51 protein-coding genes (1 of these 51 running past the window's edge) are annotated in these 56,120 nt (G+C 71.0%); 20 read left to right on the top strand and 31 right to left on the bottom strand.

What is annotated here, in order from left to right; all coding sequences use genetic code 11:
- Nucleotides 1-380: 380 nt before the first annotated feature.
- A complete protein-coding gene (locus tag MKK75_RS28950) occupies nt 381-1,103 on the top strand; it encodes a formate dehydrogenase subunit gamma (protein ID WP_244045937.1) in 723 nt (240 codons plus the stop codon).
- 3 nt (nt 1,104-1,106) lie between these two features.
- On the top strand, nt 1,107-2,102 hold the full coding sequence (fdhE, locus tag MKK75_RS28955; RefSeq protein ID WP_244045938.1) for a formate dehydrogenase accessory protein FdhE: 996 nt from the start codon (nt 1,107-1,109) through the stop codon (nt 2,100-2,102).
- 227 nt (nt 2,103-2,329) lie between these two features.
- Here fdhE and MKK75_RS28960 read toward each other — a convergent pair whose 3' ends face one another.
- The 3 genes from MKK75_RS28960 to MKK75_RS28970 all read right to left on the bottom strand — a co-directional run bounded on the left by MKK75_RS28960 (nt 2,330) and on the right by MKK75_RS28970 (nt 4,160).
- Nucleotides 2,330-2,674: a hypothetical protein gene (locus tag MKK75_RS28960; RefSeq protein ID WP_244045939.1), complete on the bottom strand. Its 345-nt coding sequence runs from the start codon at nt 2,672-2,674 to the stop codon at nt 2,330-2,332.
- Between the two features lie 196 nt (nt 2,675-2,870).
- Complete coding sequence (locus MKK75_RS28965) at nt 2,871-3,356, bottom strand: SRPBCC family protein (protein WP_244045940.1); 486 nt, start codon at nt 3,354-3,356, stop codon at nt 2,871-2,873.
- A gap of 180 nt (nt 3,357-3,536) precedes the next feature.
- Nucleotides 3,537-4,160, bottom strand: a complete 624-nt coding sequence (locus MKK75_RS28970) for a L,D-transpeptidase (protein WP_244045941.1) — start codon at nt 4,158-4,160, stop codon at nt 3,537-3,539.
- A gap of 207 nt (nt 4,161-4,367) precedes the next feature.
- Here MKK75_RS28970 and MKK75_RS28975 point away from each other — a divergent pair, with 207 nt between their 5' ends.
- Nucleotides 4,368-5,660, top strand: coding sequence for an ArgE/DapE family deacylase (locus MKK75_RS28975; protein WP_244045942.1), 1,293 nt, complete (start codon nt 4,368-4,370; stop codon nt 5,658-5,660).
- A gap of 31 nt (nt 5,661-5,691) precedes the next feature.
- On the opposite strand, the gene MKK75_RS28980 is transcribed toward MKK75_RS28975, so the two are convergent.
- On the bottom strand, nt 5,692-6,753 hold the full coding sequence (locus tag MKK75_RS28980) for an SDR family oxidoreductase (RefSeq protein ID WP_244045943.1): 1,062 nt from the start codon (nt 6,751-6,753) through the stop codon (nt 5,692-5,694).
- A gap of 164 nt (nt 6,754-6,917) precedes the next feature.
- Complete coding sequence (locus MKK75_RS28985; protein WP_244045944.1) at nt 6,918-8,252, bottom strand: aspartate aminotransferase family protein; 1,335 nt, start codon at nt 8,250-8,252, stop codon at nt 6,918-6,920.
- 168 nt (nt 8,253-8,420) lie between these two features.
- Here MKK75_RS28985 and MKK75_RS28990 point away from each other — a divergent pair, with 168 nt between their 5' ends.
- The 3 genes from MKK75_RS28990 to MKK75_RS29000 all read left to right on the top strand — a co-directional run bounded on the left by MKK75_RS28990 (nt 8,421) and on the right by MKK75_RS29000 (nt 10,891).
- Nucleotides 8,421-8,981 (top strand): cupin domain-containing protein, encoded by a 561-nt coding sequence (locus MKK75_RS28990; protein WP_244045945.1) that lies wholly within the window; start codon nt 8,421-8,423, stop codon nt 8,979-8,981.
- A 320-nt stretch (nt 8,982-9,301) separates the two neighbouring features.
- Nucleotides 9,302-10,621 (top strand): MFS transporter, encoded by a 1,320-nt coding sequence (locus MKK75_RS28995; RefSeq protein WP_244045946.1) that lies wholly within the window; start codon nt 9,302-9,304, stop codon nt 10,619-10,621.
- A gap of 69 nt (nt 10,622-10,690) precedes the next feature.
- The gene (locus MKK75_RS29000) at nt 10,691-10,891 is read left to right on the top strand and encodes a hypothetical protein (RefSeq protein WP_244045947.1); all 201 of its coding nucleotides are present in this window, start codon (nt 10,691-10,693) and stop codon (nt 10,889-10,891) included.
- Nucleotides 10,892-11,112: 221 nt separating this feature from the next.
- Here the strand turns inward: MKK75_RS29000 and MKK75_RS29005 are convergent, their stop codons facing one another.
- Nucleotides 11,113-11,412: an alkylphosphonate utilization protein gene (locus tag MKK75_RS29005; protein ID WP_244045948.1), complete on the bottom strand. Its 300-nt coding sequence runs from the start codon at nt 11,410-11,412 to the stop codon at nt 11,113-11,115.
- Nucleotides 11,413-11,587: 175 nt separating this feature from the next.
- Entirely contained in the window at nt 11,588-12,874 is a 1,287-nt protein-coding gene (ccrA, locus tag MKK75_RS29010) for a crotonyl-CoA carboxylase/reductase (RefSeq protein WP_244045949.1), read from the bottom strand.
- A gap of 450 nt (nt 12,875-13,324) precedes the next feature.
- Between ccrA and MKK75_RS29015 the strand changes: the two genes are divergently transcribed.
- From MKK75_RS29015 to MKK75_RS29030, 4 genes are all read left to right on the top strand, one after another.
- Complete coding sequence (locus MKK75_RS29015) at nt 13,325-15,364, top strand: protein meaA (protein ID WP_244045950.1); 2,040 nt, start codon at nt 13,325-13,327, stop codon at nt 15,362-15,364.
- Nucleotides 15,365-15,473: 109 nt separating this feature from the next.
- A complete protein-coding gene (locus tag MKK75_RS29020; RefSeq protein ID WP_244045951.1) occupies nt 15,474-17,159 on the top strand; it encodes a methyl-accepting chemotaxis protein in 1,686 nt (561 codons plus the stop codon).
- 47 nt (nt 17,160-17,206) lie between these two features.
- Entirely contained in the window at nt 17,207-18,241 is a 1,035-nt protein-coding gene (locus tag MKK75_RS29025; protein ID WP_244045952.1) for an MraY family glycosyltransferase, read from the top strand.
- Nucleotides 18,238-19,158 carry an NAD-dependent epimerase/dehydratase family protein gene (locus tag MKK75_RS29030; RefSeq protein WP_244045953.1) on the top strand — a complete coding sequence of 307 codons (921 nt, stop codon included), beginning with the start codon at nt 18,238-18,240 and terminating at the stop codon, nt 19,156-19,158. Before MKK75_RS29025 ends, MKK75_RS29030 begins: the two co-directional genes overlap by 4 nt.
- A 146-nt stretch (nt 19,159-19,304) precedes the next feature.
- On the opposite strand, the gene MKK75_RS29035 is transcribed toward MKK75_RS29030, so the two are convergent.
- The 8 genes from MKK75_RS29035 to MKK75_RS29065 all read right to left on the bottom strand — a co-directional run bounded on the left by MKK75_RS29035 (nt 19,305) and on the right by MKK75_RS29065 (nt 25,956).
- Complete coding sequence (locus MKK75_RS29035; RefSeq protein ID WP_244045954.1) at nt 19,305-21,272, bottom strand: SDR family NAD(P)-dependent oxidoreductase; 1,968 nt, start codon at nt 21,270-21,272, stop codon at nt 19,305-19,307.
- Nucleotides 21,273-21,373: 101 nt separating this feature from the next.
- Nucleotides 21,374-21,496: a hypothetical protein gene (locus tag MKK75_RS35915; protein WP_279594215.1), complete on the bottom strand. Its 123-nt coding sequence runs from the start codon at nt 21,494-21,496 to the stop codon at nt 21,374-21,376.
- Between the two features lie 142 nt (nt 21,497-21,638).
- Nucleotides 21,639-22,490, bottom strand: a complete 852-nt coding sequence (locus MKK75_RS29040; RefSeq protein WP_244045955.1) for a DUF1206 domain-containing protein — start codon at nt 22,488-22,490, stop codon at nt 21,639-21,641.
- Between the two features lie 91 nt (nt 22,491-22,581).
- On the bottom strand, nt 22,582-22,923 hold the full coding sequence (locus tag MKK75_RS29045) for a hypothetical protein (RefSeq protein ID WP_244045956.1): 342 nt from the start codon (nt 22,921-22,923) through the stop codon (nt 22,582-22,584).
- A 59-nt stretch (nt 22,924-22,982) separates the two neighbouring features.
- On the bottom strand, nt 22,983-23,546 hold the full coding sequence (locus MKK75_RS29050; protein WP_244045957.1) for a Uma2 family endonuclease: 564 nt from the start codon (nt 23,544-23,546) through the stop codon (nt 22,983-22,985).
- 60 nt (nt 23,547-23,606) lie between these two features.
- Nucleotides 23,607-24,167, bottom strand: coding sequence for a Uma2 family endonuclease (locus MKK75_RS29055; protein ID WP_244045958.1), 561 nt, complete (start codon nt 24,165-24,167; stop codon nt 23,607-23,609).
- Between the two features lie 48 nt (nt 24,168-24,215).
- A complete protein-coding gene (locus MKK75_RS29060) occupies nt 24,216-25,403 on the bottom strand; it encodes a M23 family metallopeptidase (RefSeq protein WP_409567622.1) in 1,188 nt (395 codons plus the stop codon).
- A gap of 85 nt (nt 25,404-25,488) precedes the next feature.
- A complete protein-coding gene (locus MKK75_RS29065; RefSeq protein ID WP_244045960.1) occupies nt 25,489-25,956 on the bottom strand; it encodes a peroxiredoxin in 468 nt (155 codons plus the stop codon).
- A 184-nt stretch (nt 25,957-26,140) separates the two neighbouring features.
- Between MKK75_RS29065 and MKK75_RS29070 the strand changes: the two genes are divergently transcribed.
- Nucleotides 26,141-29,587 (top strand): DUF3971 domain-containing protein, encoded by a 3,447-nt coding sequence (locus MKK75_RS29070; protein WP_279594216.1) that lies wholly within the window; start codon nt 26,141-26,143, stop codon nt 29,585-29,587.
- 529 nt (nt 29,588-30,116) lie between these two features.
- Here the strand turns inward: MKK75_RS29070 and MKK75_RS29075 are convergent.
- The 9 genes from MKK75_RS29075 to ileS all read right to left on the bottom strand — a co-directional run bounded on the left by MKK75_RS29075 (nt 30,117) and on the right by ileS (nt 41,914).
- Entirely contained in the window at nt 30,117-30,983 is an 867-nt protein-coding gene (locus MKK75_RS29075) for a flagellar motor protein MotB (protein WP_244045962.1), read from the bottom strand.
- A gap of 22 nt (nt 30,984-31,005) precedes the next feature.
- Nucleotides 31,006-31,869 (bottom strand): flagellar motor stator protein MotA, encoded by an 864-nt coding sequence (gene motA, locus MKK75_RS29080; protein ID WP_244045963.1) that lies wholly within the window; start codon nt 31,867-31,869, stop codon nt 31,006-31,008.
- Nucleotides 31,870-32,212: 343 nt separating this feature from the next.
- Nucleotides 32,213-32,986, bottom strand: a complete 774-nt coding sequence (locus tag MKK75_RS29085; protein WP_244045964.1) for a ferredoxin--NADP reductase — start codon at nt 32,984-32,986, stop codon at nt 32,213-32,215.
- 275 nt (nt 32,987-33,261) lie between these two features.
- Entirely contained in the window at nt 33,262-34,212 is a 951-nt protein-coding gene (locus MKK75_RS29090; RefSeq protein ID WP_244045965.1) for a ring-cleaving dioxygenase, read from the bottom strand.
- A gap of 215 nt (nt 34,213-34,427) precedes the next feature.
- Nucleotides 34,428-35,720, bottom strand: a complete 1,293-nt coding sequence (locus MKK75_RS29095; RefSeq protein ID WP_244045966.1) for a M16 family metallopeptidase — start codon at nt 35,718-35,720, stop codon at nt 34,428-34,430.
- A gap of 110 nt (nt 35,721-35,830) precedes the next feature.
- A complete protein-coding gene (locus tag MKK75_RS29100) occupies nt 35,831-37,240 on the bottom strand; it encodes a M16 family metallopeptidase (protein WP_244045967.1) in 1,410 nt (469 codons plus the stop codon).
- Between the two features lie 163 nt (nt 37,241-37,403).
- Entirely contained in the window at nt 37,404-38,066 is a 663-nt protein-coding gene (locus MKK75_RS29105; protein ID WP_244045968.1) for a hypothetical protein, read from the bottom strand.
- Nucleotides 38,067-38,226: 160 nt separating this feature from the next.
- Nucleotides 38,227-38,739 (bottom strand): signal peptidase II, encoded by a 513-nt coding sequence (gene lspA / locus MKK75_RS29110; RefSeq protein WP_244046081.1) that lies wholly within the window; start codon nt 38,737-38,739, stop codon nt 38,227-38,229.
- A gap of 208 nt (nt 38,740-38,947) precedes the next feature.
- Complete coding sequence (gene ileS, locus MKK75_RS29115) at nt 38,948-41,914, bottom strand: isoleucine--tRNA ligase (protein ID WP_244045969.1); 2,967 nt, start codon at nt 41,912-41,914, stop codon at nt 38,948-38,950.
- A 332-nt stretch (nt 41,915-42,246) separates the two neighbouring features.
- On the opposite strand from ileS, the gene MKK75_RS29120 reads away from it, so the two are divergent.
- Nucleotides 42,247-42,528 carry a hypothetical protein gene (locus MKK75_RS29120; protein ID WP_244045970.1) on the top strand — a complete coding sequence of 94 codons (282 nt, stop codon included), beginning with the start codon at nt 42,247-42,249 and terminating at the stop codon, nt 42,526-42,528.
- A gap of 20 nt (nt 42,529-42,548) precedes the next feature.
- On the opposite strand, the gene MKK75_RS29125 is transcribed toward MKK75_RS29120, so the two are convergent.
- The 3 genes from MKK75_RS29125 to MKK75_RS29135 form a co-directional block, all read right to left on the bottom strand.
- Nucleotides 42,549-43,496: a DMT family transporter gene (locus MKK75_RS29125; protein ID WP_244045971.1), complete on the bottom strand. Its 948-nt coding sequence runs from the start codon at nt 43,494-43,496 to the stop codon at nt 42,549-42,551.
- Nucleotides 43,497-43,620: 124 nt separating this feature from the next.
- Nucleotides 43,621-43,983: a hypothetical protein gene (locus MKK75_RS29130; protein ID WP_244045972.1), complete on the bottom strand. Its 363-nt coding sequence runs from the start codon at nt 43,981-43,983 to the stop codon at nt 43,621-43,623.
- 689 nt (nt 43,984-44,672) lie between these two features.
- On the bottom strand, nt 44,673-45,515 hold the full coding sequence (locus MKK75_RS29135) for a DUF1932 domain-containing protein (protein ID WP_244045973.1): 843 nt from the start codon (nt 45,513-45,515) through the stop codon (nt 44,673-44,675).
- A gap of 96 nt (nt 45,516-45,611) precedes the next feature.
- Here MKK75_RS29135 and MKK75_RS29140 point away from each other — a divergent pair, with 96 nt between their 5' ends.
- The gene (locus MKK75_RS29140; RefSeq protein ID WP_244045974.1) at nt 45,612-45,833 is read left to right on the top strand and encodes an antitoxin MazE family protein; all 222 of its coding nucleotides are present in this window, start codon (nt 45,612-45,614) and stop codon (nt 45,831-45,833) included.
- Entirely contained in the window at nt 45,830-46,156 is a 327-nt protein-coding gene (locus MKK75_RS29145; RefSeq protein WP_244045975.1) for a type II toxin-antitoxin system PemK/MazF family toxin, read from the top strand. The genes MKK75_RS29140 and MKK75_RS29145 overlap by 4 nt, the downstream gene beginning before the upstream one ends.
- A gap of 63 nt (nt 46,157-46,219) precedes the next feature.
- On the opposite strand, the gene MKK75_RS29150 is transcribed toward MKK75_RS29145, so the two are convergent.
- Entirely contained in the window at nt 46,220-47,422 is a 1,203-nt protein-coding gene (locus tag MKK75_RS29150) for a pyridoxal phosphate-dependent aminotransferase (RefSeq protein ID WP_244045976.1), read from the bottom strand.
- A 159-nt stretch (nt 47,423-47,581) separates the two neighbouring features.
- Between MKK75_RS29150 and MKK75_RS29155 the strand changes: the two genes are divergently transcribed.
- The 4 genes from MKK75_RS29155 (at nt 47,582) to MKK75_RS29170 (ending at nt 51,226) form a co-directional block, all read left to right on the top strand.
- Complete coding sequence (locus MKK75_RS29155) at nt 47,582-47,866, top strand: type II toxin-antitoxin system ParD family antitoxin (RefSeq protein ID WP_409567623.1); 285 nt, start codon at nt 47,582-47,584, stop codon at nt 47,864-47,866.
- A complete protein-coding gene (locus MKK75_RS29160; RefSeq protein WP_244045977.1) occupies nt 47,853-48,194 on the top strand; it encodes a type II toxin-antitoxin system RelE/ParE family toxin in 342 nt (113 codons plus the stop codon). The genes MKK75_RS29155 and MKK75_RS29160 overlap by 14 nt, the downstream gene beginning before the upstream one ends.
- 45 nt (nt 48,195-48,239) lie before the next feature.
- Entirely contained in the window at nt 48,240-49,238 is a 999-nt protein-coding gene (locus tag MKK75_RS29165) for an LLM class flavin-dependent oxidoreductase (protein ID WP_244045978.1), read from the top strand.
- Between the two features lie 194 nt (nt 49,239-49,432).
- Nucleotides 49,433-51,226, top strand: a complete 1,794-nt coding sequence (locus tag MKK75_RS29170; protein WP_244045979.1) for an alpha/beta fold hydrolase — start codon at nt 49,433-49,435, stop codon at nt 51,224-51,226.
- Nucleotides 51,227-51,247: 21 nt separating this feature from the next.
- Here MKK75_RS29170 and cysN read toward each other — a convergent pair whose 3' ends face one another.
- Genes cysN through MKK75_RS29185 form a run of 3 tightly spaced genes read right to left on the bottom strand, consistent with a single transcriptional unit; the run spans nt 51,248 to nt 54,422 of the window.
- A complete protein-coding gene (cysN, locus tag MKK75_RS29175) occupies nt 51,248-52,642 on the bottom strand; it encodes a sulfate adenylyltransferase subunit CysN (RefSeq protein ID WP_244045980.1) in 1,395 nt (464 codons plus the stop codon).
- Complete coding sequence (gene cysD, locus MKK75_RS29180) at nt 52,642-53,601, bottom strand: sulfate adenylyltransferase subunit CysD (protein ID WP_244045981.1); 960 nt, start codon at nt 53,599-53,601, stop codon at nt 52,642-52,644. Before cysD ends, cysN begins: the two co-directional genes overlap by 1 nt.
- Nucleotides 53,598-54,422, bottom strand: a complete 825-nt coding sequence (locus tag MKK75_RS29185; protein ID WP_244045982.1) for a phosphoadenylyl-sulfate reductase — start codon at nt 54,420-54,422, stop codon at nt 53,598-53,600. The genes cysD and MKK75_RS29185 overlap by 4 nt, the downstream gene beginning before the upstream one ends.
- Nucleotides 54,423-54,687: 265 nt before the next feature.
- Here MKK75_RS29185 and MKK75_RS29190 point away from each other — a divergent pair, with 265 nt between their 5' ends.
- Together MKK75_RS29190 and MKK75_RS29195 are read left to right on the top strand one after the other, a co-directional pair.
- A complete protein-coding gene (locus tag MKK75_RS29190; RefSeq protein ID WP_244045983.1) occupies nt 54,688-55,203 on the top strand; it encodes an Lrp/AsnC family transcriptional regulator in 516 nt (171 codons plus the stop codon).
- 111 nt (nt 55,204-55,314) lie between these two features.
- Nucleotides 55,315-56,120: the beginning of a sulfite reductase flavoprotein subunit alpha gene (locus MKK75_RS29195; RefSeq protein WP_244045984.1), read on the top strand. It continues 964 nt past the right edge of the window; only the first 806 of its 1,770 coding nucleotides appear in the window; the start codon lies at nt 55,315-55,317; the stop codon falls past the right edge of the window.

Consider the following 56,120-nt stretch of genomic DNA (forward strand, 5'->3'; position numbering starts at 1 on the left):
CGTCTGGCAGGGGAAGACGCCGTAGAAGGCGCGGAGTGCACGCGCCTGAGCAGCGGACGCGATGCAGCAAGGCCGGACGGAGCCGAGCGAGTCTCCCGCCCCGCTCGGCGGGTGAGGGTGGCCCGCGAATCGGGTCGGGAAAGGGGAGCGACGGTGCCGAAGCAGGCTGCGGCCTTCAGCACCGCTCCACCCCGTTCTGAACCCGGGTGCCCCTCTCCCGACCCCTGCTGACGCAGGGGCCACCCTCCCCCGCAGCGGGGGGAGGGAGACGCGCGGATCCCGAACCGACAGGGTGGAGACGGCATTGCCGTCACACCCTATCTTGTACGAAACGGCCGATCCGCGCCGCGGACCCGGCCCCGTCAGGCGCGAGAAGGCCGATGACGATCCACAGCGATATCCGCGACGGCGATCCCCGCCCCCTCCACCATGCCAAGGCCGAGACGCCGGAGGTGCTGTACGTTCCGCGCTACACGGGCGTGCAGCGGGTGAACCACTGGATCACCGCGATCCTGTTCACCCTGCTGACCCTCTCGGGGCTGGCGATGTTCACGCCCTACCTGTTCTCGCTGACCGGCCTGTTCGGCGGCGGGCAGGCGACCCGGGCGATCCATCCGTGGTTCGGCGTGGCGCTGGCGGTGAGCTTCTTCTTCCTGTTCGTGCGCTTCTGGAAGCTCAACATCCCCAACAAGGACGATGTCGAGTGGACGAAGCATATCGGCGACGTCGTGACCAACCGCGAGGACCGGCTGCCCGAGCTCGGCAAGTACAATGCCGGCCAGAAGGGCGTGTTCTGGGGCCAGACCGCGCTGATCGGCGTGATGTTCGTCACCGGCCTCGTGATCTGGAACACCTATTTCGGCGGCCTGACCTCGATCGAGACGCAGCGCTGGGCGCTGCTCGCGCACTCGCTCGCCGCGGTGATCGCCATCGCGATCATCGTGGTCCACATCTACGCCGGCATCTGGGTGCGCGGCACCGGGCGGGCGATGGTCCGCGGCACGGTGACGGGCGGCTGGGCCTACCGGCATCACCGCAAGTGGTTCCGGCAGATCGCGGGCGCCAAGGCGCGCCGCGGCTCGGTGGACAAGCGCGGATCCTGAGGCGTGGCCAATTTCTTCAAGCGTAAACCCGCGGCTCCGGCCGCGGACAAGACCCCGTCGCCCACCGAAGGACCGAAGCCCCGCCGCCGGGACTTCAACGAGCTGAAGCCCGATCCCGACAAGATCGGGATCTCCGGTTCCGTGCCGTTCGTGCGCCTGCCGGATCCCACGACGCTGTTCGCCGACCGCGCCGCGCGCCTGACCGAGGCTGCGCCGGGGCATCCGCTGGAGGCCTATCTCCGGTTCGTGGCCGAGGTCGCCCGCGCCCAGGCCGTGATCCAGGCCAAGACGTCCCCCCCACCACCGCAGGATGGCGCCGACCTCGCGCTCCGCAGCGAGCACGGCATGCCGCCCCTGTCGCGCCACAGCCTGGAGGCCGACGCGGGCTTCGACGAGACCCTCGTGGCGCTGCTCGACGCGCTGGATCTCAGGACGGCCCCCGAAGCCTCAGCGGCGGCGCGCGAATCCCTGCGCGCGGCCTCCCGCGAGGACCGTCTGGATCTCGCCCTGCAGGTCTTCGAGGGCGCGCTGCCGGTGGATCGGATCGCCGAATGCGTGTTCGTCTCGGCGGCCCTGCAGATCCGCCTCGCCGAGCAGGCCGCGCGCCTCGACACGAAGGTGTTGAAGCCCGTAGCGGACGGCGTCTGCCCGTGCTGCGGCGGCGCGCCGGTGGCGAGCGTCGTGGTCGGCTGGACCCCCGCCGACAAGGCCCGCTACCTCAGCTGCTCGCTCTGCGGCACCTACTGGAACCACGTCCGGATCCGCTGCACCGCCTGCGGCTCGGGCGAGGGGATCAGCTATTACGGCCTCGACGAAGTATCGAAGGACATCCAGGTCGAGACCTGCACGACCTGCCACAGCTACATCAAGCACCTGCACCAGCACCGGGCGCCGACGCTCGATCCGGTGGCGGACGATATCGCCTCCTACGGGCTCGATCTGAAGATCGCCGAGGAAGGATTCCGGCGGGCCGGGCTGAACCTGCTGTTCGTGATCTAGCCGGACTGCGCCCGCGTTGGGGCAATCCCTATCCTATCCAATCCCCCTCATCCTGAGGTGCCGCGGAGCGGCCTCGAAGGAGGGCTCCAGGAATCGCGCGGCCGGCTGGAGGGCTCCTTCGAGGCCTCCGCTGCGCTCCGGCGCCTCAGGATGAGGGAGATGGGTTGGACGCATGTTGAGGATTGAAACCAGAGTCCCCAACGGCGCGCCGAACCGAAAGACTTCGCTCAGCGGTATCCGTAGCGGCTCTTGGCGGCGGCGAGCAGGTGCAGGGCCTCACCCGACTTGCCGGCCGAGCACTCCGCGGCGGCCTGGGAGAGGTCGGCGTTGAAGCGGTCGCCCACGGGCTTGTTGAGGTTGCCGGTGGCCACGTCGCTATCGACGATCGCCTTGGTGCGGGCGATCTCTGGTCCGCAGCCGCTGCCCGTGGGCAGGGCGACCGGGGCGGGGATGACGGGCGAGGGCTCCCTGACCGCCGGGGTGGTCCGCGACTGGCAGGCCGCCAGCGCCGCCACGGCGAGGGCGGCGAGGCTGAGGCGCATCGGAAGACGGGACGCGGGCACGGCGATCATCCTGTTGCGGCGCGGGGCTGCGCCGCCCGGGTTTTGGGCCGAGCTTGGCAATGGGTCAATCGCTGCCGCGACACGCCCCGCCGGCGCGCGACGCGGGGCAGCGACATCAGTCCTGCAGAATTTCGATGCTGTCAGAACAGGATGGCGCGCGCTGCGACCATTCCGGTTCAACATCGCGCGCCGAATCGTGAGATCGTTACTTCGCCTTCTCGGCAAGCGCCTTCAGGCCGGAATCGTAGATGCCCTGGATCGCGTCGACCGCGACCGTGTCGGGGGCGCCCTTGGCGTTGAAGGTTCCGGTCCAGGTCACCTTCGAGCCGGAGCCCTCTGGAGCCACCGAGAGGGTCGACTTGTAGTCCGAGACCGGCAGCGGGCTCTCCAGGATCGTGTAGGTGTAGCTCATCACTTTGTCGTCCCGGGAGACCTGCTCCTCCTTGATGGTGCCGCCGCCCTTCAGGCTGAGGGTGCGGACCTTCATGCCGTCCTTGTCGGCGAGGGCGCATTTCTCGATGGCCGGGTGCCAGTCGCCGATGCCGCAGAACTCGCCGATCGTCTGCCAGACCTTGGCCGGCGGCGCGGCGATGTCGGCCGAGCGCGTCACCTCCAGGGCGTAGCCCGGCACGGTGGCCGCGGCGAGCGCCAGGACGGCGAAGGGAAGGGGCCGACAGAAAGCGAATGGCATCTCGGGGGTGTCTCCGTCCGTTTCGATGCGCGGTCAGGGAGCCGCGCGGCCTCTCTGGGCCGCGGGGGAGCTAAGCCTGGAACGCGCTGGCGGCAATGGGCGGGGGACGTCCGGCATGAGGTTTCCGCCGGGTGATGGGCTCAGATCCTTTCGCGCATCCGTGCCGGGTGGCGGACCGACCTACCAGCCGTCCATCTCATCGGTGTTGGCCGGATAGCCGTAGGCGGGGGCAGGCACATAGGCGGGGCGATATGTGACCGACAGCGACCGGCGGCCCATCTGGTCGCCGTCGGCCTGCAGCGCCTCCCCGTAGGGGCTGCGGTGCCGGGCGACGCGGATCCCGCGCGACCCGCCCTCGGCCACCGGCATGTCGGCGCCGTCGATCACCACCCGGGTCCGGCCCATGCCCTCGGCCTTCACGAGGTTGAACAGGGTCGCGGCGTTGCGCACCGACAGGCGCACGCAGCCGTGCGAGGCGGCCCGCCCGAGGTTGCGGACATGGTTGGTGCCGTGGATGGCGTGGCCCTGGTTGGTGAAGAACATCGCGAAGGGCATCGGGGCGTCGTCCCACTCCTTCGAGAAATGCGTGCGCTCCATCCGGAAGGGACGGTAGGACCCGGAGGGGGTGTCGTAGCTCTCGACCCCCGTGGAGACGGGCCAGGAATAGCGCGGCTGCCCGTCGACCGTGACCTCCATGCGCTGCGCGCCCTTGTCGACGTTGATCAGCACGTCCGCGGAGGCCGAAACCGGGATCGCGGCCGACAGGAGCAGGCCGGACAGGAGGGAGATCAGACCGATACGCATGTGCGCCTCCGACTGCAAAACCGCGACGGTTTGCCGAAACGCTAAGCCTCTGGCAACGCCAAGGTTCCGGCCGGTGCCGGCCCTGCGCAGTCACGCTTTGCTGAGCGGCGGCCCGGCACCGGCACGAACCGTGCGGCCGCCGACCGCCGGTTGACAGCGGCCCGGCCCCGGGCGCCTCCTCCCGGCCGCACCCCGTTCGGAGCTCCCATGGCCCTCGACCCCACCCTCGCCGCCGAGATCGAAGCCTCCGTGGCGGCGGGGTTTGCCGACCAGATCGCCCACACGCAGGCGCTGGTCCGGTTCGCGTCGCTGCGGGGCGCGGAGCATGCCTGCCAGGATTACGTGTTCGACCGGTTCCGCAGCCGGGGCTACGCCACCGAGCGCTTCGCCATGGACCGGGCCGCCATCGCGGCCCATCCGGGCGGCTCGAAGATCGACGACGCCCACCATTCCGACGCACCGATTGTGGTCTGCCACCACCGGCCAGCGACCGAGACCGGGCGCTCGCTGATCCTGCAGGCCCATGTCGACGTGGTGCCGACCGGCCCCCTCGACCTCTGGACCCATCCGCCCTTCGACCCGGTGATCCAGGGCGATTGGATGTATGGCCGCGGCGCCGGCGACATGAAGGCGGGGCATGCCGCCAACCTGTTCGCCCTCGACGCGCTCGCCCGCCTCGGCCTGCAGCCCGCAGCCTCGGTGACGGTCCAGTCGGTGGTCGAGGAGGAATCCACCGGCAACGGCGCCCTGATGACCCATTTGCGCGGCTACCGGGCGGACGCCGTGCTGATCCCCGAGCCCGAGGACGAGAAGCTCGTGCGTGCCAACACCGGCGTCTTGTGGTTCGCCGTGGAGGTCCGGGGCGTGCCGGTCCACGTGCGCGAGATGGGGGCGGGCGCCAACGCCATCGACGCCACCTACCGGGTAATCGGGGCGCTGCGCGACGTCGAGGCGCGCTGGAACGCCGAGGCGGCCACGCATCGCCACTTCGAGGGGGAGGACCACCCGATCAACCTCAATATCGGCCGGATCGAGGGCGGCGATTGGGCCTCCTCGGTCCCGGCCTGGTGCCGGATTCACTGCCGGATCGCACTCTATCCGGGCGTCTCGGCCGCGCAGGCCGCCGCCGAGATCGAAGCGGCGGTGTCACGCTTCTCCCGCACCGACCCGTTCCTGTCCAACAGCCCGCCGCGGGTGGTGTTCAACGGCTTCTTCGCCGAGGGCTACGTGCTGGAGGAGGGCTCCGAGGCCGAGGCCGTGCTCGGCCGCGCCCATGAGCGGGCGGTCGGATCGCCGCTTCAGAGCTTCATGAGCGCGAGCTACCTCGATACGCGTGTGCACGCCCTCTACGACCGGGTACCGGCCCTGTGCTACGGCCCAACCGCCCAGAACATCCACGGCTTCGACGAGCGCGTGAGCCTCGCTTCGGTGAAGCGCATCACCACCGCGATGGCGCTGTTCGTGGCCGCGTGGTGCGGGACCGAGCGCAGGGCCGGGTAATCCGCTCCCGTCCTTGCGAGCGGAGCCCGCGTCAGGGAATCAGCCGGTCCGCGCGGAGCTGGGCGAACAGATCGTGGAACGCGTCGTCGGTCGGCTGGTAGGCCGTGAAACCGAGGCGCCGGCTCTTGCTCATGTCGGTCACGACCTCGATCGGCCGGCCGAGATCGGCATCCGTGTGCCAGGCGGAGGCCAGCTTCTCGAGGTTCGGCTCGGCGAGGCCGTGGCGCGCCGCGATCTCCGCCCAGGCCGGCCCGTCCTGCGCCATCCGGGGCTCCAGGGGTCGGTGCGTGCCGTCGAACGGGACCGCTTCGATCCCGAACCACGCGGCGATCCGGCCCCACATCCAGCTCCAGCGGAAGACGTCGCCGTTCACGACGTTGAACGCCGCGTCGGCGGCCTCGGGCTCCGTGGAGGCCCAGAGCAGGTGGCGGGCGAGCAGCCGCGCGTCGGTCATGTCGGTGAGGCCGTTCCACTGGGCGGCCGAGCCGGGGAACACGAACGGGCGCCCCAGTTCCCGGCACAGCGTGGCGTAGCAGGCGAGCGTCGTGCCCATGTTCATGGCGTTGCCGACCGCCTTGCCGATGATCGTGTGCGGGCGGTGGACGCTCCAGGTGAAGCCGTCGCGCGCGGCGGCCGCAAACACGGCATCCTCCTGCGCGTAGTAGAAGTTCTCGATGTCGAGACGCCCCTGGTCCTCGCGGAACGGCGTCTGCGGCAGGGTGCCTTTGCCGTAGGCCTCGAACGGGCCGAGATAGTGCTTCAGCCCGGTCACCAGGGCCACGTGGCGGACGCTCTTCCTCGGCCGGAGCGCGTCGAGCAGGTTCTCGACCATCGCCCGGTTGACGCGGATCATCTCGGCTTCCGTGGGCCGTCGCTGCCAGGTGGCGAGGAACACGTGGGTTGGCGCGACCTCGGCCAGCGCCCGCGCCAGGGAGGCCGGATCCTGCAGATCACCAGCCACCGGCTCGACGCCCGTCTGGTTCACCGGATGACGCGCGAGCCCCGCAACCCGCCAGCCCTCGCGATGGAGCAGCGCCGCGGTGGCGCTGCCGACGATCCCGCTGGCGCCGACGATCAGGGCGGTGTTCGACATGGAAACCCTCGTGCCCGGTTCCGATCCGGGTCCGGGGCAGATGGGCACGGGTCGTGTCGCGACAACCCCACCGTGCAGGACGGTCACCTATGCGGAGGGCTCGAGTCCTGGTTTCGAACGGTCGAGACCTTTCGCGGGTCCAGGGCGGAGCCCCGGTCAAGCTCTCAGGCGGCCCGGTCGATCGCTGCACCCAGCACGTCCACGATCTGGCCGATCTGCCCGCGCTCGATGATCAGCGGCGGCGACAGCGCGACGATGTCGCCGGTGACCCGGGTGAGGAGGCCGCGCTCGAAGCAGTCCACGAACACGTCGTAGGCGCGCTTGCCCGGCGCGTCGGGACGCGGCGCCAGCTCGATGCCGGCGATCAGCCCGATGGTGCGGATGTCGATCACCCCCTTGCGCCCGCGCAGGTCGTGCATCGCCGAAGCCCAGTCGTCGGCGATGTCGGCGGCGCGGGTCAGCAGTCCCTCGTCCCGGTAGATGTCGAGGGTCGCGAGGCCCGCCGCGCAGGCGACCGGGTGGCCGGAATAGGTGTAGCCGTGGAACAGCTCGATCCCGTCCGGGCCGTTCATCAGCGCGTCGTGGACCGCGCGGCTCGCGAAGACCGCGCCCATCGGCACCGTGCCGTTGGTGAGGCCCTTGGCGCTGGTCACGAGGTCCGGGACGACTCCGAAATAGTCCGTGGCGAAGGGCGCGCCGAGGCGGCCGAACCCGGAAATGACCTCGTCGAAGATCAGCAGGATGCCGTGCTGGGTGCAGAGCGCGCGCAGACGCTCGAGGTAGCCCTTCGGCGGCACCAGCACGCCCGTGGAGCCCGCCACCGGCTCGACGATGCAGGCCGCGATGGTCTCGGCCCCGTGGAGCGCCACCAGCCGCTCCAGATCCTCGGCGAGCTCCGCCCCGTGCTCGGGCTGGCCCTTCACGAAGGCGTTGCGGGCAAGATCGTGGGTGTGGCGCAGGTGATCGGTGCCGTTGAGCTGCGGGAAGACTCGCCGGTTCGACACGATGCCGCCGACCGACAACCCGCCGAAGCCGACGCCGTGATAGCCGCGCTCGCGGCCGATCAGCCGGGTCCGCGTGCCCTGGCCGATCGCCCGCTGGTAGGCGAGCGCGATCTTGAGCGCGGTGTCGACCGATTCCGAGCCGGAATTGGTGAAGAACACCCGGTCGAGGCGCTTGTCCGGGCCGCCGGGGGCGATCTCCGCGAGCCGCTCGGCGAATTCGAACGCGATGGGGTGGCCCATCTGGAAGGTCGGCGCGAAATCGAGGGTCGCGAGCTGGCGCTCCACCGCCGCCGCGATGCCCCGGCGCCCATGGCCGGCATTGACGCACCAGAGGCCGGCCGTGCCGTCGAGCACGTTACGGCCGTCATCGGCGGTGTAGTGCATGCCCTCGGCCGAGACGAGCAGGCGCGGCGCCGCCTTGAACTGGCGGTTGGCCGTGAACGGCATCCAGAAGGCGTCCATCGCGGGTGTGTTGCGGAGCGGATGGTCGGTCATGGGCGGCTCTCCGGGTTTGGGCGGCGCGGATCGGGCGGCGGGACCAGGGGACACCCGCGCGGATCGGGCAACAAGTCCTTTTCTGATCGCCGCTAAGCCCTTGCAGGAACGGGGCCGCGGATGGCACCGTTGCGGGATCCGCAACACCTGAAACGGGCCCTCAGCCGGATGAGCATCGATGTCGGCGCGCGGCTGCGCTTCGTGCGCACCCGCCACGGCCTGTCGCAGCGGGTGCTCGCGAAGCGCGCCGGGGTGACGAATTCCGCGATCTCGCTGATCGAGGCCAACCGGGTGAACCCCTCGGTCGGCGCCCTGAAGCGGATCCTCGACGGGGTGCCGATCGGCATGGCCGAATTCTTCGCCCTGGAGCCGGAGCCGGAGCGCAAGGCGTTCTTCGCGGCCGAGGAGCTGACCGAGATCGGCCGGCGCGCCGCCAAGGGGGGGATCTCGTACGCCCAGGTCGGCGACAGCCTGTTCGGGCGCAAGCTCCAGATCCTGAAGGAGCGCTACGAGCCCGGCGCCGATACCGGCCGGGTGCCGCTCTCCCACGAGGGCGAGGAGGGCGGCATCGTGGTCTCCGGACGGCTGGAGGTGACGGTGGACGCCGAGCGCCGGATCCTCGGCCCCGGCGACGCCTACAGCTTCGACAGCCGCCGCCCGCACCGGTTCCGCTGCGTCGGGCCCAACCCGTGCGAGGTGGTGAGCGCCTGCACACCGCCGAGTTTTTGAAAAATGGCAGGCGCCAGGACTCCCATCCCATCCAATCCCCTCATCCTGAGGTGCCGGCGCGCAGCGGAGGCCTCGAAGGAGCCCTCCAGCCAGCCGCGCGATCCCTGGAGCCCTCCTTCGAGGCCCGCTGACGCGGGCACCTCAGGATGAGGGGATTGGATGGAGGTGCCGGCTCGTCGTGGAGAAGCAGCCTCGGAAGACCGCGACAGGCGGCTCCACGTCCGGTTGAAACACCCGCCCTGTCGCGTGCAGGCGTTGCGGTGGGCTGCCCGGCTGGGCATGAGGATTACGCCTGAATGCATAATCCCACGCGAGGATCGATGGCCGCCACCACCGCCGCCCCGGCTGCCGGGACCGGAACGAACCAGTCCGCCCGGGCGGCGCTCGCGGCCTTCGTGGGCACCACGATCGAGTGGTACGACTTCTTCATCTACGGCACCGCGGCGGCGCTCGTCTTCGGGCCGCTCTTCTTCACGGCGGAATCGCCCTACATCGCGACGCTCTCGGCCTTCGGCACCTTCGCGGTCGGCTTCCTGGCCCGGCCGCTCGGCGGCCTGATCTTCGGGCATCTCGGCGACCGGTTCGGGCGCAAGCGGGCGCTGGTGGCGACGCTGGTGATGATGGGCATCGCCACCTCGGGCATCGGGCTGCTGCCGACCTACGCGTCGGTCGGCCTGTGGGCGCCGGTGATGCTGGTCGTCCTGCGGCTGATCCAGGGGCTGGCGGTCGGCGGCGAGTGGGGCGGGGCGGTGCTGATGGCCGCCGAGCACGCGCCGGCCGGGCGCAACACCTTCTTCGCATCCTTCGCCCAGCTCGGCAGCCCCGCCGGACAGATCCTGTCGCTCCTGGCCTTCCGGCTCGCCGGCCTCCTCGACAAGGAGAGTTTCTTGAGTTGGGGCTGGCGGGTGCCGTTCCTGATCAGCATCCTGCTGCTCGCCGTCGGGCTCGCGATCCGCCTCGGCGTCGCGGAATCGCCGGCCTTCGAGAGGACCCGGGCCGCGGGCGGCCCGCCGCCGGCCCCCGTGCGCGAGGTGCTGACGACCTGCCTCAAGCCGGTGCTGCTGGCGGCCGGCGCCAACACCTTCGCGATCGCCTCGGTCTACCTGTTCAACACCTTCATGATCGCCTTCACCACGCAGTATCTCGGCATCGCGCGGGCGACGATCCTCGACGCCCTGCTGATCGGCGCCGTGGTGCAGCTGATCATGACCCCGGTGGGCGCCCGGATCGCGGAGGCCATCCGCAACGAGCGCCTGTTCCTGCAGGGCACGCTGATCTGGGCGATGCTGGCGCCCTATCCCCTGTTCTGGCTGGTCGAGACCAAGTCGGTGCCGCTGATCGTGCTCGGCCTCGCGCTCAACGTGATCGGCAGCGCGACCTTCTACGCGGTGATCGCCGGCTACCTCGCGGGCGCCTTCCCGGCCCGGATCCGCTACACGGCAATCTCGATCGCCTACCAGTTCTGCGGCGCGCTGGCCGGCGGCCTGACGCCGATCGTCGGCACGGTCCTGGCCGAGCGCTTCCAGGGCCATTGGTGGCCGATCGCCGTGTTCGGCACGGTGCTGGCGGGCGTGTCCTTCGTCTGCGTGACGCTGATCGGCGGCTACCGCGCACGCCAGCGCGGCTTTCTGGACGGGTGAGGGCGGATCGCTCGAAAGCCGCCGATCCGCGTAACGCGGGATTCAGGCCGGCGGATTAGCGTCGGCGGGATGGATACCGTCTCCGCAGCCACCGCCGTCCAGATGCTGGGCGCGGCCCAGAACCAGCAGATCGGCGTCGCCATCGCCCGGCAGCAGCTCACGGCCGACAAGGCCGTGGCCGGCCTCGTGGCGGAGGACGCCCAGAACGCGGCGAGCGCCGCGCCGCCGGCGCCCCCCGGCCAGGGCCTGAGCGTCGACCTGCGGGTCTGAGAGCCCGTCGTTTTCCGCTGCACGGACCGGCCAAGTCGTGGTTTCGAAAGGTCGGGACCTTTCGCGGGTCCAGGGCGGAGCCCTGGTGTCGGGCTGCGCCCGAGACGATCAGGGCTTTGCCCTGACAACCCACCAAAGGGCTCGCCCTTTGGAACCCCGGGATCTTACGTCGAACAAACCCTGAGACAGACCCCGAACGCTTCGACTTTCCAGGGAGCGCGTCAGCGCTTGCGCACGAACTCCGTGCGCAGGACCAGGCCCTTGATGGTGTCGTGGCGGCAATCGATCTCCTTGGGATCGTCCGTCAGGCGGATCGACCGGATGACCGTGCCCTGCTTGAGGGTCTGGTTCGCGCCCTTGACCTTCAGGTCCTTGATCAGCGTGACCGAGTCGCCGTCGGCGAGGCGGTTGCCCGAGGCGTCGCGGACCTCGGCCCGGGCCGGCGCCGCACCGGCCGCCCCGGGCGGGAGCCACTCGCCGGTGGCCTCGTCGTACACGTAAGTCTCGTCGTCGCCGGTCAAATCCCAAGCCCCCGGTTCGGATCGGGCCGGGTCCGTCAGGATCTCTCAGGCCCGCATCCGCGCATCCCGCCACACCGAACCGGCAACCGATTCGGCGGGGGACGGCCGAGCTTAGCCGATCGGCCCGGCCCTGCGCGAGGGCGGCGGAGCCGGGCAGGGGACTCGGGGAGGGCGCTTACCGCTTGAGCGGCCCGGCCTCGATCACGTCCTCGACGGTCCGCAGGCCGGCGCGGGGCGCGTTGACCAGGCAGGCCATGTTGCCGGGCGGGTGCTGGTTCTTCCACATCTTGGTGTGGGCCTGGGGGATCTTGTCCCAGGGGAAGACCTCGCTCATGCACGGGTCGATCCGCCGGTCCAGCACGAACTGGTTGGCCGCCGAGGCCTGCTTCAGGTGGGCGAAGTGCGAGCCCTGGATCCGCTTCTGCCGCATCCAGACGTAGCGGGCGTCGAAGGTGATGTTGAAGCCGGTCGTGCCGGCGCAGAACACAACCATGCCGCCGCGCTTCACCACCAGCGCCGAGACCGGGAAGGTCGCCTCGCCGGGATGCTCGAACACGATGTCGACATCCTGCTTGCCGGTGATGTCCCAGATCGCCTTGCCAAATTTCCGCGCCTCTTTCGTCCAGGCGTGGAACTCAGGGGAGTTCACCTTCGGGAGCTGGCCCCAGCAGTCGAAGTCCTTGCGGTTGATGACGCCCTTGGCGCCGAGGCTCATCACGTAGTCGCGCTTCGACTCGTCCGAGATCACCGCGATGGCGTTGGCGCCGGACGCCGCGCAGAGCTGCACGCCGAACACGCCGAGGCCGCCGGAGGCGCCCCAGATCAGCACGTTCTGGCCGGGCTTCACCGTGTGCGGGGCGTGGCCGAACAGCATGCGGTAAGCGGTAGCGAGCGTCAGCGTGTAGCAGGCCGCCTCCTCCCAGGTGAGGTGCTTGGGCCGCGTCATCAGCTGGCGGGACTGCACCCGGCAGAACTGCGCGAAGGAGCCGTCCCCGGTCTCGTAGCCCCAGATGCGCTGCGAGGGGGACAGCATCGGGTCGCCGCCGTTGCACTCCTCGTCGTCGCCGTCGTCGCGGTTGCAGTGGACGATGACCTCGTCGCCGACCTTCCAGCGCTTCACCTTCGCGCCGACCTTCCAGACGATGCCCGACGCGTCGGAGCCCGCGATGTGGTACTCGCCCTTGTGCACGTCGAAGGGCGAGATCGGCTCGCCGAGGCCGGCCCAGACGCCGTTGTAGTTGACGCCCGCCGCCATGACAAAGACCAGAACCTCGTCGTCGCCGATCTCCCAGACCGGCAGCACTTCGAGCTGGTGGGACTGCTCCGGGGGGCCGTGGCGCTCGCGCCGGATCGCCCAGGCATACATCTTGGCCGGCACGTGACCGAGCGGCGGGATCTCCCCCATCTCGTAGAGGTCCTTGACCTCCCCGCCCGTCGGACTGACCGCAGCGCTCGCCGCCATCTCGCTCTCCTCTCGTCCCGCGTGTTGCTCACGGCCGCGGTTCTCCCTCGCGCTATAGCGGCGATGCGAAACACCTCCAAGTGGGTCGAAAGTCGAAACCCAGAGGTTTTCGCCCTGAAGAAGCCGCCCGCACAGGGCAGGGGCCCGCGTATTCAAATTCGGTTTTCGGGGAGACCAAGTATTATTCCGCGCGCCGGGGGCCGGCAGCAGACCAGAGACCTTGCACGACGCTGTCGACCTCTCAGGTGGACTTTATACCAGATAGCGAGCGGCCGCGCGGGCCGGCACCGTCAAATCCCGCTGTCCCGGCGCACAAGTTTTTTGAAGCGCCGCGGTGCCGCGCGGGGGCGTCTTGCACCTCCGTCGCGGATGACGCGTGCCCAAGCCTTCGCTACGGTGGCGGCAAGGCTGCGCTCCGGGCGCGGATACAAAGATCACACGGAGGCCAGGATGGGCGCGCGTATCGCGGAGACCGGCGTCGACAAGTCTAGCCGCGACAAGCCCTGGATCATCCGCACCTATGCGGGACACTCGACCGCGGCGGAGTCGAACAAGCTCTATCGCGGCAACCTCGCCAAGGGCCAGACCGGCCTGTCGGTGGCCTTCGACCTGCCGACCCAGACCGGCTACGACCCCGACCACGAACTCGCCCGCGGCGAGGTCGGCAAGGTCGGCGTCTCGATCGCGCATCTCGGCGACATGCGGGCCCTGTTCCAGGACATCCCGCTCGCCCAGATGAACACCTCGATGACCATCAACGCCACGGCCCCGTGGCTGCTGGCGCTCTATCTGGCGGTGGCCGAGGAGCAGGGCGCGCCGCTCGCCGCCCTCCAGGGCACGACCCAGAACGACATCATCAAGGAGTACCTGTCGCGCGGCACCTACGTGTTCCCGCCCGCGCCCTCGCTCCGGCTCACCAAGGACGTGATCCTCTTCACCACGCAGAACGTGCCGAAGTGGAACCCGATGAACGTCTGCTCCTACCACCTGCAGGAGGCGGGGGCGACGCCGGTCCAGGAGCTGTCCTACGCGCTCGCCATCGCCATCGCGGTGCTCGACACGGTGCGGGATGATCCGGAATTCGACGCCGAGAGCTTTTCCGACGTGTTCGGCCGGATCTCGTTCTTCGTGAACGCGGGCCTGCGGTTCGTGACCGAGATCTGCAAGATGCGGGCGTTCTCGGAACTCTGGGACGAGATCGCCCGGGAGCGCTACGGCATCGACGACCCGAAGAAGCGCATTTTTCGGTATGGCGTTCAGGTCAACAGCCTCGGGCTGACGGAACAGCAGCCCGAAAACAACGTCCATCGCATCCTGATCGAGATGCTGGCGGTGACGCTCTCGAAGCGCGCCCGCGCCCGCGCCGTGCAGTTGCCGGCCTGGAACGAGGCGCTCGGCCTGCCGCGGCCCTGGGACCAGCAATGGTCCATGCGGATGCAGCAGATCCTGGCCTTCGAGACCGACCTCCTCGAATACGACGACATCTTCGACGGCAGCCACGTGATCGACGCCAAGGTCGAGGAACTGAAGGCCCAGACCCGGGCCGAGCTGGAGCGGATCGGCGGCATCGGCGGCGCGGTCGCGGCGGTGGAGACCGGGGCGCTCAAGCGCGCGCTGGTCGAGTCGAACGCCCGGCGGATCTCGGCCATCGAGGCCGGCGAGCAGATCGTGGTCGGCGTCAACAAGTGGCAGCAGGGCGAGCCCTCGCCGCTCACCGCCGGGGAGGGGGCGATCTTTTCCGTCTCCGAGACCGTCGAGATGGAGGCGCAGGCCCGCATCCGCGACTGGCGCGGCCGCCGCGACGAGCGGGCCGCGGGTCAGGCGCTGGAGGCCCTGGAGCAGGCGGCGCGCTCGGGCGCCAACATCATGCCGCCCTCGATCGAGGCCGCCAAGGCCGGCGTCACCACCGGCGAATGGGGCGCGCGCCTGCGCGCGGTGTTCGGCGAGTACCGGGCGCCCACCGGCGTCACCGTGGAGACCATCTCGAGCGGCGCGGCCGAGGAGGCCAAGCTCCTGATCGCCGATCTCGGCGAGCGGCTCGGCGAGACGCCGAAGCTCGTGGTCGGCAAGCCGGGCCTCGACGGCCATTCCAACGGCGCCGAGCAGATCGCGCTCCGCGCCCGGGACGTCGGCTTCGACGTGACCTACGACGGCATCCGCCAGACACCGGCCGAGATCGTCGCCAAGGCGAAGGAGACCGGCGCCCACGTGGTCGGCCTGTCGATCCTCTCGGGGAGCCACGTGCCGCTGGTCCGCGAGGTCCGGGCCAAGATGCGCGAGGCCGGGCTCGACCACATTCCGGTGGTGGTCGGCGGTATCATCTCGCCCGAGGACGAGCTGGTTCTCAGGAACATGGGCGTGCGCGCCGTCTATACGCCCAAGGATTACGCGATCGACCAGATCATGGTCGGCCTGGCCAAGGTCGTCGAGAAAGCCCTTGAGTATTCCGGGTCGTCAAAACAGCCGCACGAGGACGCCAAGACCTACTGAAAACCGCCAGCTTTTAACGCGGATCGATCCAGATCGCGCGTCAAAGAAGCTTAACTGTTTCTCCGCATAGCATTCCTCGGCTCATCGCACGAGCCGAGGAGCAAGCGGCATGCGAAACGGCCTCTCCATCGCGACCAAGCTCGGGAGCTGTCTCGCCGCCCTGGTCCTGCTGATCGCCGCGACGAGCGGCCTGTCGCTGGAAGAATTGAGGCGCGTCGCGACCACCGCCGGCGAGCTGCGCGACGTCCGCGTGCCCGCGACCGACATGCTGGGCGGGATCGGCATCAACGTGATGCGTCAGCGGGTGAACGGCAACCGCCTGATCACCGCCGACACCCCGCAGCAGCGGGCCCTGGTCGAGGGCCAGATCGCCAAGCGCGACGCGCTGCTCGCCGCACAGATCGCCCGCTACGAGGCCCTGCCGCTCTCGGGGCCGGAGCGCGACGCCGACGCGCAGTTCCGGCAGCATCTGGCCACCTATGCCGACCAGCAGCGGCAGGCGGTGGCGTTGTCCATGGCGGGTGACGTGGCCGCCGGGCAGCGCATCTACAACACGGCGATGTCGGACAGCATCGCCGCCATCATGGCGGATTGGGAGAAGCTGGTCGGCCTGAACGCGGCCGAATCCCGAACCAGCGGCGCGCAGATCGCGCAGACCTACGCGGACGCCGTGCAGAACACGCTCGCGCTCGCCGGCCTCGCCCTCGTGGTCGCCCTCGGCGCCATGGTCCTGGTGGCGCGGGGCGTCAGCCGACCGCTGCGGGCGATCTCCGCAGCGACGCAGCGCCTGGCCGCCGGCGATACCGAGGCCGACATCCCGGCCCGTGATCGTCGGGACGAAATGGGCGTCCTGTCCCGCGCGCTCGTCGTGTTCCGCGACGCCCTGGTCCGGACCCGTGCCCTGGAGGCCGAGGCCGCCCGGGCCCGCACCGATATCGAGGCGCAGCGCCAGGCCGCGACCCATGCCCTGGCCGCCGCGTTCGAGAAGGCGGTGGGCGGCATCGTCGGCGGCGTCACCGCGGCGGCGACCGAGCTGGAGGCGACGGCCCGGTCGCTGACGGGCAGCGCGGCGGCCTCGGCCGGCCAGTCGACGACGGTCTCGGCCGCCGCGAGCGAGGCGGCCGCCAACGTCAACACCGTGGCGGCGGCGGCCGAGGAGCTGGGCTCCTCCGTGCAGGAGATCGGCCGTCAGGTCTCGGGTTCGGCGGAACTGGCGCGGACGGCGGTGAGCGAGGCCACCGAGACGGTGGCGCTGGTGCAGGATCTCAGCACGGCGGCCGCGACGGTGAGCGACGTGGTGGCGCTGATCTCCGGGATCGCGGCCCAGACCAACCTGCTGGCGCTCAACGCCACGATCGAGGCCGCCCGCGCGGGGCCCGCCGGGCGCGGCTTCGCGGTGGTGGCCAGCGAGGTCAAGGCCTTGGCCGCGCAGACCGCCAAGGCCACCGAGGAGATCACCGGCCAGATCGGCCGGATCCAGAGCTCGACGGGGCAGGCCGCGGCGGCGATCGACCGGATCGGGCGGCGCATCCGCGAGATCGACGGCGTGGCGGCCAGCATCGCGGCGGCGGTTGAGCAGCAGGGGGCCGCGACCCAGGAGATCGTCCGCAACGTCGCACAGGCGGCGGCCGGCGCCGGCACCGTCACGAACACGATCGCGGACCTCGCCCAGGCCGCCGAGGAGACCGGCTCGGCGGCCGATCAAGTCCTGAGCGCGGCCTCCGAGATGTCGCGTCAAGCCGAGCACCTGAGCACGGAGGTCGGGCGTTTCCTCGCCACGGTGCGGGCCGCGTGACCCGCCGGGCCCTCACGATCGCGCCCGGGATCGCGTAGGACGGCGCCATGCCGTCCGCCCTGCCCACGATTCTCCTCCTCGCCGTCCCACTCGCCGCCGCCCTCTCGGCGGGGCTGATCCTGCGGCTGTTCCCGCTGCTGCAGCGCTACGCGCTGGCCCGGCCGAACGCCCGCTCCAGCCACACGGTACCGACCCCGCAGGGGGGCGGAATCGCCGTGGTGACGGCGCTGGTGACGATCTCGGGCCTGCTCATCGCGGCGCCGGAGATCGGCGGCCGGCCGGACTGGATCTGGCTCGCCGGCTGCGCCCTCGCCCTGGCGGTCCTGGGGGCCGTGGACGACGTGCGCCCGCTGCCGGCCAGCCTCCGGCTCGTCGCGCAGGCCGTGGCGGTGGGCCTGCTGGTCTGGCACCTCGACGGGCAACTGCTGCCCGGCTTCCCCCTCTGGCTGGAACGGGGCCTCGCCCTCGTCGCGGGCCTGTGGTTCGTCAACCTGACGAACTTCATGGACGGGCTCGACTGGATGATCGTGGCGGAGATCGTCCCGGTCTCCGGCGCCCTGCTGCTGTTCGGCCTCGCCGGATTCCTGCCGCCGCTGCCGGCCCTGGTGGCGGCCTGCCTGCTCGGCGCGATGCTGGGCTTCGCGCCGTTCAACCGGCCGGTCGCAAGACTCTTCCTCGGGGATGTCGGCGCGCTGCCGATCGGGCTCGTCACCGCGTGGCTGCTCTGGCATCTCGCTGCGGCGGGAGGGCTCGCTGCCGCGGTGCTTCTCCCGCTCACCTACCTCGCCGATGCCAGCCTGACGCTCGCCGCCCGGGCCGCCCGGGGCGAGCGGATCTGGGAGGCGCACCGGAGCCACTTCTATCAGCGGGCCACCGTCAACGGGCTCGGCGTCCCGGGCGTGGTCGGGCGGGTCTTCGCGGTCAACCTCGCGCTCGCGGCGCTCGCCGCCGCGACCTTGTTTTGGCCGTCCTGGCCGGTCACCCTCGCGGCACTCGCGGCCGGGCTCGCCCTGGTCGCGGCCCTGCTCCGCCGCTTCGCCCGCGCCCCGGCGCCGGCCCCCGAAGGTGCCGCCCACCCGTGACCGGACTGATCGCGCTCACCGGGGCGACCGGCTTCATCGGCCGCCACCTGCTCGCCGACCTCACCGCACGCGGCTATCGGGTCCGGGTGCTGCTGCGCCGGCCCACCGCCCTGCCGGAGGGGGCCGCGAGCGCGGTGGTGGGCGACCTGACCCGCCCGATCAACATGGCCGCCGCGCTCGCCGGCGTCGACGCGGTGGTGCATTCGGCGGGCCTCGCGCATGCCATGTCGGGCGCCCCGGAGGACGATTACCGCACGCTCAACACGGAGGCGACGCGCCGGCTCGCCGAGGCAGCCGCGCGCGCAAAGGTGCGCCGGTTCGTGTTCCTGTCCTCGATCCGCGCCCAGGTCGGCCCGAGCGCGCCGGGCGCGGTCGGGGAGGGCGATCCGGCCGCGCCCACCGACGCCTACGGCCGCTCGAAGCTTGAGGCCGAGCGGGCGCTCGCCGAGACCGGGCTCGACTGGGTCGCCCTGCGCCCGGTCCTGGTCTACGGCGCCGGCGTGAAGGGCAACATGGCCGCGCTCCTGCGGCTCGCCCGCAGCGCCTATCCGCTGCCGCTGGGTGGCCTCGCGGCCCGGCGCTCGCTGATTTCCCTGGAGAGCCTGTCGGCGGCCGCGGACACGGTGCTGCGGGCGCCGGATCCACTGCGCCGAGCGCTGATCGCGGCCGATCCGGATCCGCTCAGCCTGCCCGAGATGATCGCGGCGCTCCGCGCGGGCCTCGGCCGCGGCCCGGGGCTCGTCCCGGTGCCGGCCGGCCTCCTCAAGCTGGCCTGCCGGATGACCGGACGCGACGCGCAATTCGCCCGCATCGCCGAGGGGCTGGTGGCCCGCGCCGAGGGCCTCGCGGCTTTGGGCTGGCGGCCGGCGGGATCGACCCGGGACGGCTTGGCGCGGCTCGCACGGGCGGAAGGCTGAGGATACGAGCGCCCGGGTCAGGGTTTCCAGAGGGATCAACCCTATGGCGGGTGTCGGGCGGAGCCCGACGAACCATCCAGGGTCTTGCCCTGGACCCACGAAAGGGATGATCCCTTTCGAAACCCGAATTTTACCCGCCGTGCGGTTTACGCGGGGCTCATCGCGACGGCCGGCACCCGCCCGGTCCGCGGGGCATGGCGTTCGCGGAAATGCGGCACCGCCGCCTCGAACACCGCCTCCGCGGCGGCTCGGTCGCCGGCCGCCACGGCGTCGCGCAGCGCGGCCACCCAGGCATCGAGCCGCGTCCGGTCGGCGAAGACCGGGCGCGCCGCCATCACCCCGTCGATCCCCGCGAGCGCGACGCGCGGCTCGTCCCGGGCAAACAGGATCTCGTTCAGCCGCTCGCCGGGCCGCGCGCCGGTGAACGCGATCTCGATCTCCGCGCCGGGCTCGAAGCCGGCGAGCCGGATCATCCGTGCGGCGAGGTCGGCGATCCGCACCGGCTGGCCCATCTTGAGCACGTAGACCGCGGCGCGTGCGGAATCCGGCCCGGTGCGGGCCTCGCCGTCGGCGTGGGAGGCGGCCGTCAGCACGAGGTCGCAGGCCTCGCGCACGGTCATGAAGTAGCGGACCATCTCGGGATCGGTCACCGTCACCGGCCCGCCCCGGGCGATCTGCGCCTTGAACACCGGCACCACCGAGCCGGCCGAGCCGAGGACGTTGCCGAACCGCACGGCGATCAGCCGCGTGGGGTGACCCGTCCGGGCGGATTGCTCGGCGTCCAGCGCCTGGGCCACCATCTCGGCGAAGCGCTTGGTGACGCCGAGTTGCGAGACCGGCTCGATCGCCTTGTCGGTGGAGATCATCACCAGTGCCCGGGCGCGGGCCGCCACCGCGGCCTCGGCGACGTTGATCGAGCCGAACACGTTGGTCTTGATGCCCTCCTGCCAGTCCCGCTCCAGGTAGGGCACCTGCTTGAGCGCGGCGGCGTGGAGCACGTAATCCGGCCGGAACGCCGCGATGACCTGATGCGTCCGCTCCCGGTCGCGGATATCGGCCAGCACCCCCGTCACCGCGGCGTCGGCGGCCAGGATCGCCGGGTGCGTGAGGATGCCGTGCAAAGCCGGCTCGGAGGCGTCGAGCACCAGCACGGCGGCGGCCCCGAACGCTACGGCGCGCAGGCAGATCTCGGAGCCGATCGAGCCGCCGCCCCCCGTCACCACCACCCGGCGGCCGGTGAGGAACGCCTCCAGGCGCACCCGGTCGATGGGCACGGTCGGGCGCAGGAGCAGGTCCTCGATCTCCAGCGGCGCCAGTTCCGGGCCTTGGGTCCCCCCTTGCGCGCCCTCGCCGAGGCCGGCCACCCGGGCGAGCGGCAGGCCGAGCCGGCGGGCGCGGGCGATCAGGTCGTCGGGCGACGCCTCGGGGACGAGGGCGCTCGGCGTCGCCACGAGGCGTCGCACCGGCTCGCCCCGGGCGGCGAGGTCGGCCACCACCCGCTCCAGGTCCGGGAAGCCGCCGAGCACGGCCACGCCGCGCATGAACTGCCCGCGCTCGTCCGCCCGCGGCGAGAGGATGCCCCGGGGCGCGAGCTTCTTCACCGAGCCCGCCTCGATCGCCCGGATCAGCACGTCGATATCGGCGCCGCGTCCGAGGAGCAGGGTCGGGACCGTGGCGGACCGGGCGCTCGACTGCCGCGAACGCGTGTCCTTGAGATAGCGGAAGGCGAGCCGCGCCCCCCCCAGGAAGAAGATCTGCAACACCCAGTAGAGCAGGATCGCGATCTTGCCGAAGAAGTAGAAGCCGTAGAGATCGGCCGAGACCAGGACCCAGTCGGTCACCAGTAGGGCGAGCGCCAGCACGCTCGCGGCTCGGACGATGCCGGCGAGATCCTGCAGGGAGGCGAAGCGCCACTTGGTCCGGTAGAGCCGGAAGCGCGCGTAGACGAGCCCGGCAACAAGCAGGAACGGCGGCAGCAGCAGGGGCAGGGCGTGCAGGCGCTCGTCCAGCATCCCGCCCTGGAAACGGAACAGGAAGGTGAGCACCACGGCGGCGGCGGTCGCCGCGAGGTCGTGGGCCACCATCACCGCGGTCTTGTAGTGGCGCTGCTGCATCGGGGGCCGGATGGGGTGCCGCGGGGTATCCGCCGCGGGACCGGTCCTGTCAACGCGCCGCGGCCGCAGCGCGCCATACGGACGCGCGACCGCCCGGCGGGCTATCGGGCGTGCGAGCCGGAGAAGCCGGTCTTGAAGTTCTTCTGGTAGATCCGGCCCTTGACCGGATATACCTTATCGACCAGCAGAATTCGAACGCGCTCGTTGAAGTCTTCTGTGGTCACGGTTTGTGCTCGACCGGTAATCAGGGTACGGGCCATCATCGTCTCCGCGTCATTGCCCAGGGCACGGGATTGCGCGGAGGGTCCTTTTAAACTGGGGTGTGGCCCGGCGATTACAATCGCATCGGATGACGAACCGGGCCGATCAGGTCAGGGCCCGGGCCGCGGCGCCGGCCGCGTCGTCGACTTGATCGATGTCGGGAGCCTCGATGTGCCGATAACGGGCCTGGATCAGCCCGAACGCCCCGAAGGCGGCGTGGCCCGCCGCCACGAGCCCGAGCAGGATCGCGCCGTAGGGCTGGGCCCGCAACAGGGCGAAGGCCTCGCCGAGCCCCTTGGCGTCGGACGAGCGCTGGTGCCACGCCGCCGCGACGAGGAAGCCGCCGATGATCAGGAAGGCCAAGCCCCGCGCCGCGTAGCCGAACCGGCCGATCGGCCCGGCCCAGCGCGTGCGGGCTTGGGCGTCGAGGGCGAGCCGGTCGGTGACGTCACCGCGCCACGCCTTCCCGAGGAAGCCGAAGCCGCCGCCGACCACCGCGAGGCCGGCCGCCGCCACGAGCCAGCGGCCGAAGGGCTTGGCGAGCAGCCAGGCGGTTCCGTCGTGCATGCCGTCGCCGCCGCTCATCCCGAGCCCGAGGCTCAGCGATGCGGCGCTGGCGGCGAGGCCGAAGTACAGCGCGGCGCTGACGAGATGCGCGCCCCGCACCGCCAGCCCCTTGATCGCCGTGCCCCGCCGGTCGGCATCCGTGACGCCTTCGACGAGGCGCCAGAGCGCGAAGCCGGCCAGCCCCAGCGCGATCAGGCCGACGAGGGCCGCGCCGAAGGGCCCCGCCAGCACGGTGCGTAGGGCGTCCTTGCTGTCGCCGGCCCGTCCGCCCTGGCCGAACGCCGCCAGCAGGGCGAGGCCGCCGACCACGAGGTAGACCACGCCGCGGGCGCCGTAGCCGAAACGGGCGACGCGCTCGATCGTGTTGCGGCCGCCGGGGAGGGTGCTCATACCGGAATCTGAAATGCGCATCCGATGCGGGATCGGACAACGTCCGGCCGCGCGTGCCCGATCCGTTGCCGGCGCAGGAGCCTGCGCCGGCCTACATCGGCGTGCGTTCGGCCCGACCGGTCAGCGCCACGTAGAAGCCGAGCCCGTCCTGGGCCGGCAGGGTCTGCAGGCGCTCGATCAGGCCGCGGCGCTTCGCGTCGAGGAGCAGGCGCCCGGCCGGCTGGAACAGGGTCTCTCCGCCACCCTCCGGGGGCGGGTCGAGCCGGATCGCCACGGTCTTGCCCTTGGCGAAGCGGCTGCGTTCCAGCATGTCCTTGAGGGAGGCCTCGGCGGTCGGCCGGTTGGCGCCGCGCAGGTCGAGCACCGATTCCGCGTCCGTCACACCGAGGGAGCCGCGCAGCTTGGCCGCGTAGAAGTCTTCGAAATGGGGCAAGTCCGGTGCCTTGGTGCTCTGCCGGGCCGGGGAAGCCGGCCGTTGAGATCGGATGCGGCTCAGACGCTGAGCCCGCGATAGATGTCGCGCACCGGCACGGCGCCATCAAGCTCCGGCAGCGCCACGGTGCCGTCGCGCCCGAGGGCCGTCACGCCCAACGCTTCGGCCTCCCGCCGCCAGACCTCGACCCGGGCCTCGTCGGAATAGACGATCAGCAGGACCTTCAGGCTCGGCACCGTCCGGTAGAAGTCGATCTTGCGGCCGCGGTCCAGGCTCATGGTCGAGGGCGAGAGCACCTCGGCGACGAGAAGCGGATCCGAGGCATATCCGTCCGCCAGGGGCGGGTCACAGCGCAAAACCACGTCGGGGATCGGCGCGAAATCGTCCATCGCGGCGCTGAGGATCGCCAGACCCGGCAGGGCGCGGCAGCCCCGCGGTTCCGCGAGATCGCCGATCCGGCGGATAAGGTTGGCGCCGATCGTCTGATGCCGCTCCCCCGGGGACGCCATGAGCACCGGCTCGCCGTCGAGCAGCTCCCAGCGCTCGTGCTCCGGGCATGCTTCTGCCCAGAGCTGGAACGTCGCCACATCCATCCGCGCGTTGCGCTTCACGGCCAGGGCCATCGTGGACCTCCGATCGGGGATGAGATTAGCACCGCCGCCGCTTCGCGCACCAGCGCCGGCTCAGAAGGTCACTCGGTCGTAGATCGCGGTCATCGGCAGGGTGCCGCCCAGCTCCGGCAGGTCCACGCTCTCCGCCGGTCCGATCACCTCCATGGCCCAGTCGGCATCCCGGCGCCAGACCTCGATCCGAGGCTCGTTCTGATAGACGATCAGCAGGGTCTGGAGGCTCGGCACGGTGGCGTAGAAGGCGAGCTTGCGCCCCCGGTCGTTGGTCATGGTGCCCGGCGAGAGCACCTCGACGATCACCAGGGGATCGTCGACGAAGCCGGTCGGCGGCGTCGGCCCGCAATGGACCACGACATCCGGGTAGGGCGCGTAATCGTCCATGGCCGCGCTGAGGATCGCCAGCCCCGGATAGGCGCCGCAACCGCGTTCCCGGGCCAGCGCGTCGAGCCGCTGGGCGACGTTGAGCACGATGCGCTGGTGCCGGGCGCTCGGGGGCGCCATCAAGACGGGCTCGCCGTCGAGCAGCTCCCAGCGCTCCTCGTCCGGGCGGGGCTCCACCCATCGCCTGTATTCGGCGACGCGCATGCGCGCTTCGCGCTTCACGGCCAATGCCATGACGGCCTCCGATTCCGTCCCGGAGGTTAGCACGGGCCGGCGTCGGCGTCAGTCGGCGCCGCGTTGCGCGAGGGTCGCGCCGGCGTTCAGGAAGCGCTGCGGGTCGACCGGCACGCCGTCGATGCGGGTCTCGTAGTGCAGGTGCGCCCCGGTGGAACGCCCGGTCGAACCGACGGAACCGACCGTGTCGCCCGCTGCGACCCGCTGCCCGGGATAGACCGCGATGCGGGCGAGATGGCCGAACCGCGTGGTCAGGCCGTGTCCGTGGTCGATCTCCACCATGTTGCCGTAGCCGCCCGCGGCCTCGGCGGCGACCACCCGACCGGGGGCGGTGGCGCGGGCGGGTTCGCCGTATTCCGCCTTCAGGTCGAGCCCGGTGTGGAGCGCGAGGCCGCGGGTGAACGGGTCGAGCCGGGTTCCGAACGGGCTCGACACGATCGCCTCGCCCCGGATCGGCCGGCCCAGCGGCAGCCCGGCGGCGGTCCGGCGCAGGCGCTCGCCGTCCGCCAGGGACCGCCGGGCCAGCGCGAGGCTCGCCTCGAAGCCGGCGCCGTCCAGGACGCGACTGTCGAGGGGAACCAGCGGGCCACCGATTCCAGCGGAAGGCGCGTCGAAGCGCGCGGGATCGAGGCCGGTCCGGCGGATCAGGCCGCGCAGCCTCTGGGCCTCGTCGCCGGCCCGCGCGGACAGGCCGGCGAGGCGCTCCCCTTGCGCCGCCTGCAAGCCGTCGAGGCGTGCCTCCAGCCGGATCAGCCCGGTCTCGGCCTCGAGAGCGCTCCGGCGCGGCAGGTGGCGGGCGGCCTCGGCGCCGTCGTCGGAGCGCAGGTCCGGCTCGTCGTCGGCCGGCGCGGGGCCCGCACCGGGGCGCGGGGACAGGGCACCGGTGGCGGTCGGGTCGGCGGGCGTCGGCGGCGCGAGGCCGGCCAGGGCGGCGGCGCGCCGCTCCAGCTCCGCCTGCCGCTCCAGTGCCGCCGTGACGCGGTCCGCCAGTCCGGTCTCGGTGCCGGCCCGGTCGCGCCGGTCGCGGTCGAGGCGGTCCCGCAGCTCCGCGAGCTGGGCCTCGTAGGCGTCGCGCATCGCCCCCTGCCGGGCCACGAAACCGGCCAGCACCTCGTCGTGGAAGACGATCAGGTAGGTCGCGCCCAGCGCCCAGAGCAGCGCGAGGGCGAGGCTTGCCGCGAGAAACGGCGCGGTCCGGCGCGACGCGGAACGCAAGACAATCTTCGAACCCTGCATCAGGACGGCCCCGCGAGAGCCGTCATTCAAGACCGGGTAAGGTTAAGGATCCGTCGAGAGCTGTATCCGCACGCCTCGTCTTTCCTCAAGAAAGCGCGCGGACGGCCGTCAGCACCGCCTTGGCGTGGCCCGGCACCTTCACCTTCGGCCAGATCTTCGCGATCCGCCCGTCCCGGCCGACCAGCACGGTGGTGCGCGCGACGCCCATGTAGGTGCGCCCGTACATGCTCTTCTCGACCCAGACGCCGTAGGCGTCGAGCACGCCCTTGTCCTCGTCGGAGGCGAGCGGGAAGGCGAGGCCGTACTTGCCGCAGAACTTGTCGTGGCTCTTCACCGGATCCGGCGAGAGGCCGACGACCTTCGCGTCGGCCTCCGCGAAGTCCGGCAGCAGGCGGTTGAACTCCTGTGCCTCCAGGGTGCAGCCGCTCGTGTCATCCTTCGGGTAGAAGTAGAGCACGACTTTGTGACCCTTGAGCGCGGACAGCGCGATCCGCCCCCCCGCAGAGGCGGGCAGGTCGAAATCCGGGGCCGGATCGCCCTCTGACAGCGGCATCGTGCCTTCCTTTCGGCCGAATGATGATGTGCAACCGATCCCGTGCCCGGCAACACGAGACCGCGCCGCGCACGCCCGAGCCAAAACCGGAGTCGCCGCCGCTGTAAAGCGCGGGCGCGCTTCGATCCACCGGCCGCGGAGCCTTGCGGGCTCTGCGGGCAGAGTCCCCGGAACAAGGGTCCCGATGGCGGACGAGACGACGTCGGCATGCAGGCCCCGGGGGAGGGCACGGCGCGTAGGCGGTTTCTGCCTCGTGAGCGCGCTCGCCCTGGTGCTGGTCCTCGGCGGCGGGATCGGCCTCGTCGCCCTGCGCCTGTCGAACGGGCCGCTGCAGATCGACGGCCTGTCGCGCCGCGTCGCCGCGGCGGTGGCCGAGCGGATCGGCCCCGGCTGGCGCATCGGCATCCGCGGCAGCAGCCTCGAACTCGACCGCGAGAACGCCCTGAGCCTGCGCTTCTCGGGCCTCGACATCCGCAACCCGCAGGGCGACCTCGTGGTGCGCGCGCCCCTGGCGCTGGTCAGCCTCGATCTCTGGGGCCTCCTGCGGCTCAACCTGCAGCCGCGCTCCATCGAGTTCCGCGAGACGCAGACCACCGCGCTGCTGCATCGGGACGGCTCCATCGCCTTCGCGGCCTCGGAGGCCAACCACCCGGTCGACATCGAGCCGCACACGCCGCCGAGCGTGGATGCGGTGCGCGGCAGCGTCTCGCCGCTCTCGGCGGGCATCGCGTCGATCTTCGGCATCGTGCTGGATTCGAGCGGGGTGGTGGGCGCCCTCGACCGGGCCCGGATCACCGATGCGCGCCTGCGCCTGATCGACGAGGACGGCCGCGAGCGCGCGGTCTTCGCCCGGGTCAACGGCCTGTTCGGACGCGATCCGATGACCGGAACACGCAATTTCGAGCTGCGCCTCGACGGGCCGCACGGCGAGTGGCGGTTCGGCGGCGCCCTGCGCGACAATGGCGACGGCCAGGAGCGCGCGGGCATCATCACGCTGGACGACCTGCCGGTCACCGATCTGCTGCTGCTCTCGGGCCAGTCGGGCCTGCCGCTGACCACCGACCTCAAGGTCTCGGCCCGGGCCGACGTGAGCTTGGCGGCCGGGCGCATCAAGGCGATGACCGCCCGGGTCCATACCGGCGACGGGACCTTCCTGATCGAGGAGAAGGATTTCAACCCCGTCACGGTTGAGAGCCTCGACGCCTCCCTCGGCTGGGACGAGGCCGGCCGCGTGATGGCGCTCACCGGGCTGGACTATCGCGGCGCCGGCAACGCCGTGCACCTGACCGGTGCCTGGGCGGGCAGCCCGCCGGGCGCGGGCACGACCTGGACCGCGACGCTGGCGAGCCGGGACGCCACCTTGCGCGGGGCGACCCCGCAGGACGCCCCGGTGAAGATCGGCGCGCTCGATGCCCAGCTCTCCGGCCGGGACGGCGGCATCTCCATCGACGCGCTCACCCTGTCGGCCCCGGGCGTGACCGGGACCATCACCGGGACGATCGGCACGACGGCCGACGAGGGCGGCCTCAATCTCCACATCGTCGGCCATGACGGCGAGGTCCGGACCGGCCTGCGCCTCTGGCCCGAGCACATCGCGCCGCCGGCCCGGACCTATCTGGTCGACCAGCTCCGGCGCGGGCACATCGATTCCGTCGACATCCGGGTGAAGATGACCGGGCCGGTGCTGGCCGCCGCCACAAGGGGCGAGCCGGCGCCGGACGACGCGGTCCATATCGACTTCCACGTCTCCGACGCGGCGATCGACGTCACCGCCGACGCGCCGCCGGTGACCAAGGGCAACGTCGTCGGCACCATCACCGGGCGCTCGACCAACGTGCGCAACGTGACCGCCGAGGTCCACGGGCCGGACGGGCGCGGGCTCGCGATCACCGACGGCAGCTTCGTGATCCCGCAGATCACCCCGGACCGGGTGGTGGCGCAGATCGGCATGCGCCTCTCCGGGGGCGCGGACGGCATGGCCTCCGTGCTCCAGGCCAAGCTGTTCAAGAGCCTGATGAGCGTCGATCTCGACCCGGCCACGATCAAGGGCGGCGCCGATCTGCGGGTCGATTTCCCCCTTGACCTCAAGCACATCCCCGACCTGCCGGACCTGCCGGTGACCCTGACCGGCACGCTCAGCGACCTCGCGGTCGACAAGGTGATGGGCAAGGACCGGCTGGAGGCGGGCCGGTTCTCCCTGTCGTACGATCGCGGCGCCTTCGCCATGAAGGGCGACGGCCGGGTCGCGGGCGCCCCGGTCACCGTGGACCTGCGCCAGCCGAAGGTCGGCCAGCCGGGCGAGGCCGTGGTCACCCTCGCCCTCGACGACGCGGTGCGGGGCCGCAAGGGCCTGCCGACCGCGCCGCAGCTCACCGGCACGATCCCCGTCCGGGCCGTGGTGCCGATCGGCCGGCCCGGCACCGGCAAGCCGCCGATCCGGGTCGAGGCCGACCTCGCCAAGGCCGGGATCGACGGGCTGCTGCCGGGACTGACCAAGCCGGCCGGCAAGCCGGGCCGGCTGACCTTCACCCTGGTGGATGGCGGCCAGGGCCTCGAACTGCGCGACTTCGCCCTCGACGCGGCCCCGGCCCTGGCCCGCGGCACCGTCACGATCACACCCGAGGGCGGCCTCGAGCGGGCGGAGCTGACGAACGTCAAGCTCTCGCCCGGCGACGACCTGCGGGTCAGCCTCGACCGGGCCGGCGGCGGCTACAAGGTCGTGGTCCGGGGCGCGGTGGTCGATGCGCGGCCGTTCCTGAAGTCCCTCGGCGGACCCGACACGAAGGGCGGCAAGGACGCGAAGGACGCGAACCCGAAGGACATCGACGCCGACATCCAGGTGCCGATCGTCACGGGCTTCAACGACGAGGCGCTGACCGGCGCCAACGTGCGGCTGTCGCTGCACGGCAAGACCCTGCGGGCCGCCACGATCAGCGGGCGCTTCCGCGCGGCCCCCTTCGCCGCCACCGTCACCCGGGGCGAGCGCGGCGTCCCGACGCTGGCGGTCGACTCGGCCGATGCGGGCGCGACCCTGCGCTTCGTCGACATCTACCGGCGGATGCATGGCGGGCGGCTCAATGCCGGGATCGGCCTCAACGACGGCCCGCAGGCGGGCGTCGTGCAGATCCGCGACTTCACCCTGCGCAACGAGCCGGCCCTGTCGAGCATCATGGCGCAGGGGCCGGAGCCGGCCGATACCGACGCCGCCCGCGGCCGCCGGATCGCCCCGGGCCGGGCTGCCGGCGACGTCACCTTCGACCGGATGCGCGCGAACTTCGTCCGCACCGGCAGCCGGGTCGATTTCAGCGACGCGGCGATCTCGAACGCCGCCATGGGCTTCACCCTGTCGGGCTGGCTCGACACGGGCCGCGAGCGCACCGACATGACCGGCACCTTCGTGCCGCTCTACGGGCTGAACAATGTCGCCTCGCAACTGCCCCTGCTCGGCCCGCTGCTGGGGGGCGGCCACAACGAGGGGCTGTTCGCGGTGAACTTTCGCGTGGCCGGCAAACTCGCCGCGCCGGACGTGAGCGTGAACCCCCTCTCGGCCATCGCCCCGGGCTTCCTGCGCAAGCTGTTCAGCGCCGGGGGCGGGCCCTTCGCCGACGGGATGCCGACGGTGGCGCAATAAAGCGGGCGGCTCGAACGCGCCGCCCGCACCGCCTGCTCGAGCCGCATCGACGGCCCGATCGTCAGCGGCGTCAGCGCGACGCCCGCCGTCCAGGCCCGGCCGCCTCGCGGGCCGTGAGCGTCGAGCCGGCGACCGTTCCGCCGCCCATCGACCTCGCCAGGTCGAGGGCGAGGTCGAGGCGCTTGCCCGTAGGCTCGACCGCGCTGGACGCCGTCTAGAACGCGGCGTTCGACGCCGCGACGATCGCCCCGACCGGCGCTCCGGCGCTTGCCCCGCTGACCGTGCCCGGAGGCGTAGCTCCCGAGGGCCATCAGCAGCGCCATCGGGTGGAGGCGCGCCCGCAGGAGGCGCGCCCGGTCCGGCCGCGCATCCTGGACATGCTCGGTGCCCTCCGAGAGGGGCGCGAGCGCCCCCGCGGCGGTCAGTCGGCCGAGCTGGCGCATGCCGTCACCGCTCTCGGTTCGACCCGCGCTCCGCGCCGAACAACCGGTGTCCACGCCGGCGGAGAGCGCTCCGAGGCGGCGTGCCGTCAGCGAAGCAGGTTCGGGGGCACCGGCGGGCTCGCATTGAGCAGCGTGATCGTCACCCGCCGGTTCGGCGCGAGGTAGGGATTGTCGGGGAAGACCGGCTCGGTGTCGGCGCGTCCCACCACGGACGTGAAGTGGTCGTTGGGAACGCCGGCACCCGCCAGGATCTCGCGCACGGCGAGCGCACGCCCGGCGGTGAGGTTCCAGGGTTCGGCGGTCCGCGCCGAGCCCGGGCGCGCGACGGAGGTGTGGCCGGTGATCGACAGGCTGTTGGGCAGCCGGCGCAGGGTGGGCGCGATCGCCTCCAGCACGCGACGGGTGCGCTCAAGGGGCTCGACCGCGTTCTCGCGGAACATCGCGCGGCCGTCCTCGTCCACGAGGGACACGTTCACGCCCTCCTTGGTCGGCTCGATCACGATGTTCTTCGACAGCTCGGCGATGTCGGGCAGCGTCTGGAGCGCCTGCCGGAGGCTGGCTATGGCGCTCCAGTTGGCCTGCACGCTGGCGGCTGAGCGGCTGGCATCGCGATCGCTGGCACGGCCCGGCGTGGCCGCGCGCGCCTTGTCGTCCTGCTCGGCAGAGCCCCTCTCCGCGTCGCGGGGCGTGGACGGCTTGTTGCCTGACGTGTCCAGGGCCCTGCCGTACAGGGTTCCACCCGCGCCGCTGGTCGCCGGGCTCAAGGCGGCCGGCGCGAAGTATTCCGCCAGACCGACCTTCTGCTCCTGCGTCGTCATGCTGATCAGCCACATCAGCAGGAAGAACGCCATCATGGCGGTCACGAAGTCCGCATAGGCAATCTTCCAGGCCCCGCCATGGTGGGCATGCCCGGCCTTCTTGACCTTCTTGATGACGATGATCGGCTGGCTCATCGGGTCCCTGCTGGAGATCGGGTCAGGCCTGGGCGGGCAGAGCGGCGGTGGCCGCTTCCACTTCGTTGAAGGTCGGGCGGACGTCGCTCATCAGAGACTTGCGGGCGAATTCGACCGCCATCACCGGCGGCTGGCCGCCGATATGGGCGAGGAGCCCCGTCTTGAGCGAAAGGTAGTATTTGGCCTCGGCCTCGAAGAGGCTCTTGAGCGACTGCGCCATGGGCCCGAAGAAGCCGTAGGCGATAAAGACTCCGAAGAAGGTGCCGACGAGCGCGCCGCCGATCAGATGGCCCAGCACCTCCGGCGGCTCCTTGATCGCGCCCATCGTCTTGATCACGCCGAGCACGGCGGCGACGATGCCGAGCGCCGGTGTTCCGTCGGCGAGCGACTGCATGGCCGAAACGACGCGCTCCTGCTCCTGATGGTGCGTCTGCAGCTCCTCATCCATGAGCGCGTCGATCTCGTGGACGTTGTTGGCACCCAGCGTCACCATCCGCATGTAGTCGCAGACGAACTCGACCGCGTGATGGTTCGCCGCGAAGCTCGGGAAGGCGTTGAACAGCGCCGACGCGCTCGGATCTTCGATGTGCGGCTCGAGCGCCATCGAACCCTTCTGCTTGGCAAGTTTATACAGCGAATACTGCATACCCAGCAGTTCGACATAGGATTGTTGGGTGTATTTCGGGCCCTTCACGAGCGTGCCCAGCATCGCGGGCACGGCCTTGAGCACCGGCCCGGTATTGCCGATGACGAAGGCGCCGATCGCGGCACCGAGAATGATGACGAACTCGAACGGCTGCCACAGGACAAGCAGGTGGCCACCCATCGCCGCGTAGCTGCCGAAGACGCAGGCGAAAACGATCAGTGTCCCGACGATCAGCCGCATGATTTGCCATCCTTGCGCGGCGACAGCTACAGGGCGCGACGCTACCAATGACACGGGAAATCACTGATCTTGGTTAACGCCGAGTTTAGAACCGTGGCGGGAGCGCGGCCGCGACATCCGCGTCGACGCAGGGCCGCCCGGAGGCGGACAGGCGGAAAATCACCCGCTCCGGACGTTCGGGGACGGGTCCTGCGCGTCGGGTCTCGACCGCTGGATCGTCTTCGCCGCGCCCGCAAGGACGGCGCCGCCCAAAGGGCTCGGTCAGGCGCGGAGCCGCCGGTCCCCGACAAAAAAGCCCGGCGCGACGGACCGCACCGGGCTGAACCCAAAAATCCCGGGAAACCTACTTCTCGACGAAGGCCTTCTCGATCACGTAGTGGGCCGCCTCGCCGTGGTTGCCCTCCTCGTAGCCGCGGGAGGTCAGGAGCTCCCGGGTGTCGCGGATCATGTCGGGGCTGCCGCAGAGCATGAAGCGGTCGGCCTCGATCGCCATCTCCGGCAGGCCGATATCGGCGAACAGCTTGCCCGAGACCATCAGGTCGGTGATCCGGCCGCGGTTGCGGAACGGCTCGCGGGTCACGGTCGGGTAGTAGATCAGCTGCTGCGCGATCATCTCGCCCAGGAACTCGTGGCGGGGCAGCGTCTCCGTGATGGTCTCGCCGTAGGCCAGTTCCTGCACCTGCCGGCAGCCGTGGACCAGCACGACCTTCTCGAACCGGTCGTAGGTCTCCGGATCCTTGATGATCGACAGGAACGGCGCCAGCCCCGTGCCGGTGCCGAGCAGGTAGAGGTGCCGGCCGGGCAGGAGGTTGTCGAGCACCAGCGTGCCGGTGGGCTTCTTGCCGATGATGATCGGGTCGCCGACCTTGAGGTGCTGGAGCTTGGAGGTCAGCGGCCCGTCCTGGACCTTGATCGAGAAGAACTCCAGCTCCTCCTCGTAATTGGCCGAGACCACCGAGTAGGCGCGCAGGAGCGGGCGCCCCTCGACCTCCAGGCCGATCATGGTGAACTCGCCGTTGCGGAAGCGGAACGCCGGGTCCCGCGTGGTGCGGAACGAGAACAGGTTGTCGGTCCAGTGGTGGACCGACAGGACGCGCTCCTCGTAGAACTTGCTCATCGACGGATCAGTCCTCGAATCCTTTGATGCCCGGTTCGGCAGATCCCCGCCGTCCCACCGGACGGGGGCGGATCCATGCGAGGCGGCTTGCCGGGATCCGGATGTCAAACATATGCGCGCTGCTTCTTTCGCAAGTGCGGCACGCCCGTCAAGGCGCGCCGGGATCACACCCGCGCAAGAAGTGAACGGCCTGGAATCGTTCGAATATTTAGCGGCGTCGCGGCACCGTCGCAGCCGTGCCACGGACATGGGAGGGTTGCCGCCGGGTGCGGCGCTCAGGCGACGGGGCCGGGCCGGAGCGGCTTCAGGCCCGCCTCGATCTCGGCGCGGCGCGGCTCGAGGAACGGCGGCAGGGCGAGGCGCTCACCCAGGGTCTCCAGCGGCTCGTCGGCGGTGAAACCGGGCCCGTCCGTGGCGATCTCGAACAGGATGCCGTTCGGCTCGCGGAAGTACAGGCTGCGGAAATAGTAGCGGTCGACCGGCCCACTGCCCGGCACCCGGGCGGCCCGGAGCCGGTCGGCCCAGGCGTCGTAATCCGCGTCCGGGATGCGGAAGGCGACGTGATGCACCGCCCCCGCCCCCTGCCGCGCCGGCGCGGAGGGATCGGCCAGGAGCTGGATCTCCGCGGTCGGGCCGCCGGGACCCATGGCGTAGATCTCGACGGGCCCATCCTGCGTCTGGAACGCCCGGTCCCGGCGCATGCCCAGCACTTCGGTCAGCACCGCTTGGGTGCGCCCGAGATCCGGCACCGCGAGCCGGATCGGTCCGAGGCCGCGGATCTGGTAGGCGGCCGGCACCGGCGAGCCGTCCCAGGGATGCTCCGGCCCGGAGCCGCCATCATCGACCAGGGCGAGGCGCTGGCCCTCCGGATCCTCGAAGTCGAGGGTCAGGCGGCCGTCGCGCAGGACGGGTTCAGCCTCCACGATCCCGGCCTCGCGCAGGCGCGCGTGCCACCACGCCACGGCGGTCTCGCCGGGCACGCGCAGGTGCGTCCGGGTGATGCTGTTCGAGCCCCGCCGCTCCCGGGGCGCCGGCCAGTCGAAGAAGGTGATGTCGGTGCCAGGGCTCGCTAGGCCGTCCGCATAGAACAGGTGGTAGGCCGAGACGTCGTCCTGGTTCACGGTCTTCTTGACGAGGCGCAGCCCCAGCGTGCCGGTGTAGAACGCGACGTTCTCCGCCGCGCGGGCGGTCACCGCGGTGAGGTGGTGGATGCCGGTGAGCTGCATGGGGGTCCGGGGGTTCGCGCCGATCTGGCTCAGAGCCTGTTTGACCCGAGATTCCAGGTTTCCAAAGGGCTTCAGCCCTTTGGCGGGTGCTCAGGGCGGAGCCCTGAGAGATCGGGCGACACCCGACACCAGGGTTCCGCCCTGGACCCGCGAAAGGTCTCGACCTTTCGAAACCATCACAGGAGCGAACCGCGCCCGCCCGTCGAGCACGCCCTTCAGAGCCCGACCGGCCGGCCGGCTGCGACCACCAGCATCTTGCCGTCCGCGAAGGTGCGGGCGGCGGCGCGGCGGATGTCGGCCTGCGTGACCGCCGACACCATGGCGTTACGCCGGGCGATGTAGTCCATGCCCAGCTCCTCGAAGGCGATCTGCACCAGCTGGTGGGCGATCTTGGTCGAGGTGTCGAAGCCCAGCGCGTAGGAGCCGGTGAGGTAGTCCTTGGCCTTCTGCAGCTCGTCGTCGTCCGGCCCGTCCGTGATCAGCCGGCCGATCTCGTCGCCGATCACCGACAAAGCCTCGCCGACGCGCTCGTTCTTGGTGGCGGTGTAGCCCCAGGTCATCGCGGCCGAGCGGTGGCTGACCAGCGAGGTGCCGACCGAGTAGGCGAGGCCGCGCTTCTCCCGCACCTCCTGGAACAGGCGCGACGTGAAGGCGCCGCCCCCCAGGATGTGGTTCAGCACGTAGGCCGGGATGAAGTCCGGGTCGCGCCAGGGCACGCCCGCCATGCCGAAGCGGATCACCGATTGCGGCACGTCGAGATCGACCACGATGCGCCGGCCGAGATCCTGCACCTCGGTGCGCGGCACCGCCTTCAGCGCGCCGGCCTCGGGCAGCGCCCCGAAGGCGCGGTTGAGGCCCTCGGCGAGCTGCTCCGCGCCGATCGCGCCGACCGCCGCGACCTTCACCCGGCCGCGCCCGATGATGCGGGCATGCATCGCCAGGAGGTCGTCCCGGGTGATCGCCGTGACGCTCTCGACCGTCCCGGAGGAGGGGCGGGCGTAGGGGTGGCCGGCGAAGGCCTCCTTGAAGAAGCGGCGGGAGGCCAGAACCCCCGGGTCGTTCTGCTGGTAGCGCAGGCCGGCGATGACCTGGCCGCGGACACGCTCGATCGCGTCCGGGTCGAGGCGGGGCTTGGCCAGCGCCAGGGCCAGCAGCCCGATCGCCTCGTCGGCGTGCTTGACCAGCATCTTCAGCGAGCCGCCGAGCGCATCGGGCCCGGCATGGAACGACAGCTCGATCGCCCGGGCGGCCAGCCGCTCCTGGAACAGGTCGGAGGTCAGGTCGCCCGCGCCCTCGTCGAGGAGCCGGGCCAGCATCTGGGCGCAGCCGGACTTGCCGGACGGGTCCTGGGCGGCGCCGCCCTCGAAGGTGAAGGCCAGGGCGATCATCGGCACCACCGGCGACTCGACGTGCCACGCCTCGATGCCGGGGGCGGTCACGACCGGCAGCGCCGTGGTGGGCGAGCTGGAGGGGGTTGCGGTCTCGACCAGGGTCTCGGTCAAGCTCATGGGAACCTCTTTTTTATCGCTTCACGGGCAGCGGAGCAGGACGAGGCCTTCGGCCCGATGCGGTCCCGACGGGGCTTGGGAACCACCCACCGGGACGCGCCCCGAAACCACTACTCGGCGGCCATCGCAACCGGGGCGTCGGGATCCTGCGCCTTGGTCAGGTAGCCGGTGATCGAGCGGGCCGGGGTCAGCCAGCGCTCGGCGGCGCTCTTCAGCCGGTCCTGCGTCACCGTCTCGATGTCGGCCGGCCAGCGGCGGACCTCCTCGATCGTCTCGCCGATCGCCAGCGCCGAGCCGTAGATGCGGGCCAGCGACGACTGGCTGTCGGACGAGTAGACCGTCTCGGCCACGAGCCGGGTCTTGGCGCGCTCGATCGCCTCGGCGTCCAGCGCCTCCGTCGGCGCGCGGCGGAGCACCGTGTCGACCGCCTCCTCCAGCTTCTCCAGGGGCACGCCCTCGGCGGGCACCGCGTAGACGGAGAAGCGGGTGTCGTCGATCGCCGAGCCCATGTACCAGGCGCCGGCATTCACCGCGAGGCCGGTCTCCATGACCAGCTTACGGTAGAGGTAGGAGGTCGAGCCGCCGCCCAGCACCTCGGCCAGCAGCTCCAGGTCGTGGCAGCCGCCGTCCCGGGCGGTGATGCAGGAGGGGGTCAGGTAGAGCCGCTGCAGGGTCGGCTGCTCGACCTTCGGGTCGGCCACCGCGACCCGGCGCAAAGCCTTCGGCTCCGGCTCCCGCGGCCGCCGGCGCTCCGGCCGGGTACCCTGGGGCGTCACGCGGCCATAGGTGGTCTCGGCGAGCCGCCGGACCTCGTCGGGCGTCACGTCGCCGGCCACCACCAGGATGGCGTTCTCGGGGGTGTAGAAGCGCTTGTAATAGGCCAGCGCGTGCTCGCGGTTCAGGCCCTCGATCTCGTGCATCCAGCCGATGATCGGGATGCCGTAGGGGTGATGCACGAACAGGCCGGCCGCCATCGCCTCCGAGAGCTGGGCGGAGGGGTCGGTCTCGACCCGCATGCGCCGCTCCTCCAGCACCACGTCGCGCTCGGGCGCCACCACGGCGTCGTCGAGGACGAGGCCGCTCATCCGGTCGGCCTCGAATTCCATCATGGTGCCGAGATGGTCCCGGGCGACCCGCTGGAAATAGGCGGTGTAGTCGTAGCTGGTGAAGGCGTTCTCCTGGCCGCCGAGGCCCGAGACCGCCTTCGAGAAGGCGCCGACCGGGTGGTTCTCGGTGCCCTTGAACATCAGGTGCTCGAGGAAGTGGGCGATGCCCGACTGGCCGAGCGGATCATCGGCCGAGCCGTTGCGGTACCAGATCATGTGGGTCGCCACAGGGGCCCGGTGGTCGGGGACCACCACCACGTCGAGGCCGTTGTCGAGGGCGAAGGCCGTCACTTCCGGGCCGCCCGCCTCGGACCGGCCGAACGGCGCGGCGTCGCCCCGGCCGGCGCTGGCGCCGAAGGACGAGCCCGGACGCAGCGGGAAGAGTTGGGGCGTCGCCGTCCTGAACAGGTGCATTCCGCTTTCCTTCTGCCGGCCCCGTCACCCGACGCCGCGCGTCGGAACGCCTGTGCGGATCGGGGCCGTCCTGGTCGCCGGCGGGTCGGAACCGCACCGGGACGATCATCGCATGTTGCCATGCCGTGACGCCGTTGCAACAGCGACACGGCGTTCCGGTGACTTACTGCTGCGCGCGCTGACGGAGATAGACCTGGGGATCCGCCTCTTCGCGCTCGCGGCTGGCATTGTTGATCGGGTCGTTCGACGGCGGGCGCGCCAGCTTCTTGGGCGACTGCCGGTAGCCGGTCGGCGGGTCGGTCAGCACGTCGCGGTTCGGCTCCACGTCGGAGGGCTCCGCGTTGGCGCTCTTGCCCTTGAGCAGCTCGAAGGGGCTGAGCAGGCTGTCGTCGCGGTTGGTGTCGCCGGGCTTGCGCTCGGCCTCGGTGGTGAGGCTCGCCCCGGCGCGGCGGCCGCTGCGCATCTCGTCGACCGACAGGGTGGCGTTGTTGTCGTCGTAGCGGCCCTGGACCTGGGCGCCCTTGGGATTGCGCCGCTCCTTCGCGGCGCGCTCGCGCTCGGCGATCTCGGGATCCTTCGGCCAGGCGGTGCTGGTGGAGCGGGCCCGGGGCTGGGGCAGGGCCTTGCCATCGAGCTTGGGCGGCATCACCAGGGGCGGGCGCTCGTGATAGTCGATCGGGTCCTGGCGCTTCTCCAGGAGGCCGATGCCCGACAGGGCGTCGCGCATGAACTCGCCGCGCTCCTGTGCCTGGGCACCGCCCGACAGCAGCGGGGTCAGGACGACCGCAGCGGGGAGGAGGAGTCGAAGCCTGCGATGCCCGGTCATGCTGCCTCTCGGGTTCCGGCCGGGGGGTCCGGCTCGGGGACGGCCGCGGCGCGGCCTGATCCGACGGGTGCCGGCCTGAGACCGGTTTCCGGCGATCGTATGGCGCCTTGGCCGCGTCGCGCCGGGATGGGGCGGTCGCCTGGCCGATGTGGTGCGCACATCACAGGCGCGCCGCCGGGTCGCCGGGCGTGGCTTCCCCCTGGCGCCGACCGGCCGGGAACAGGCTGTCGAGGATCAGGCCGACGACGCCGGCCACGATCGCCGCGTCGGCGACGTTGAACACGTACCAGGACCATGCGCCCGCGTGCAGGTGGACGAAATCGAACACCGCCCCGTAGACGGCCCGGTCGATGGCGTTGCCGAGCGCCCCGCCGACGATCAGCCCGAGGGCGACGGCCAGCAGCCGCGAGCCTGCCCGGCGCATCCAGAGACCGAGGCCCAGGGCGGCGGCGAGCGACAGGGCCACGAGGAGCCAGCGCCCCAAGCCGCCCTCCTGCTGGAACAGGCCGTAGGAGACGCCCCGGTTCCAGACCACCACGAAATCGGCGAAGGGTGCGAGCCGCCAGGGCTGGGTCAGGACAAGGTCGGTACCGAAATAGAGGCCGAGCTTGGAGGCCTGATCGAGGAGGAGGGTGAGGAGGAGGGCCAAGAGGCCGGCGCGGGCGGGGGTCATGGGCAACGGACCCAGCACGCGTCTCCCTCCCCCCTCTGCGGGGGAGGATACCCTGCGAAGCAGGGGGGGAGAGGGGAGCGCCGGGGCAGAAGAACGCAATGTCCTTCATGACGGTCGCGCCCTCTCTTGAAGCCGCGCTCCCCTCTCCCGACCCCCTTCGGGGGCCACCCTCCCCCGCAGAGGGGGGAGGGCGATGTCGCAAGCGATCTCACGCCGCGCTCGCCTCCGGATGCGCCTTATCCCACTCGCGCAGGGCCTGGGCATCGCGGGGCGTCACATCGGGGTAGTCCGGATCGCCGCCCACCTCCGGGCTGACCCGCCAGGAGCGGGCGCATTTGCGCCCCGTGGCCGGGCTCGGCACCACGGCGACGCCGCGGACCTCGTCGAGCCGGAAGGCCTCCGCCGGGCCCTCGCCCGCCACCACGGTGATGGCGGAGGTGATGCAGGTATCGGCGAAGTCGCAGCCCTCCAGCGCCGCCAGCAGCTCGGGATCGGCCACGTAGACCGTCGGCGCCGCCTCCAGGCTCGCGCCGATGCGCTTGGCCGCGCGCTCGACCTCCAGGGCGCCGGTGACCACCCGCCGCACCCGCCGGATCTTGTGCCAGCGCTCCGCGAGGGGGGCGTCGAGCCAATCCGCCGGAGTCTCCGGCAGGGTCTGGAGATGCACCGAGCCGTCCGCGGACGGGTAGCGGTCGAGCCACGCCTCCTCGGCCGTGAAGGCCAGGACCGGCGCGAGCCAGATCGCCGCCCGCCGGAAGGCCTCGTCGATCACCTGGAGAGCCGCCCGGCGGCGCATCGAGGAGATCGGATCGCAGTACAGCGCGTCCTTGCGCACGTCGAAGTAGAAGGACGACAGGTCGCCGGTCATGAAGCCGTTGAGCAGCGCCACCACCCGCTTGGTGTCGAACGCCGCGTAGGCCTCGCGGATCTCGCCGTCGAGCTCGGCCAGCCGGTGCAGGATCAGCCGCTCCAGCTCCGGCATGTTATTGGGATCGATGTCGTCGCCCGTGACCCGATGGGCGAGGGAGCCCAGCATCCAGCGCAGGGAGTTGCGCAGCTTGCGGTAGGTCTCCGCGAAGGTTTTGATGATCTCCGGCCCGATGCGCAGATCGTCGGTGTAGTCGGAGGCCGCGACCCACAGGCGCAGGATGTCGGCGCCCGAATCCTTGATCACGCTCTGCGGCGCGACGACGTTGCCCTTCGACTTCGACATCTTCAGGCCCTTGCCGTCGAGCACGAAGCCGTGGGTCAGCACGATGTCGTAGGGCGCCCGGCCGCGGGTGCCGGAGGATTCGAGCAGCGAGGACTGGAACCAGCCGCGGTGCTGGTCCGAGCCCTCCAGGTACATGACCCGGTCCCGCCCGCCGTCGCGGATGCGTCGCACCCCGGCGAGGCCCGGGAAGGCCTCAGGGTCGTCCAGCACGAAGGCGTGGGTCGAGCCGGAATCGAACCAGACGTCGAGGACGTCGGTGACCTTCTCGTAGGCGGAGGGATCGTGCTCCGGCGCCAGGAAGCGTTGCGCCGCATCGTCCCGGAACCACGCGTCGGCGCCCTCCGCCGCGAAGGCGTCGCGGATCCGGGCGTTGACGGCCGCGTCCTTCAGGATCTCGCCCGTCTCTCGGTGGACGAACACGGTGATCGGCACGCCCCAGGCGCGCTGGCGCGACACCACCCAGTCCGGCCGGTTGGCGACCATGCCGGTGATGCGGTTCTTTCCCTGCGTCGGCACCCACTGGGTGTCGTCGATGCCCTGGAGCGCGACCTCGCGCAGGGACCGGTTGCCGAGCGAATCCACCGGCCGGTCCATGGCGATGAACCATTGCGGCGTATTGCGAAAGATCACCGGCTTCTTGGAGCGCCAGGAATGCGGGTACTGGTGGCGCAGCACCCCGCGGGCGACGAGCGCCCCGGCCTCGGTCAGCGCCGCGATGACCGCCTTGTTGGCATCGCCCTTCTCGCCCTTGTCGGTGAGGACGCGCTTGCCCTCGAAGCCGGGGGCGGCCTTGGTCAGCGCGCCGTCGGCATCCACCGTGTAGGGGATGGCCGGGTCGATGCCGCGCTCGGCGAGCCGACGGCCGCTCGCCATCCAGAGTTCGAAATCCTCGCGGCCGTGGCCCGGGGCCGTGTGGACGAAGCCGGTGCCGGATTCGTCCGTGACGTGGTCGCCGTCGAGCATCGGGACGGCGAAGCCGTAGCCGAGCGCCGCCAGGGGATGGGCCAGGATGAGGCCGGCGAGCACGTCCGGGCGCACGTCGCCGACGCGCTCGAACGCCGCGACGCGGGCGGCCTTGAACACCGTGGCGGCGAGGCTGTCGGCGAGCAGGTAGGTCTGGCCGGGGGTCGCCCAGTTGTCGGCGGGCGCCTCGGTGACCCGGTACAGGCCGTAGGCGATTTTTTTGGAATACGCGACGGCGCGGTTGCCGGGGATCGTCCAGGGCGTGGTCGTCCAGATCACCACCCGGGCCTCGGCGAGGTCGCCCTCGGCACCGGACACGATCGGAAAGGCACAAAAGATCGTATCGCTGACGTGCTCCTCGTACTCGACCTCCGCCTCGGCGAGCGCAGTCTTCTCGACCACCGACCACATCACCGGCTTCGAGCCGCGGTAGAGCTGGCCCGACATCGAGAACGTCATCAGCTCGTCGGCGATCACGGCCTCGGCGGGGAACGCCATGGTGGCGTAGGGATGGTCCCAATCGCCCGTGACGCCGAGCCGCTTGAATTCCTCCCGCTGCACATCGAGCCAGTGGGCCGCAAAGGTCCGGCATTCCTGCCGGAACTCGATCACCGGCACGTCGTCCTTGTTGCGGCCCTTGGCGCGGTACTGCTCCTCGATCTTCCACTCGATCGGCAGGCCGTGGCAGTCCCAGCCCGGCACGTAGTTGGCGTCGAAGCCGAGCGCCCCCTGCGAGCGGACCACCACGTCCTTGAGGATCTTGTTGAGCGCCGTGCCGATGTGGATGTTGCCGTTGGCGTAGGGCGGGCCGTCGTGGAGCACGAATTTCGGCCGGCCCTGCCCGCGGGCGCGCAGCTTCCCGTAGAGGTCGATCTGCTTCCAGCGCTCGAGGAAGAGCGGCTCGCGGATCGGCAGGCCGGCGCGCATCGGGAACTCGGTCTGCGGCAGGAACAGGGTCTTGGAATAGTCGCGGGCGGGCGCGGTCTCGGGGGCGGTCATCGGATCTCGCATCGGCGGTCGGGCCGGCGGCGGGCCGGCGAATTCGGGGCAAACGGCAGGAGGATCCCGGACCTCCGCGCGGCCGCGCTCAAGCGGGCCCTCAGGCGGAGGCCGGGCCGGTAATTCGAATCGGGCGGCGGAAGCCGCGCAGGGCGCGCGAAGCGGGCATGACGGTTCTCTATCAGCCGCTCCGATCCGAGGCCAGCGGCAGCGCGGATCACGCGGCCGTGAGTCCGGATGGGACCATTCGGCGCCTGAACCGTTGACTGGTATGCCCTCCGCGCCCCGAGGCGGCGCGGAGCCAACCCGGAACCGATGAACGGAACACACCCATGAAGAAGCTTCTGATCACGACCCTCGCCCTCGCGCCGCTGGCCTTCGCGGGTGCCGCGCAGGCCCAGGGCACGGCCCGCGGCGCGCAGCGCGGCGCCGAGGACGGCGCGGCCGCGGCCGGCCCGGTGGGCGGCGTCGTCGGCGGTGCCGTGGGCGCGGCCACCGGCACGGTCGGCGGCGTGCTCGGGACCGATCCGGATCCGGCCCGCCGGGCCCGCGAGGACCGCCGCGAAGAGCGCCGCGAGGATCGGATGGACCGCCAGGAGCGCCTCGGACGCTGAGCTGATCCCGGCCGGTCGCCTCAGGCAGCCGGCCGCGCCTCCCGGCGGATCGTCTCCTGCGCCAGGAGGTAGAGGCCCGAGCCGACGACGATCATGGCGCCCGCCACGGTCCAGCGGTTCGGCAGGTCGCCGAACAGCAGGAAGCCGAAGGTCACGGACCAGAGCAGCTGCGTGTAGATGAACGGCGCCAGCACGTTGGCCGGCGCCCTTGCATGAGCCAGCACCAGCAGCCAGTGTCCGAGCGTGCCGAACAGCGCGACCCCGATCAGCAGCGCCCAATGGGTCAGGCTGGCCGGGCTCGTCCAGATCCAGGGCAGCAGCGGGGCCATCAGCCCGAGGCCCGCGAGCCCGGTGTAGAACATGGTCGTGGCGGTCGAGTCGTAGGCCGCGAGCTTGCGCGTGATGATCGCGTAGAAGGCGTAGACGACCACGTTGGCGACGCAGAGCAGCGCCGCCGGGTGCATCCCGCCGACGCCCGGCCGCACGATCACCAGCACGCCGAGAAAGCCGACGCCGATCGCCATGAGCCGCGCCCGGGAGGACCACTCGCCGAGTAGCGGCCCGGCGAGCAGCGCCACGGTGAGCGGCGCGGCGAACTGGATCGAGATCGTCTCGGCCAACTGCAGGTAGCGCAGGGCCAGGAAGTTCAGCGCCGTCGAGGCGAAGAGCAACAGCGAGCGGATGATCTGCAGCGGCAGGCGCCGGCTCTTGACCACGCCCGGGGTGCGCACCGGGTTGATGAACAGCGAGATCATGGCGACGCTCGCCGCGTAGCGCATGAAGGTGGTGACCAGCGGGTCGACGCCGCCCCGCGCCAGGGTCTTGGCGCAGGCGTCGAGCCCGGCGAAGAACGCCACCGCCCCGCACATTAGCGCGATGCCGACGAGCCGCCGGCGCCCCGCGCGATCGGTCTCCGGGGCGGCGCGCGCGATCTCATCGGTGACGGACGTCGCGGCTCGCGTGCTCATGCCTGCCAGACCTCGTGGAGGCCAAGTCTCCTGCCACGCTCGGGTGCGTTCGGGTATCGGCCGGCGCGCAGGGGAACCATGCAGCCGGCACGGCCTCCCGCGCCGGGGCGGCTCGACGTGCGGCTCAGCGCCTGGGCGCGGCCTTCTCGGCCGAGGCGGTCCTGGTCGCGGCCTTGGCGGCCTTCCTGGGCGGCGTCGCACCCGCCATCAGGGCGGCGAGATGGCTCTGGTCGAGGCCCGAGGCCGGGCCGATCCCCGCATTCGGGGCCGGGACCGTCGCCACGGGTGCGGGCGCAAGGCTCGCCGCGGCCGGCGGGCGCTCCAGCCGGCGTGGCTCGATCGATCCCGTCGCGACCGGATCGGGAACGGCGGCCGCGGCGACCGAGAGGGCGGATTCCCGCTGCACGCGCAGGGTCCAGTGGGCGGCGGTGGAGAGTGCGGCGACCGCCAGGATCGCCTTGATGCCGCTGGTGAGCAGGGCTCGCATGGTCTCAGGCCCGAATGAACGCGGTGACGCCGGACCGGATCCCCGGCCCCCGCGCATCATCGCCCCGGAGCGTGAACGAACCCGCAAACGGCCGAGGCGGCGGCGTCCCGCAATGGGTCAGACCCAGCCCGCAGAGGAGCATCGCGGCGGCGGATATCAGGCCCGGCCCGCCGCACGGGATCGGCGCCGCGGGGCTCGTGACGCGCCTTTTCCCGGACAGGTGGAGCGAAGCGGAACCTGATCCGGGACCCGGCACGAGAAGCGCCGCGCAGCGGCACAGGTTGACTCGGATCGACGCTGCGCGACGTCGGGTGCTGGATCCCGGGTCGCGTTCCGCTGGCGCTCCACGCGCCCGGGATAGGGGCAGTGCGCAACCTGTCCGACGCGATGGCGCCGGATCTTGACCCAACGTCTTGATAGGGCCGGGCGATATGTGGGCCTTGCGCCGGATCCGCGGTTCCTGTTCCCCGCGCACCCGACACTCCTGCAGCGACTCGGCCCACTGAGCCTCACAGGAACGGCCCAGAGAACTGGTCCGGACCACCCCGTCACTGCCGACCCCGCTGCCATGCAGGCCCGAGCGGGCTCGCGAAACCTTCAGGCGCATCGGCGGCCGGGGACAGCCCGTGTAGAGGGTGACAGCCGAGCCGGCAACAGAGGCGGAGCCGTTTCCGGCGTCCCCGCGGCGATCAGCGCGCCGCCGCCTCCGCGGCGAAGCGTATCAGCGCCGCAATGTCGGCCTCGCCCGCCTCCGCGGCGAGGTGCCAGTAGAGGGCGGCATAGCCGGTGAAGACCTGACGGCCGGCCGCGTCCGGGCCGAGGAAATCGGCGATCTCCGCCATCTCGGGGGCCCAGCGATGGGCCTTCGGCGCCATGTCGGGCAGGCCCTTGGCGAAGCGGGCGAGGAGCGACGGCTCGTTCTCGGCGAGTTCGGCGAGCAGCGCCTCGCCGGCGCCGCTGCGTCCGGCGGCCAGGATCATGATCGCGGCCAGCGCCGTCAGCCCCTTGTTGAGGCCGGCATAGCTCATCTTGAGGCTGGAGGCCGCCCCGACCCCGCCGGGACAGACACGCAGGTCGAGGCCGAGGTCGCGCAGGACCAGGGCCGGGGCGGTGTCGGCCCCCGAGACGTAGACGCGCGGCCCCTTCGTGCCGGGCTTCGGCGGCAGCCCGAGGATCGCCCCGTCGAGGAACGGCGCGCCGGTGGCGGCGACGATCGCCGCGATGCGCCCGACCGTCTCCGGGCTGACCGCGTTCGCGTCGATATAGACCGGTTTTTTTGGACAGGCCGCTAAAGCGGGGGCGAGCCGGAGGGCCAGCGCCTCCGCGTCGGCGGGGGGCACGATCGAGAGCACGAGGTCGGCGGCGGCGAGGTCGGCATCCGCCGCGTGGGCCATCCCGGCGGCCTCGGCCCGGGTGCGGCTCGCCGTCCCGCGCCCGTCGAGGGAGGTCAGGACGCGGGCGCCGTGCTCGGCGAGCCGGGCCCCGACGGCGCTGCCCATGGCGCCGGGGGCGATCACCGCGATGGTGGGCATAAGAGTTCTCACGACAGATCAGGATCCCGACATGGTAGTCAGGAGCGCGGCCGAGGACTAGCATGACGCATGGCGCGCGATCGGATCCGCCACACCATGCCCCAGATCAAGCCCCGGGAAGGCCGCTCAAAATCCCAGCGCTATCATCGCGCCCAACGGCGTGACGGCATGAAGCTCGTGCGCATCTGGGTTCCGGATCCGTCCGTGCCGGGCTTCAGGGAGGAAGCCGTCCGACAGGCCGCACTCCTGAAGGGCGCGCCCGAGGAGACCGAAGCTCTGGACTTCATCGCATCGGCGTTTGACTGGCCCGAACCGTGACGCGCGGCGACATCGTTACCGTCTCGCCGCCCGGTGCCTACGGCAAGCCGCGTCCCGCCCTCGTCATCCAGTCCGACTGGCTGGTCGAGACCGACAGTCTCCTCGTCTGCCTGCTTACGAGTACGCTTCGGGATGCGCCGCTCTTCCGCCTGACCGTCGAACCGACACCGGCCAACGGATTGCGAAGCGTCTCGCAGATCATGACCGACAAGATCATCGCTATGCCGCGCGCGAAATGCAGCGCCCCCATCGGCCGATTGGAGCGCGATACCGTGGCGACCCTGAACCGGATGCTCGCGCTGGTGCTGGGGATCGCCGACTGATCCGACGAGCCCGTTTTCGATGGCCGCCTCGGGCCGGGGTCGTCCGGCGCCGTCCGAACGCCGCTACCGCAGCGAGCCGCAGAACCGCTGGATGCGCCGGCAGGCCTCCTCCAGCACCGCGTTCGAGGTCGCGTAGGAGATCCGCAGGTTCGGCCCGAGCCCGAAGGCCGAGCCGTGCACCGCCGCCACGCCCTCGGCCTGGAGCAGCTCCGTGACGAAATCCTCGTCGGTCTCGATGGTCTTGCCGGCTTCCGTCGTCTTGCCGATCAGCGCCGCGCAGGACGGGTAGACGTAGAAGGCGCCCTCCGGCGTCGGGCAGGTCAGGCCGTTGGTCTGGTTGAGCATCGACACGACGAGGTCGCGCCGGCCCTGGAAGGCCGCGCGGAACCTGGCGAGGTGATCCTGCGGCCCGTCGAGGGCGGCGACCGCGGCCCATTGCGCGATCGTGGTGGCGCCCGAGGTCTGCTGGCCCTGCACGAAGTCCATCGCCTTGATGAGCTTCTCCGGCCCGGCCGCGTAGCCGATGCGCCAGCCCGTCATAGCGTAGCCCTTCGAGACGCCGTTCATGGTCAGCGTGCGCTCGGCGAGCTGCGGCTCGACCTGGGCCGGGGTGACGAATTCGAAATCGCCGTAGGTCAGGTGCTCGTAGATGTCGTCGGTCAGGATGTGCACGTCGGGGTAGCGCAGCAGCACGTCGGTGAGCGCCTTCATCTCGTCGCGCGTATAGGCGGCCCCCGACGGGTTCGAGGGCGAGTTGAGGACGATCCACTTGGTCTTCGGGGTCAGCACCCGGTCGAGCTCCTCCGGCTGGAGCTTGAAGCCGTGGTCCATGTCGGTGTCGGCGAAGACCGGCGTGCCGCCGCACAGGCCGACCATCTCCGGGTAGGACACCCAGTAGGGGCGGGGGATCACCACCTCGTCGCCGGGGTTCAGGGTGGCGAGGAACGCGTTGTACAGCACCTGCTTGCCGCCGGTGCCCACGATGGTCTGCGAAACCTTGTAGTCGAGCCCGTTCTCGCGCTTGAACTTGCGCACGATCGCTTCACGCAGGGGCGCGATGCCGGAGACCGGCGGATAACGGGTCTCGTTGCGGTGGATCGCCTCGATCGCGGCCTGCTTGATGTGGTCCGGCGTGTCGAAATCCGGCTCGCCCACCGACAGGCTGATGACGTCGACGCCGGACGCCTTCAGGTCCCGGGCCTTCTGGGTCATCACGATGGTCGCGGACGGCTTCACCCGCGAGAGGACGTCGGCGAGGAAGGCCATGGTGCGAGACTCCGGATTTTTCCCGATCGGGCGCCGCTGCGGTGCGGCGCAGCGGACCCTAGGCCCGGTGCGGTGAGCCGGCAAGCGGCGGGACGGCGCGCGGACCGGCGTTCTCTGCTACCATGGCCGCGACTCGGGACGGAACGCGAGGCCCTGCCGATGGGCGAGACGATCAGCATCACCCTGGCGCCCGACACGCTCCGCGCCGTGCGCGCGAGCGTTGAGGCCGGCGAGTACGCCTCCGTGGACGCGCTCCTCGACGAGGCGGTGCACGCCCTGCAGCGCCAGCGCCGGGAGGATGCCGAACGGCTCGATGTCATCCGCGCTCGCATCCGGCGCTCCATCGACGATCCCCGGCCGCCGCTGAGCCTTGAGGAGGTGAGGGCGCATATCGACGCTCTGCATGCCGAGACCGTGAGGGCTCACCGGGATGCAGCCCCTTGAGGTCGTCTTCGGCGCAGAAGCCGACACCGATCTTCTGCAGATCTACCGCTGGGTCTATGAGGCGAGCCGCGATCCGAACGTGGCCGGCCGGTTTCTGGACAGGCTCATCAGCCGTTGTGAGCGCATCGGCGATGCGCCCCGTGGCGGGCGGCCGCGCCATGACCTAGAGCCCGGCCTGCGAACCGTACCGTTCGAGCGATCCGCCATCATCGCCTATCGGATCGAAGCCGACCGCGTGATCATCACCAACGTGTTCTATGGCGGCCGTGACTTCGAGGCGTTCTACGGGGATGGGACAGGGGACGAACCGCGTGGGCCGTCCTCGTAACGCAGCGCCCTCGCACCGCCCGGCCCGCACCCCCATCTTTCTGGCATGACCCCGCTCTCCGTCCTCGACCTCTCCTTCGTCAGCGCCGATTCGACCCCGGCGCAGGCGCTGCACGACACCCTGGCGCTCGCCGGGCACGTCGACGGGCTGGGCTACACCCGCTACTGGCTAGCCGAGCACCACGCGCTGCCGAACGTCGCGAGCCCGGCCCCCGAGATCATGATCGGCCAGATCGCCGCCGCGACCCGCAACATCCGGGTCGGCTCGGGCGGGATCATGCTGCCGAACCACGCGCCGCTGATGGTGGCCGAGCGCTTCCGGGTGCTGGAGGCGCTGTTCCCGGGCCGGATCGATCTCGGCCTCGGCCGGGCGCCCGGCACGGACGGCCTCACCGCGCGGGCACTGCGCCGCCGCGAGGCCCCGGGGGAGGGCGGCGACGACTTCCTCGACCGCCTGCAGGAATTGCTGTTCTGGGACGGCGGATTCCCGGAGGGCCATCCCTTCGCGCGGATCACGGCGAGCCCGTCCGACGTCCCGCTGCCGCCGCTCTTCCTGCTCGGCTCCTCGGATTACAGCGCGCGTCTCGCCGCCGAGATCGGCTGCGGCTTCGGCTTCGCGCAGCACTTCTCCGGCATGCCGGCCGAGGCGCCGATGCTCGGTTACCGGAACCGGTTCCAGCCGACGCGGCTCGGTACGCGGCCCCACGCGATCCTGGCGGTGGCGGCGATCTGCGCCGCCACGGATGCGGAGGCCGAGCGCCTGGCGGCCAGCGCGCGGCTGGCGACGCTGCGGCGGGAGCGGGGCGAGTACCGGCCGCTGCCGAGCCTCGCCGAGGCGCTGGCCTACCCGTATTCGGACCTGGAGCGGGCCCAGATCGCGCGCGGGCGCGACCGGCTACACGTGGGCGGCCCCGAGACCCTCCGGGCGCAGCTCGCCGACCTGGTCCGGCGCACGCAGGCTGACGAGCTGATGATCGTCTCGGCGATCCCCGATCAGCTTGCGCGGCACGAATCGTATGCACTGCTGGCGCGGGCCTGGGGCTGACGGGCGGCGCCGAAGCGGATCTCGCCGCGAGACAGCCTCATGGGGCAGCACCTTGAGGCGCCGTGGAGCCTCTGCGCATTTCCGCGCGGGTCGCGTCGTTACTGAATTCACCGGAGCGATGCACGGATCGAAAACAGTTTACGCTCGAACGACATCAGCATAGGCTCGGTACAAACCGCCCGGCGAGTCCCAGCATGAGCTCGACCCCCGCTGATTCGGCGCGCGATCCGCCCGCCGCTCGGACCCTCGTGGTCGTCGTTCACGGCCTGAGAAGTTCGGCGCATCGCCTGCGCGACGTGATCGGCGCGGCCCAGGCTGCCTACGGTCCGAACGCGGACATCTTTGCGCCGGACCTGCCTCACGGGAGCTGGCTGTCCGGCGCGCGGGCCGGCGCGATCATCGGCCTCCTGCTCGACGGCATCGACGAGCGCGTGCGCCTGCGCGAACCGGAACGGATCGTCCTCGTCGGCCACAGCGTCGGCGCCACGCTGGCGCGGCGCCTGTTCCTGGTGGCGGCCGGCTGGCCCAGCAACTTCCGGCAGGAGCGCGATCTCGGCCATCAGAGGCCGCGCGACTGGGCCTTCAAGGTCGAACGCATCGTCATGCTCGCGGCCTTCAACCGCGGCTGGAAGATCTCCGAGCGGATGAGCTGGTACTACAGCATCCTGTTCAACCTCGTCGGCCTTTTCGGTCACATTCCGATGCCGGGGAAAGGCTGGACCCCGACCGCCTTCGATTTCCGGCTCGGCGCGCCGTTCATGGCGCAGACCCGGCTGCACTGGCTCGCCTATCGCAGGAACCCGCCGCGCCACCTCGCCGACAAGGACCGTCCGATCCTCATCCAGATGCTCGGTACGCAGGACGACCTGATCTCGCCGATCGATCAGGTCGACCTCGCGGTCGACGGCAGCAAATGGGCCTTCCGGGATACCGGCTACACGGCGGACGCCTCCGGTCCGACGCAGCAGGACTACTTCCTGATCGAGCTGCCCGACACCGACCACATGCAGGCGATCACGCTCACGGGCGATCCGGCCGCCCGCGAGCGCGGGCGTATCGTCCATGAGGCGTTGACCGCCCCGCGCCCGGCCCTAGCGAAAGCTGCCCTCAATCCAGCCCTGCTCGTCGATGAGATCGATGCCGTCGATTTCGATGTCCGCAACACGGTGTTCGTGATCCATGGCATCCGCGACGACGGATTCTGGACGCACCGGATCGCCGAGAAGGTCCGCAAGTTCGGTGATAAGACGGACAAGGGCGTAACGATCTTCCGGAGCTGGACGCCCAGCTACGGCTACTTCGCGATGCTGCCGTTCGTGCTGCCGTGGATCCGGCGCGAAAAGGTCGAATGGTTCGCCGACCAGTACGTGACGGCCTTCGCACAGTACCCAAGGTCCGACTTCCACTACGTCGGCCACTCGAACGGCACGTATCTCGCGGCCCGCGCGCTGATCGAGTATCCCGCGCTCCATTTCCGACACGTGCTGTTCGCCGGCAGCGTGGTGCGCCGCGATTACCCGTGGGAGCAGATGCTCCGCGACCAACGCATCACGGCTTTCCAGAATCTCGTGGCGGCCGACGACTCGGTGGTCGCCCTGTTGCCGAAGAGCGTCGAGTGGATCCGCGCGTTCGATCTCGGCGGCGCCGGCTTCGACGGCTTCGAGGCGGCCGGCCGAGCGCCAGCCATCACAGAGTACCGCTATCTCCTGGGCGGACACGGGGCCGGGATCAGGGAGGTGCACTGGCCCGAGATCGCGGCTTTCATCGTGAACGGAACCCCATTTCCGCCTGATCCGATGCAGACCGTGCCCGGTCTCCACGACACGCAACCGGATCCGACCCTCGCGATCCTCAGCAGGCTCCATATCGGCCTGCCGGCGATCGTTGGGGTCGGTTTCCTCGCCTGCTGCCTCGCGTGGTCGCTCGGCGGCGCGTTCGGATTGCTTCTCGCGATCCTGCTGTTCCGGTTCATCGTGCTGCGCGTGTGAAGCGCGGAGCCCGACGGCGGCTCAGCGCCCGAACAGCCGCTTCAGGCCTTGCAGGAAGCCGCCGCGGGCCGGTTGGTCAGCCGTCGCGGATGCCGCGATGCCGGATGCCAATACCAGCCCGAGCGCCGCCGTGTCGGTGGTCTCCCGGTCGATCAGGATCAGGCTGCCGGTCTCGCGGTTCTCCGCGTAGGCGTCCACCGCCACCGCCCGGTCGAGCCGCAGGCTCACATCGGCGATGTCGTTGGCCGACAGGCGCTCGGCCGGGCCGGGCCGGCCGGTCTCGGGATCGATGCGCGAGACGATCCGCTCCACGGTCGCGGTGACCGTGGCGGTACCGATCTTGGCGAACAGGCTCGCACCCGGGCTGAGATCGGTCTCGGCCGCCCAGAACAGGCGCGCGTCGAGGGTCTCGGTGACCCGCATCGGCGCGTCGGTGGCGACGATCACCTGTCCGCGGGAGGCGTCGATCTGGTCGGCCAGCACCAGGGTGACCGACTCGTCCTCGCCGGCCTCGGGCAGGTCGCCGTCGGCGGTGTAGATCCGCGCCACCGTGGACGTGCGGCCGGAGGGCTGGACCGTCACCGAATCGCCCGGGCGCACCCGGCCGCTGGCGATCCGGCCGCTATAGCCGCGGAACTCGGAATCGGGCCGGTTGACCCACTGCACCGCCATCCGGAACGGTGCGTTCAACGCCTCCGCGCGGACCGGCACGGTCTCGAGGTAGTTGAGCAGCGGGCCGCCCGTGTACCAGGACGCGGCGACCCCGGCCTCCACGACGTTGTCGCCGTTCTTGGCCGAGAGCGGGATCGCCTTGACCTCGGAAAAATTCAGCCCCCGGGCGAAGTCGGAGAAACCCGCCACGATGCCGTCGAAGGTGCCCTGCGCCCAGCCGACGAGGTCCATCTTGTTCACCGCCAGCACGACCCGGCGGATCCCGAGATTCGAGACCAGCAGCGCGTGGCGCCGCGTCTGGCGGGTCAGGCCCTGGCGGGCGTCGACCAGGATCACCGCCACGTCCGCCGTCGAGGCGCCGGTGGCCATATTGCGGGTGTACTGCTCGTGGCCGGGGGTGTCGGCCACGATGAAGGAGCGCTTGTCGGTGGAGAAGAACCGGTAGGCGACGTCGATGGTGATGCCCTGCTCGCGCTCGGCCTGGAGGCCGTCCACCAGCAGCGCGAGGTCCATCTCCTGCCCTTGCGTCCCGTGCTTGCGGGAATCCCGCTGGAGCGCCGAGATCTGGTCGTCGAAGATCTGCTTGGTGTCGTGCAGAAGCCGCCCAATCAGGGTCGACTTGCCGTCATCCACCGAGCCGCAGGCGATGAAGCGCAGCACCGCCTTGTTGCGGTGGGCGGTGAGGAAGGCCGCGTAGCCGGCCACGCGGTCGCCGAAGGCGTTGGGGGCCTGATGCAGAGTCATCAGAAGTAACCTTCCTGCTTCTTGCGCTCCATGGCGCCGGCCCCGTCCTTGTCGATCACCCGGCCCTGCCGCTCCGAGGTGCGCGCCGCCAGCGTCTCGCCGATGATCTCGGGGAGCGAGGCCGCGTCGCTCTCCACCGCGCCGGTCAGCGGGTAGCAGCCGAGCGTCCGGAAGCGGACGAGGCGCTGCTGCGGAGTCTCGCCGGGGGCGAGCGGCAGACGGTCGTCGTCCACCATGATGAGCTGGCCGTCGCGCTCCACGACGGGCCGCTCCTTGGCGAAGTAGAGCGGTACGATCGGAATGTTTTCCTGCTCGATGTAGAGCCAGATGTCGAGCTCGGTCCAGTTCGACAGCGGGAACACCCGCAGCGACTCGCCGCGCTTCTTCCTGAGATTGTAGAGGTGCCAGGGCTCGGCGCGCTGGCGCTTCGGATCCCAGCGGTGCTGCGCGGTGCGCAACGAGATGATCCGCTCCTTGGCGCGGCTCGCCTCCTCGTCGCGGCGGGCGCCGCCGAAGGCGGCGTCGAACTTGTGCTTGTCCAGCGCCTGCCGCAGGGCCTGCGTCTTCATCACGTCGGTGTGGACCTCGGAGCCGTGGCTCACCGGGCCGACACCGCGGGCGAGCCCGTCCGGGTTGGTGTGGACTAGGAGATCGAGGCCGAGTTCCTTGGCGCGGGCGTCGCGGAAGGCGATCATCTCGCGGAACTTCCACGTGGTGTCGACGTGGAGCAGCGGGAACGGCAGCCGACCCGGCGCGAAGGCCTTCAGCGCCAGATGCAGCAGGACCGACGAATCCTTGCCGATCGAGTAGAGCATCACCGGGTTCTCGGTCTCGGCGACCGTCTCCCGGAAGATGTGGATGGCCTCGGCCTCCAGCCGCTTGAGGTGGCTGAGGCGGTCAACGGTCTGTGCGGGCGTGGGGGCGCTCGGCTGCACGGCGGCGGCGAGGACGGCGCTCATCGGGCGAACTCCGGCTGGCGATGGGTTTCGGTCGGGGTGGTCTCGAAGGCGGCGGGCTCCTGGCCCGGCTGCACTGACGCGTCGGGACGCCCGACGTGCAGGCCGCATTCCTTCTTGTCTTCCTGCTCCCACCACCAGCGGCCGGCGCGCTCCGGTTCGCCGAGCTTCACGGCCCGGGTGCAGGGGGCGCAGCCAATCGACGGGAAGCCGCGATCGTGCAGGACGTTGTAGGGGACGAAATTGTCGCGCACGAAGCTGTCGACCTGCGCCCGGGACCAGTCGGCGAGCGGGTTCAGCTTGATCAGGCCGCGCGCGGCGTCGAACTCGGCGAGCGGCGTCTCGGCGCGGTTGGCCGATTGGCCGGCCCGCAGGCCCGTGAGCCAGCCGCTCGCTCCCGCGAGGGCGCGGCCCAGCGGCTCGACCTTGCGGAAGCCGCAGCAGGCCTGCCGGGCCGCCACCGAGCGCCGGAATCCGTTGATGCCCGCGTCCCGCACGAAATCCTCCGCGGCCGCGCGCTCCGGCGCGTAGGCGGTGATCCGGATGCCGTAGGCCGCTTCGGTCTCGGTCCAGGTGTCGTAGGTCTCGGCGAACAGGCGGCCGGTATCGAGGGTGACGATCTCGACGCGACCGCTCGCCTGCCCCTGGGCGAGCTTCGCCATGGCGAGCGCGTGGGTGAGCGCCTGATCCTCGACGCCGAGGCTCGTGGTGAAGACGAGCCGGCCGGGGATCTCGGCGGCGATCAGGTGAAGGCGGCTGGTCAGGTCGAGCCCGGACAGCCGCTCCGCTAGGACTTCGGCCGTCTGTCGGTCCGGACGGGTCATCGCGACGGTCCCGGGTTTGAACGTGGATCATGGGCCGGCCCGCGCCGGGCCCTGTTGTCGAACGGTCGAGATGTTCGCTATACCGAACGAAGTCAAGGCGCTTCGGTTCGCCTGCCGGGCCTGGACGCGGGGTTCGGTGTGCGGATGCGCACAGCACCCGGCGGGGTCCGGCGGCGCCCGGGTGAAAGAATCTTCTTATCGGCCGCCGAGAGGCCTTATACCGGACGCGGGCGGCCCCGCGCGGACGGACCCTACGGAGACAGTCTTGGACGCGATCGATCTCAAGATTCTCGCCCTGCTGCAGACGGACGCGACGCTGTCCATCGCGGCGATCGGCGAGCGCGTGGGCCTGTCCCAGACCCCGTGCTGGAAGCGCATCCAGAAGCTGGAGGCCGACGGCGTGATCGACCGGCGGGTGGCCGTGCTCGATCCGGTGAAGCTCGGCCTCGGGCTGACGGTCTTCGTCTCGATCGAGACGGCCGACCACTCCCAGGAGTGGCTGCAGCGCTTCGCCGCAACGGTTTCGGCCATGCCGGAGGTGCTGGAATTCTATCGGATGGCCGGCGACGTGGATTACATGCTGCGCGTCGTGGTCGCCGACATGCAGGCCTACGACAGCTTCTACAAGCAGCTGATCGCGGTGCTGCCCCTGAAGAACGTCACGTCCCGCTTCGCCATGGAGAAGGTGAAATCCACGACCGCCCTGCCCCTGCCGGCGCCGCCCAGGAACGGGCGCCACCTGCCCGGGACGGGGCCGGTCCTCGCCGTGGTCGGAGAATGATTTTCTCTTATCTCGCGCTGCAGCGAATGTGATGTTCCAAGATTCGTCCGTTCTGTAAAACGAACGCCTTTCGATTGACACAGGCCGCGCAGGCCACGACATGGTTCCCTGATGTCCCGCCAGAATCTCCTTCCGCGCACCGCCCCGTTCGGGGACGGCGAGCGCGCCAGCCTCGACGCGGTGCTGGGTGCCGCGAGCCCGACGCAGCGCGCGTGGCTCGCCGGCTTCCTGGCGGGCCTCGACGCCGCGGGCGGCCAGCCGGCCGCGGTCCCGGCCGCCCCGCCCAAGGCCGCCGCGCCGCTGACCGTGATCTACGCGAGCGAATCGGGGAATTCCGAGGCGCTCGCCGGCTCCGTCGCAAAGCTCGCGCGTAAGCAGGGCTTCAAGCCGAAGGTTGTGGATTTCGCCGACCTCGACGTGTCGACCCTGCCCAAGGCCGGCAAGCTCATCGCCATCGCGGCGACCTGGGGCGAGGGCGAGCCCCCCGCCCGCGCCGTGCGGGCCTACGGCGAGCTGATGGGGGAGGGCGCCCCGCGCCTCGACGGCGTCGAGTTCGCGGTCCTGGCGCTCGGCGACACCTCCTACGCGGAGTTCTGCGCCATCGGGAAGGCGCTCGACGCCCGGTTCGAGGCCCTGGGGGCCAAGCGCGCCGCCGAGCGCGCCGACCTCGATCTCGATTTCGAGACGCCGGCCGCCGACTGGATCAAGGGCGCGCTGAAGGCGCTCGCCCCGGCCGAGACGTCCGACAACGTGGTGGCGGTGGACTTCGCCCGTGCCGGTGCCGGCGAGGACGACGAGGCCGAGCCGAGCCGCGAGCCCCTGGTGGTCGAGGTCGTCGAGCACGTGAACCTCAACTCCTCGCGCTCCGACAAGGAGACGATCCACCTCGCGCTGGCCTTCGAGGACGGCGCCCCGGC

Origin of the sequence: Methylobacterium sp. J-030 (assembly GCF_022829545.1) — a bacterium.
In the GTDB taxonomy this organism is placed as follows: domain Bacteria; phylum Pseudomonadota; class Alphaproteobacteria; order Rhizobiales; family Beijerinckiaceae; genus Methylobacterium.

Excerpts from the sequence above, each read along its gene's own strand:
- MKK75_RS28950 (WP_244045937.1), top strand. The coding sequence starts at position 381 with ATGACGATCCACAGCGATATCCGCGACGGCGATCCCCGCCCCCTCCAC.
- MKK75_RS28960 (WP_244045939.1), bottom strand. The coding sequence starts at position 2,674 with ATGATCGCCGTGCCCGCGTCCCGTCTTCCGATGCGCCTCAGCCTCGCC.
- MKK75_RS28965 (WP_244045940.1), bottom strand. The coding sequence starts at position 3,356 with ATGCCATTCGCTTTCTGTCGGCCCCTTCCCTTCGCCGTCCTGGCGCTC.
- MKK75_RS28970 (WP_244045941.1), bottom strand. The coding sequence starts at position 4,160 with ATGCGTATCGGTCTGATCTCCCTCCTGTCCGGCCTGCTCCTGTCGGCC.
- MKK75_RS28975 (WP_244045942.1), top strand. The coding sequence starts at position 4,368 with ATGGCCCTCGACCCCACCCTCGCCGCCGAGATCGAAGCCTCCGTGGCG.
- MKK75_RS28980 (WP_244045943.1), bottom strand. The coding sequence starts at position 6,753 with ATGTCGAACACCGCCCTGATCGTCGGCGCCAGCGGGATCGTCGGCAGC.
- MKK75_RS28985 (WP_244045944.1), bottom strand. The coding sequence starts at position 8,252 with ATGACCGACCATCCGCTCCGCAACACACCCGCGATGGACGCCTTCTGG.
- MKK75_RS28990 (WP_244045945.1), top strand. The coding sequence starts at position 8,421 with ATGAGCATCGATGTCGGCGCGCGGCTGCGCTTCGTGCGCACCCGCCAC.
- MKK75_RS28995 (WP_244045946.1), top strand. The coding sequence starts at position 9,302 with ATGGCCGCCACCACCGCCGCCCCGGCTGCCGGGACCGGAACGAACCAG.
- MKK75_RS29000 (WP_244045947.1), top strand. The coding sequence starts at position 10,691 with ATGGATACCGTCTCCGCAGCCACCGCCGTCCAGATGCTGGGCGCGGCC.
- ccrA (WP_244045949.1), bottom strand. The coding sequence starts at position 12,874 with ATGGCGGCGAGCGCTGCGGTCAGTCCGACGGGCGGGGAGGTCAAGGAC.
- MKK75_RS29015 (WP_244045950.1), top strand. The coding sequence starts at position 13,325 with ATGGGCGCGCGTATCGCGGAGACCGGCGTCGACAAGTCTAGCCGCGAC.
- MKK75_RS29020 (WP_244045951.1), top strand. The coding sequence starts at position 15,474 with ATGCGAAACGGCCTCTCCATCGCGACCAAGCTCGGGAGCTGTCTCGCC.
- MKK75_RS29025 (WP_244045952.1), top strand. The coding sequence starts at position 17,207 with ATGCCGTCCGCCCTGCCCACGATTCTCCTCCTCGCCGTCCCACTCGCC.
- MKK75_RS29035 (WP_244045954.1), bottom strand. The coding sequence starts at position 21,272 with ATGCAGCAGCGCCACTACAAGACCGCGGTGATGGTGGCCCACGACCTC.
- MKK75_RS29040 (WP_244045955.1), bottom strand. The coding sequence starts at position 22,490 with ATGAGCACCCTCCCCGGCGGCCGCAACACGATCGAGCGCGTCGCCCGT.
- MKK75_RS29050 (WP_244045957.1), bottom strand. The coding sequence starts at position 23,546 with ATGGCCCTGGCCGTGAAGCGCAACGCGCGGATGGATGTGGCGACGTTC.
- MKK75_RS29055 (WP_244045958.1), bottom strand. The coding sequence starts at position 24,167 with ATGGCATTGGCCGTGAAGCGCGAAGCGCGCATGCGCGTCGCCGAATAC.
- MKK75_RS29060 (WP_409567622.1), bottom strand. The coding sequence starts at position 25,403 with ATGCAGGGTTCGAAGATTGTCTTGCGTTCCGCGTCGCGCCGGACCGCG.
- MKK75_RS29065 (WP_244045960.1), bottom strand. The coding sequence starts at position 25,956 with ATGCCGCTGTCAGAGGGCGATCCGGCCCCGGATTTCGACCTGCCCGCC.
- MKK75_RS29070 (WP_279594216.1), top strand. The coding sequence starts at position 26,141 with ATGGCGGACGAGACGACGTCGGCATGCAGGCCCCGGGGGAGGGCACGG.
- MKK75_RS29075 (WP_244045962.1), bottom strand. The coding sequence starts at position 30,983 with ATGAGCCAGCCGATCATCGTCATCAAGAAGGTCAAGAAGGCCGGGCAT.
- motA (WP_244045963.1), bottom strand. The coding sequence starts at position 31,869 with ATGCGGCTGATCGTCGGGACACTGATCGTTTTCGCCTGCGTCTTCGGC.
- MKK75_RS29085 (WP_244045964.1), bottom strand. The coding sequence starts at position 32,986 with ATGAGCAAGTTCTACGAGGAGCGCGTCCTGTCGGTCCACCACTGGACC.
- MKK75_RS29090 (WP_244045965.1), bottom strand. The coding sequence starts at position 34,212 with ATGCAGCTCACCGGCATCCACCACCTCACCGCGGTGACCGCCCGCGCG.
- MKK75_RS29095 (WP_244045966.1), bottom strand. The coding sequence starts at position 35,720 with ATGAGCTTGACCGAGACCCTGGTCGAGACCGCAACCCCCTCCAGCTCG.
- MKK75_RS29100 (WP_244045967.1), bottom strand. The coding sequence starts at position 37,240 with ATGCACCTGTTCAGGACGGCGACGCCCCAACTCTTCCCGCTGCGTCCG.
- MKK75_RS29105 (WP_244045968.1), bottom strand. The coding sequence starts at position 38,066 with ATGACCGGGCATCGCAGGCTTCGACTCCTCCTCCCCGCTGCGGTCGTC.
- lspA (WP_244046081.1), bottom strand. The coding sequence starts at position 38,739 with ATGACCCCCGCCCGCGCCGGCCTCTTGGCCCTCCTCCTCACCCTCCTC.
- ileS (WP_244045969.1), bottom strand. The coding sequence starts at position 41,914 with ATGACCGCCCCCGAGACCGCGCCCGCCCGCGACTATTCCAAGACCCTG.
- MKK75_RS29120 (WP_244045970.1), top strand. The coding sequence starts at position 42,247 with ATGAAGAAGCTTCTGATCACGACCCTCGCCCTCGCGCCGCTGGCCTTC.
- MKK75_RS29125 (WP_244045971.1), bottom strand. The coding sequence starts at position 43,496 with ATGAGCACGCGAGCCGCGACGTCCGTCACCGATGAGATCGCGCGCGCC.
- MKK75_RS29130 (WP_244045972.1), bottom strand. The coding sequence starts at position 43,983 with ATGCGAGCCCTGCTCACCAGCGGCATCAAGGCGATCCTGGCGGTCGCC.
- MKK75_RS29135 (WP_244045973.1), bottom strand. The coding sequence starts at position 45,515 with ATGCCCACCATCGCGGTGATCGCCCCCGGCGCCATGGGCAGCGCCGTC.
- MKK75_RS29140 (WP_244045974.1), top strand. The coding sequence starts at position 45,612 with ATGCCCCAGATCAAGCCCCGGGAAGGCCGCTCAAAATCCCAGCGCTAT.
- MKK75_RS29150 (WP_244045976.1), bottom strand. The coding sequence starts at position 47,422 with ATGGCCTTCCTCGCCGACGTCCTCTCGCGGGTGAAGCCGTCCGCGACC.
- MKK75_RS29155 (WP_409567623.1), top strand. The coding sequence starts at position 47,582 with ATGGGCGAGACGATCAGCATCACCCTGGCGCCCGACACGCTCCGCGCC.
- MKK75_RS29160 (WP_244045977.1), top strand. The coding sequence starts at position 47,853 with ATGCAGCCCCTTGAGGTCGTCTTCGGCGCAGAAGCCGACACCGATCTT.
- MKK75_RS29165 (WP_244045978.1), top strand. The coding sequence starts at position 48,240 with ATGACCCCGCTCTCCGTCCTCGACCTCTCCTTCGTCAGCGCCGATTCG.
- MKK75_RS29170 (WP_244045979.1), top strand. The coding sequence starts at position 49,433 with ATGAGCTCGACCCCCGCTGATTCGGCGCGCGATCCGCCCGCCGCTCGG.
- cysN (WP_244045980.1), bottom strand. The coding sequence starts at position 52,642 with ATGACTCTGCATCAGGCCCCCAACGCCTTCGGCGACCGCGTGGCCGGC.
- cysD (WP_244045981.1), bottom strand. The coding sequence starts at position 53,601 with ATGAGCGCCGTCCTCGCCGCCGCCGTGCAGCCGAGCGCCCCCACGCCC.
- MKK75_RS29185 (WP_244045982.1), bottom strand. The coding sequence starts at position 54,422 with ATGACCCGTCCGGACCGACAGACGGCCGAAGTCCTAGCGGAGCGGCTG.